Raw genomic sequence first — 46752 nt, 5'->3', positions numbered from 1 at the left:
GCCACGCCGAGCGCGGCGGCGGCCGGCAGGCCCACCCGGGCCGCCTTCCGCCCGGTCCGGAAGTCCCGCACCCGCCAGCCCTGCGCCCGGGCGTGCCGCCGCAGCGCGCCGTCCGGGTTCACCACGTACGGGTGGCCGACCAGCGAGAGCATCGGGATGTCGTTGGCCGAGTCGCTGTAGGCGGCGCAGCGGTCGAGGTCCAGCCGCTCGCGCCGGGCCAGCGAGCGCACCGCGGCCGCCTTGGCCGGGCCGTGCAGCAGCTCGCCGACCAGCCGGCCGGTGTACGCGCCGTCGCGCGCCTCGGCCACGGTGCCGAGCGCGCCGGTCATGCCGAGCCGGGCCGCGATGATCCGGGCCACCTCCACCGGGGCGGCGGTGACCAGCCAGACCCGCTGGCCCGCGTCCAGGTGCATCTGCACCAGAGCGCGGGTGCCCGGCCACACCTTGTCGGCGATGACGTCCTCGAAGACCTCCTCGCAGAGCGCCTCCAGGTCGGCGGTCCGCTTGCCGGCCACCACGCCGAGCGCGGTGTGCTTGGCGTCGGCCATGTGCTCCGGGTCCTCGGCGCCGTGCAGCCGGAACCAGGCCTGCTGCCAGGCGAACCGGGCGATGTCCCGGCGGCTGAGGAAGCCGCGCCGGTAGAGGCCGACACCGAGGTAGAAGATCGCGGCGCCGCGCAGGATGGTGTTGTCGCAGTCGAAGAACGCGGCGGCGCGCGGGTCGTCCGGCTCGGGCGTGTGGTTCTCCACCGGGGCCTTGGGTGCCTTGCCGCGCTTGGCCGGCTGCGGCTCCGTCGGCTGCTCCTCGGCGGACCGCTCCTCGGCGGACCGCTCCTCGGCGGGGCGCTCCTGCGCGGGCGGCGCCCCCGCCGGCCGCTCCGCCACGGGCTCCCCGACCGGAGGCTCCCCGGTCGGCGGCTGCGGTGCGGCCCGCAGGGCGGCCTCCGCCGCCTCGGCCGCGGCCTCGCCCGCGAGGGCGGTCCGCGAGCTGGTGGAACGCCTTGCCTGGGTGAGCCTTCGGAGCACGGCCATGTCATCGAGCATAGCCAGCCACCTGGGCGGCGGCCGTGACGGCGGCGTGCCCGAGGGGTGAACGGGAGGAGGGCCGGCCGTGTCCGGCGCGTCTGTAGGGGCGTCGCACAATGGCGGGGTGAGCCCACTGCTGCGACGTGACAAGAACCCGGGGCCGAAGCCGGCCGACCGGACGGTGACCCTGGTGGCCAAGCCCGGCTGCCACCTGTGCGACGACGCCCGGGAGGTGATCGCCCGGGTCACGGCCGAGCTGGGCGCCTCCTTCGAGGAGAAGGACATCACCCAGGACGAGGAGCTCTACCGGCGCTACTGGGAGCAGATCCCGGTCACCCTGATCGACGGCCGCCAGCACGACTTCTGGCGCGTGGACGAGAAGCGCCTGCGCACCGCCCTCGGCGCCTGACCCCGGCGCCGTCCGGCCCCGCCCGGGGTGCCCCGACCCCCGCCGTCCGGCGGGGGCGGTTCGCCGAATCGTTGCCGTTTTTCCGGGTGCGCGGTTTGGGACGCCCCCTGCCGCCCGGCTTACGATCGAACTCGTTTGCGCCCATGGGGGGCTGAGCACGCGAGGAGTGCCGCCATGCTTCCCGGCCCGCCACCGGCAGCGCCCGCCGATCCGTCGGCCGCGCGCGGGGGCTTCGCCGTGGTGGACGTGGAGGCGACCGGCCGCAGCCCCTGGCGGCACCGGGTGGTCGAGGTGGCCGTGGTGCTGCTGGACGCGTCGCTCCGCCCGGAGAGCGAGTTCTGCACCCTGCTGGACCCGCTGGGCCCGGTCGGCCCGACCCATGTGCACCGGATCGCGCAGGAGGACGTCGAGGGCGCCCCGCGGTTCCGCGAGATCGCGCCGAGGCTGCTGGAGCTGCTGGCCGGCCGGGTGCTGGTCGGTCATCACGTCACCTGCGACCACGCCTTCCTGGATCGCGAGTTCGCCCGGATCGGGGTGCCGCTGCCGCCGGTGCCGCTGCTGTGCACCATGCGGCTGGCCCGCGCCCACCTGCCGCAGGCCGGCGGTTTCGGCCTGGCGGCCTGCGTGGAGGCGGCCGGCCTCGGCGCCTTCGCGGCGCACACCGCGCTGGGCGACGCCCGGGCCACCGCCGGCCTGCTGCGGCACTGCCTGGCCGCGCCGTCCTGCCCGCCGGGGGACTGGACGGAGCCGCTGCGGCAGGCGGCCCGGGTGCCGTGGCCGCGGCTGGGGCGGGCGCGCTCGCGCCCGTCGGGCGAGCCGGTTCCGCTGGTGCCGCGCGACCCCGCCCGCCCGGCCCCGGTCCCCGCCCCGCGTGACCTGCCGGACCGTCTTCCGTACGGTCCCCGGCCACCCGCTGCACCGCCCCCGGCGGCGGCCCGGAAATCGACCGGTGCTATGGGGTCGACGGCGTGATGCGCATCACTGTGCGGGGACAAAACGGACACCATCTTTGTGCACACGTTCACAAACGCATAGCCTGGCTGCCAAAGCCCAGCTTCACCCACAGGAGCAGCGTGGCAATCGGCCGATCACCACAGAGCAGTTCGCAGACGCCCGACCCGGGCGCCGCGCGCCGACCCTCGCGTGCCCGGGGAATCCCGGAGGCGACGGTCGCCCGGCTGCCCCTCTATCTGCGCGCGCTCACCGCGCTCTCCGAGCGCTCGGTGCCGACCGTTTCCTCCGAGGAACTGGCCGCCGCGGCCGGGGTGAACTCCGCCAAGCTCCGCAAGGACTTCTCCTACCTGGGCTCCTACGGCACCCGCGGTGTCGGCTACGACGTCGAGTACCTCGTCTACCAGATCTCCCGCGAGCTGGGCCTGACCCAGGACTGGCCGGTCGTCATCGTCGGCATCGGCAACCTCGGCCACGCGCTCGCCAACTACGGCGGCTTCGCCTCCCGCGGCTTCCGGGTCGCCGCCCTGCTCGACGCCGACCCGGCCGTGGTCGGCAGCACCGCGGCCGGCCTGCCCGTGCGCCACATGGACGAACTGGAGTCCATCGTGGAGAGCCAGCACGTCTCGATCGGCGTCATCACCACCCCGCCCGGCGCGGCCCAGCAGGTCTGCGACCGGCTGGTCGAGGCCGGCGTCACCAGCATCCTGAACTTCGCCCCGACCGTGCTGACCGTCCCGGACGGCGTGGACGTGCGCAAGGTGGACCTCTCCATCGAGCTGCAGATCCTCGCCTTCCACGAGCAGCGCAAGGCCGGCGACGAGCCGGACCGCACCGAGTCCGTGCTCGACCGGGCCCCCGGCCCGGTCCGCGCCGCCGCCGCCAAGCTGCGCCGGGCGGCCGGGGGCAACGGCAAGACGCGCACGGCCGCCGAGGACGCGGATCCGGCGGCGAAGGGCAAGCCCGGCAAGACCGGCGAGGGCGAGCTGTCCGCGGTGATGCCGGCATGAGCACCGAGATTCGTGGGACCAGGGAGCGGGCGTGAGTCTTCTCGTCGTAGGGCTGAGCCATCGCACGGCCCCGGTCGGGGTACTGGAGCGCGCCGCGCTGACCGGTGCGGTGCCGACCCGGCTGCTGCACGACGCGGCCGCGTCCGCGACCGTCGCCGAGGCCGCGCTGCTGAACACCTGCAACCGGATCGAGCTGTACGCCGACGTGGACAAGTTCCACGCCGGTGTCGCCGAGCTGTCGCTGCTGCTCGCCCACCACAGCGGGGTGGACCTGGAGGAGCTGACCTCGCACCTCTACGTCCACTACGAGGACCGCGCCGTCCACCACCTCTTCTCGGTGGCCTGCGGCCTGGACTCGATGGTGGTCGGCGAGGGCCAGATCCTCGGCCAGCTGCGCGACGCCCTGGCCAAGGCCCAGGAGGAGCACACCGCCGGGCGCGGCCTGAACGAGCTGTTCCAGCAGGCGCTGCGGGTCGGCAAGCGGGCGCACAGCGAGACCGGCATCGACAAGGCCGGCCAGTCCCTGGTGACCTTCGGCCTGGAGCAGGTCGCGGCCGGCGCGGGCGAGATCGCCGGCAAGCGGGCGCTGGTGGTCGGCGCGGGCTCGATGAGCTCGCTGGCCGCCGCCACCCTGGTCCGCTCGGGCGTGACCGATCTGCTGATCGCCAACCGGACGCCGGCCCGCGCCGAGCGGCTGGCCGAGATCCTCGGTACGGACGTCGCCCGCACCCTGGAGCTGGCCAAGGTGCCCGAGGCGCTGGCCGACGTCGACCTGGTGATCTCCTGCACCGGCGCGGCCGGTGTGGTGATCAAGGCGGACGACGTCGCCGCCGCGGTCGCCGCGCGTGCCGGCGCCACCCCGCTCGCCTTCCTCGACCTCGCCATGCCGCGTGACGTCGACCACGCCGTGCACGAGCTGCCCGGCGCCCTGCTGGTCGACCTGGAGAGCCTCTCGCACGCCCACGCCGCCACCCCCGGCGCGGGCGACGTCGACGCCGTCACCGGCATCGTCTCCGACGAGGTCACCGCCTTCGCCGCCGCCCAGCGCGCCGCGCGGATCGCCCCGACCGTGGTGGCGCTGCGCGCGATGGCCTCCGAGGTGGTCGCCGCCGAGCTGGGCCGCCTGGACTCCCGGTTGCCCGGACTGGACGAGCGCTCGCGCGCCGAGATCGGCCAGACCGTCCGCCGGGTGGTCGACAAGCTGCTGCACGCGCCCACCGTGCGGGTGAAGCAGCTGGCCGCCGAGCCCGGCGGCGCCTCCTACGCGGAGGCCCTGCGTGAACTCTTCGACCTTGACCCGGCCGCCGTGCACGCGGTCTCGGGCACCCCCATCGGCGCCCAGCAGCCCGCGGGCGGGGGCGCCGCATGAACCGTCAGCCATCCCACGAGTACCACCGGGACGATCACCTCATGAATGGTCAACCGCTCACCGGCCGGACACCGGACGCCACCACCGCCCCCCTGCGGCTCGGCACCCGGCGCAGCGCGCTCGCCATGGCCCAGTCGGGCATGGTCGCCCGCGAGGTGACGCGCCTCACCGGACGCCCCGTCGAGCTGGTGGAGATCACCACCTACGGCGACACCTCCCGCGAGGCGCTGGCCCAGATCGGCGGCACCGGTGTCTTCGTCTCCGCGCTGCGCGACGCGCTGCTCGAAGGCCGGATCGACTTCGCCGTGCACTCCCTCAAGGACCTGCCGACCGCCGAGCCCGAGGGCCTGGCGCTGGCGGCCGTGCCGCGGCGCGAGGACACCCGCGACGCCCTGGTGGCGCGCGAGGGCCTGAGGCTGGTCGAACTGGTCGAGAAGCTGGCCGGCGCCGGCCGCCCGGCCCGGATCGGCACCGGTTCGCCGCGCCGGATGGCGCAGCTGAACGCCTGGGCCCGGGCCAACGGCTTCCAGCTGGAGACCGTCGCGATCCGCGGCAACGTGGACACCCGGATCGGCTTCGTCACCTCCGGCGAGCTGGACGCGGTGGTGCTGGCCACCGCCGGCCTGAACCGGCTCGGCCGCAGCGCCGAGATCAGTGAGCACCTCGACCCCGAGCTGATGATCCCGGCCCCGGGCCAGGGCGCGCTCGCCGTCGAGTGCACCACGGCGAACAGCGGACTGACCGCCGCGCTGTCGGCCCTGGACCACGCCCCCACCCGGGTCGCGGTGGCCGCCGAGCGCGCCCTGCTGGCCGCCCTGGAGGCCGGCTGCTCCGCGCCGGTCGCCGCGCTGGCCGGCTGGGAGCACCAGACCGAACTGCGGCTGGAGGGCGTGGTCGGCACCGCCGACGGCGCCACCCTGCTGAAGATGTCCGCCCACGGTCCGATCGTCCTCGACGAGACCGCCGAGCAGCAGGCGGCGGCCCTCGGCCGCGCGCTGGCCGCCCGGCTGCTCGACGCGGGCGCGGCCGCCCTGATGGGGGAGCGAGCCCGATGAGCCCCACCGCCGCCACCGACAGCCCGTTCCCGGCCGACAGCCCGTTCGGGGGTACCGTCCCCGCCGCCGGCCGCTGCACCTTCCTGGGCGCGGGCCCCGGCGACCCGGGCCTGCTGACCCTGCGCGCGGTCGAGGTGCTCTCCTCCGCCGACGTGCTGGTCGCCGACCCGCTGACCGCCGCCGCCGTGCGCAGCCACTGTCCGACCGGTGTGCAGGTGCACACCCCCGGTGCGGAGGGGCCGGAGTTCGACCTCGCAGACCTGGTCGCCGAGGCCGTGCGCTCCGGCAAGCACGTCGTGCGGACCGTCGACGGCGACCCGGGCCTGGACGGCTGCGCGGCCGAGGAGATGCTCGGCTGCGCCGGTGCCGGGATCGCCTTCGAGGTGATCCCGGGCGTCGCCCAGTCGGTCGGCGTACCGGCCTACGCGGGCGTGCCGCTGCGCGGCGCGGCCGGCACCGACGTGCGCTTCGTGGACGCCGCGGCGCTGCTGGCCGGCTCCCCGGTGGACCTGGGCGCGCCGGAGACCACCCTGGTGGTGCGCACCACCCTGGGCCAGCTGCCGGCCACCGCCAACGCGCTGGTCTCCAACGGCCGCAAGCCGGACTCCGCGCTGAGCGCCACGCTCTCCGGCACCACCACCCGTCAGCGCACCTTCACCGCGACGCTGGCCTCCATCGCGGCGGACCTCAAGGCCGCCCGGGTGCTGCCCTCCCCGGTCTCCGCCCCGGTGGACCCGGCCACCGCGGTCATAGCCGTGGTCGGTGAGCAGGTCGCCCACCGCGCCTCGCACTCCTGGTTCGAGACCAAGCCGCTGTTCGGCTGGAACGTCCTGGTGCCGCGCACCAAGGAGCAGGCGCACGGCCTCTCCGAGCAGCTGCGCTCGTACGGCGCGGTGCCGCAGGAGGTGCCGACCATCGCGGTCGAGCCGCCGCGCACCCCGCAGCAGATGGAGCGGGCGATCAAGGGCCTGGTCACCGGCCGCTACGAGTGGATCGCCTTCACCTCGGTGAACGCGGTGCGCGCGGTGCGCGAGAAGTTCGAGGAGTACGGCCTGGACGCCCGGGCGTTCGCCGGCATCAAGGTCGCGGCGGTCGGCGAGACCACCGCGCAGGCGCTGGTGGACTTCGGCGTGAAGCCCGACCTGGTGCCGTCCGGCGAGCAGTCCGCGGCCGGGCTGCTGGAGGACTGGCCGCCGTACGACCCGGTGTTCGACCCGATCGACCGGGTGCTGCTGCCGCGCGCCGACATCGCCACCGAGACCCTGGTGGCCGGCCTGGTCGAGCTGGGCTGGGAGGTCGACGACGTGACGGCGTACCGGACGGTGCGCGCTTCGCCGCCGCCGGCCGAGACCCGGGAGGCGATCAAGGGCGGCGGTTTCGACGCGGTGCTGTTCACCTCGTCCTCGACCGTGCGGAACCTGGTCGGCATCGCGGGCAAGCCGCACAACGTGACGGTCATCGCCTGCATCGGCCCGGCCACCGCCAAGACCGCCGAGGAGCACGGCCTGCGGGTCGACGTGATGGCCCCGGCGCCGTCGGCGGCCGCGCTGGCCCAGGCGCTGGCAGACTTCGGGGCCAAGCGGCGGGACACCGCGACCGCCGCGGGCGAGCCGGTCTACCGGCCCAGTGAGCGCCGTCCGGGCTCGCGCCGCAAGGCCGCCCGCTGACGTAGAGGCCGGGGGCGGCCCGACCGCCGCCCCCGGCACCGCACCATCGTTCGGAGAGAGAAGCCGTGTCCGCCGAATTCCCGTACGTCCGCCCGCGCCGTCTGCGCTCGACCCCGGCGGTGCGCCGCCTGGTCGCCGAGACCCGGCTGCACCCCGCGGAGCTGATCCTTCCCGCCTTCGTCCACGAGGGCATCACCGAGCCGAGGCCGATCTCCTCGATGCCCGGGGTGTTCCAGCACACCCGGGACTCGCTGCGGAAGGCCGCGGTGGAGGCCGCCGAGGCGGGCGTGGGCGGCATCATGCTGTTCGGCCTGCCCGAGGTGAAGGACGCCGTCGGCTCCGAAGGGACCAACCCGGAGGGCATCCTCCAGCAGGCGATCCGTGACGTGGTCGCGGAGGTCGGCGACCGGCTCGTGGTCATGTCGGACCTCTGCCTGGACGAGTTCACCGACCACGGCCACTGCGGCGTGCTGGCCGAGGACGGCAGCGTGGACAACGACGCCACCCTGGCGCGCTACGCCGAGATGGCCGTGGTCCAGGCCGAGGCCGGCGTCCACGTGGTCGGCCCCTCGGGCATGATGGACGGCCAGATCGGCGTGATCCGCCGGGCGCTGGACGAGGCGGGGCACCAGGGCGTGGCCGTGCTCGCCTACACCGCCAAGTACGCCTCCGCCCTGTACGGGCCGTTCCGCGAGGCCGTCAACTCCTCGCTCCAGGGCGACCGCAAGACCTACCAGCAGGACCCGGCGAACGCCCGGGAGGCGCTGCGCGAGCTGGAGCTCGACCTCGCCGAGGGCGCCGACCTGGTGATGGTCAAGCCCGCGATGCTCTACCTGGACGTGCTGCGGCAGGTCGCCGACGCCTCCCCGGTGCCGGTGTCCGCGTACCAGATCTCCGGTGAGTACGCGATGGTCGAGGCCGCCGCCGCCAACGGCTGGATCGAGCGGGAGCGGACCATCCTGGAGACCCTCACCTCGATCCGCCGGGCCGGCGCCGAGCAGATCCTGACCTACTGGGCCGTCGAGGCCGCCAGGATGCTGAAGTAGGCCCCACGCGCGCGCACGCGAAGGCCGGGCCCCTCCGACGGGAGGGACCCGGCCTTCGTCGTGCGTCCTACCAGTCGGCGATGTGCGCGAAGCCCTCGCCGCCGCCGACGCCGTCGGTGGAGGTGGCGGCGCCCCAGCCCAGCTCGCCGGCCGCGATGTGCGAGGTGTGGGCGATGCCCCAGCCCTCGCCGGCCGCGAACACCGGGTCGGCGGAGGCGACGAACTCGCCGCCGCCGGCCACACCGACGTGCGCGGACGCCGCCGGGACGGCGAGCCCGGCCAGCGCCAGCGCGCCGATGGCGGTCAGGGTGATCTTGCCCAGCGTGCTCTTCATGGATCTGCCCTTTCTTCCGGAGCGCCCGGGGCGGACGCTCTGCCTGTGGGGGGTGCGTCCGGACGCCGGGAGGGCCCGGGGAGCAGACGTCCCCGGGCCCTCCGTCGCGCCGTGCGCCTGGATCAGCCGATCAGGTGCGAGACACCCGCGTCGCCCGAGGACTGGGTGTTCTGGCCGACGTTGCAGATCTGCTTCGGGGTGCTGTTGAGGATCGGAACCTCGATCGGCACGGCGATGCCGATGACGCCGACGGCGACGTTGTGGATCTCCGGCAGGCAGATGTTCGGGTTGTCGAGCACGTGCGAGTTCGGGCTGTTGTCGCCGTAGGTGCCGGTGTGGTTGGTGCCACCGTTGCCCTGGGCCGAGACGGCGGCGCCGTCCGAGTCGGCGATGGCGCCCGCGGAGCCGGCGGACATCGCGATGGCGGCCGCGGCCAGACCCGCGGCGGCGAGGGACTTCTTGATCATTTCGGTGTTCCTCTCAGGGGGTGAATCGGGGAGCGATTCGAAGGTGGTCGGTTCGGAGGGATGACGCCGCCGGGACGGGCGGGGTCAGCCGATCAGGTGGGAGACGCCCGCGTCGCCGTGGCTCTGGGTGCCCTGACCCTGGGTGCAGTACTGCTTGCCACCGCTGTTGGCGATCGGGACCTCGACCGGGACGGCCACGCCGAGCACGCCGACGGCGATGTTGTGGATCTCCGGCAGGCAGATGTTCGCGTTGTCCAGGAAGTGGAAGTTCGGGCTGTTGTCGCCGACGGTGCCGGTGAAGTTGGAGCCGCCGTTGCCCTGGAACGACCCGGCGGCGCCGTCCGCGTCGCCGATGGCCGAGGCCGGCGCCGCGGCGGCGGCCAGCGCGGCGGCGGCCAGGCCTGCGGCGGCGATGGACTTCTGGATCATGAGGAGATCCCTCTCTGAAAAAGCTCGGTTTCCGTGCGGTTTCCGTGCGTACAACGCGTTCAACGCTCAGACCCGGTCCGCGGTCACTGACGTCCAGATCAAAGAATCACGGCACGGAAGGTTACGGGGATTTTGGAAAAGAGTCCTGGAGGCGCGGCGGTCAACGGTTTCCGGTCGGATTATTAACCCGAATCGGTTAACCGCCGCAATCGGGGACGCCGGTCGCTCGTTGAGCCCGTTGCTTTCGGCTGCGCCCGCGCAGCCGACCCCCATTGGATCTCCAGTACGGACAGGCGGAACGGTGAAAAGCATGAGGTTCTCCAAGCGGGCCGGCGCGATGCTGCTGGCGGTCGGTGCGGGCGTGCTCGCCTCCCAGGGGGCGGCGTCCGCCGCCTCGGTCGCCCCCGAGCAGGTCGGGGCGCTGGAGGACCAGCTGGCCACCCAGCAGGTGCCGCTGGACATCCCGCTGGCGCCGCTGGACAGTCGGATCTCGGGTGCCGTCCCGGCCTCGCTGCTGATGCCGCCGGCCCCCGCCCACACCACCGGGGACGCGCTGCTCCCGGACCGCGTGGTGCCGGCGCTGGGCATCGGCAAGGTCGGCCCGACCGCCAAGGCCGAGCTGCCGCTGCCGCTGCTCGACCGGGGCGCCGACCTCGGCGAGCTGCTGCTGGACGCCCCGGCCGCGCCGCTGCACGCCGACACCCCCGCGGTCGGCCTCGGCAAGCCGCTCTCGCTCGTCGAGGACGGCACCGGCCAGCTCGCCGACGGCCGGATCAAGCTGGACGAGATCGACCCGCGGCTGGTGACCGGCGCCGTCCAGGCGGTGCCCGGCGCCAAGGCCAGCCTGGGCAACGAGGACGAGCGGATCTCGGTGACCGACACGCTGGGGAGCCTGGCCACCGCGACCACCGCCACCACCACCGGCGTGGTCTCGGGCGCCGGCGCGGCCGGCCTGGCCCAGCTCTAGGAGGCGCCCGACGCGCGAGAGCCCGGCACCCCCCTTTCGCGACGGGGTGCCGGGCTCTCGCGCGGGCGCGCGGCGGCATCAGCCCGGCAGCACCCCGAGCAGTCCGCCGACCAGCGGCAGGTCGCGCGGACCGCCGCCGGCGCTGAGCGGGCCGGTCAGCGTCCCGGTGCCGACCGGCGCCAGGCCGGAGTCCGGCTGGACGGTCGCACCGTTGTTCAGCACGTCGGCCGAGGAGTTGGCCCACGGGTCCAGCCGCAGGTCCTTGAGCGGCGCGATGCCGTAGCCGAGGCCGGTGGTGGCACCGCCGAGCCCCTGGGCGAGGTCGGTCTTGGCCAGGGCGGCCCCGCCGCCGGCCGGGGCCGCGTGGGCCGTGCCCGCACCCGTGCCGCCGAGCAGCATCGCGGCACCCAGGGCGGCGACGAGGCCGGCCCCGCTCTTCTTCACAACCATGCGTCTTCACCTTCGGGGGGAGGGGTTCCCCGGGCGACCGGACCGTGCCCGGGGTACGCCGAACCGCCCCCCGGCCGGGAGCCGGGGGGCAGTGCGGGCGGAACGCGTGCCGATCGGGATCAGCAGTCGTCCTCGGCGTGCTCGTGCTCGTGCTCGTGCTGCGGCGGGGCCTCCACGTTGGCGCAGGAGTTGCCGAACGCCGGGTTCAGCAGGCCGATCAGGTTGATCGAGTTGCCGCACACGTTCAGCGGGACGTGCACCGGGATCTGGATCTGGTTGCCGGAGACGACGCCGGGCGAGCCGGCGGCGACGCCCTCCGCACCGGCGCTGGCGGCGGCACCGCCCGCCGCACCCAGCACCAGGCCGGCGGCGGCGGCGGAGAGGACGGCGGCCTTCTTCACGTTCTGCATGGGGGTTGATCTCCTCGATCACACACGGGTTGAGCGGCCGCACCCCGCCCGGTGGCGGGGTGCGGCACGAGTGCGGGGAATCCGCGGCCGCCGGCTCGGCGGCCACCGGTTCAGCCGGCGTTGACGCAGGCGTTGCCGAACGCCGGGTTCAGCAGGGCGATGATGTCGATGGTGTTGCCGCACAGGTTGATCGGGATGTGCACCGGGATCTGGAGCTGGTTGCCGGAGAGCACACCGGGGGAGTTGGCGGCGACGCCCTCGGCGCCGGCGCTGGCGAACGCGCCGCCGGCCGCACCGACCACCAGGCCGGCGGTGGCGAGAGACAGCGCGGCGGCCTTCTTGACGTTACGCATGTGTTCTTCCTCCGTATTCTGCCCGACCGTCTGTGGAAATAGTCGGGAGCCGGGCGAGGGGAAATCCTGGCCCGTTGGCTTCTGGGAATGCCGTGATTGTCACTCGGGCGGCCCAGATGGCGCGTGTCGCCCATGGCTCGGGCGATGAGCGGCCGCCGCGGCACCGTGCGCCGCGAACAATTCCCGCACGGCCGGGAAGCATTCGAATCGACGCGCGACCGGGAGAATTCCGGACGGGCTTGGACCGGCGGCGGATCTCCTCGTCGTAGCGGGGCGGGTGGAGCGTGTTCCGACTGGAGAACGAGGCAGTGGGCGGGGGGAAACGGCCGGATGCGGGTGTCACCCGATTGCCCGGGGCGGGGGCGCCGTTCCTCCGGACGGGTGACAGTGGGGTAGCCCTCGCAACCGGCCCGAGCGGGTCTCGTTGGAGATGTCGCACTCCCCGTGCATCTCTGTCGAACAGTCAGGAGGCTCCTCATGAGCATCAAGAAGACGGCCGCCGTCGGCGCCGCTGTGGTCGGCATCGTCGCCGCCGGTGCCGGTTCCGCGGTCGCCAGCGCCGGCGCGGAGGGCGTCGCCGCCAACTCCCCCGGTGTCGTCTCCGGCAACCAGATCCAGGTGCCGCTGCACATCCCGGTCAACCTGTGCGGCAACACCATCGACATCGTCGGCATCCTGAACCCGGCCTTCGGCAACCACTGCGCCAACGTCGGCTGACCAGCCGTCGGTCCGGTCGGCGCGAGCCGCCGCTCCCGTGCTTCCCTCCTGGGGTGCGGAGCGGCGGCTCTCGGCGTTTCCGGGGCCGGTCGCGGGTCCGGCGACCGGGGGCGCGGTCAACTGGCGGTGCTGTCATGAGCCTTGTTGCGTTACTTGTCAGTATCTAGAATGTGAGACCTGCTCACCTTTCTTCGCTCCTCCCCGTCCGGCGTTCCCGGCCGGGCGGCCCCACCCGCAAGGAGTCGCGTGTGAACAGGTCACCACGGGGAGGTGCGCGGCGGTCCCGGACGGTCGCGCGGCGCTCCCCGCTCGGCGCACTGCTGGCGACCGGCGCCCTCGTCGCCGGCCTCGGCCTGGCCGGCGCCCCCGCCGCCTTCGCCGGCACCGCCCCGGCCGCCCCCACGGCCGCCGCCACCCGCCCGGCGGCGATCGTCGCCCTCGGCGACAGCGCCATCTCCGGGGAGGGCGCCGGCACCGACACCGGCGACGCCTACTTCCCGGAGACCGACAGCCCCACCAACTACTGCCACCGGCACCCCAAATCGGAGATCTTCGTCACCGACATCCCCGGGGTCACCCCGATCGACCTCGCCTGCTCCGGCGCGCAGACCGGCGACCTGGTGAGCGACCCCGAGCTGGCGGGGATCACCGGCCCCGGCAGCGGCGACTTCGGCGAGCCCAAGCAGGACGTCAAGCTGGCCGGCGTGGCCGCCGCGTACGACGTGAAGCTGGTCGTCGTCACCATCGGCGCCAACGACGACTTCGACTTCAGCGGCATCATGATGCGCTGCCTCGCGCAGTACTTCCCGGTGCCCAAGGACCAGGGCTGCCGCGACACCATCGGCAGCGCCGAGATCGCCCGGCGGGCGGAGCGGGTCGGGCCCAAGGTGGTCGCCGCCCTGCAGAACGTCCGGCAGACCATGCGGCGGGCCGGCTACGCCGACGACTCCTACCAACTGGTCTACCAGTCCTACTTCAACCCGATCACCCCGGACATCCGGCGCAACGACTTCCTCGGCAAGGTGGCCGACGGCTGCCCGGCCTTCCCCGAGGACCTCGCCTGGGGCCACAACTGGGTGGTGCCGCTGTTCAGCGACACCCTGCGCGCCGCGGCCGAACAGGTGCCCGGCGTCCGCTACCTCGACCAGCGCCGGGTCGCCTTCGGCCACGAGGTCTGCGCGGAGTGGACCAGTTCCCCCTACGAGTACACCAACGGGGACGTCATCAACCTCGCCGAGTGGGTCCGCAACGGCTGTGACCAGCAGATCGGCATCCCCGGCCTGTGCATGAACATGGTCCGCCAGTCCTACCACCTGAGGGTCGCCGGCTACCGGGGCGAGGGCGTCTGCCTCGGCCAGTTCTACGCCCGCCCCGACCTCGCCCAGGCCTCCTGCTCCCTCGACCAGCGCAACACCACCTCGATCGAACCGCTCACCCCCGGCAAGCCGTTCCCGGACGGGCCCGAGGACGGCGCCTGGTTCCAGCTGGCCAACGCCGCCGACGGCCGGGTGCTGGACCTCACCGGCGGCGGGACGTACGGCGACGCCACCGACGGCCGGCCCGCGATCACCTATCCGGCCACCGGCGGGCTCAACCAGTCCTTCGTCCTGGAGGCCAGGGCCGGCGGCTCCTACGAGCTCGACTTCAGCGGCAACCGCACCATGTGCCTGGACGCCAGTGGCGGCTCCACCGCCCCCGGCACCCGGATCCAGCAGTGGCGCTGCAACGGCGGCGGCAACCAGCACTGGGTCCTCACCCCCGCCGGTGACGGCCTGTGGAAGGTGGCCGACTCCCAGGACCGGGCCGAGCTGGTCACCGCCTCCGGCCGGCTCGACGCCAAGGGCAACCCGCTCGTCGAGCTGGCCGCCGACACCGGCGCCCCGGCCCAGCTGTGGCGGCTCACCAAGCTCGGCACCGTCCACCTGCACGGTTGACCCGTCCCCGAACCACCGGCCGTCCACCGGGCGGGCTCCCCGCCCGCCCGGTGGCGGCGGTGCCGTAGGCTCGCCCGGCGTCGCGCTGTCGGTCGGCGCACCGGTCACGAGCGGGGCGGGGAGTACCAGAGCTGATGAGCGCGGCATCGAGCACCGAGTCGTCGGACGGGAGCGCGGGCGTGCCCCCGCCGTCCGCCACCCCGTCGTCCGCCGCCGCGGCGGACCCGCAGACCGAGCAGGACCCGCGGGCTCCCGGGGAGCCCGCGGCGGCGGACCGGTCCCCGGGCTGGTTCGGCGCCCTGGTGGACCGCTACGCCCCGGCGCTCGGCGCGTACGCGGTGGTCAAGGCGACCGGCCTGACCGTCTTCCTGCTGCTGCTCTCGCACACCGAGGACTTCCTGAAGAAGGACCCGGGGCGCGGCGGCGGCGCCCGGCCCTGGGACGTGCTCGGCACCTGGGACGGCATCTGGTACCAGCGGATCGCCGAGAACGGCTACGACCCGCAGCTGATCCCGCTGCACGGCTACCCGCTGGCCACCTACTACGAGAACTCCGCCGCGTTCTTCCCGCTCTACCCCTGGCTGATGCGGCTGGTGGGGGCGGTGACCGGGCTCGGCCCGTACGGCTCGGGCATCGTCGTTTCGGTGATCGCCTCCTTCGTCGCCGCGGCCGGGATCTTCGCGGTCGCCGCGCGGCTCGGCGGCTTCCGGGCCGGTGTGATCGCGGCGGTGATCTGGGGCCTGTTCCCGGGCTCGGGCGTGGAGTGGGCGGTCTACTCGGACTCGCTGTTCGTCGCCCTCTCGGCCTGGGCCTGCTACTGCGTGATGACCCGCCAGTGGCTCGCCGCCGGGGTGCTCGCCCTGGTGGCCGGCCTCAACCGGCCGACCGCGGTCGCGCTGATCGCCGCCGTCTCGATCTCGGCGCTGGTGGCGCTGGTGCGGCGCACCGACGGGGTGGCCCGCCCGCTGACCGCGATGCTGATCACCCCGTGGGGCCTGCTCGGGTACGTCGCCTGGGTCGGCTACCGGATGGGCGACTGGACCGGCTACTTCAAGCTCCAGCGCGGTGCCTGGAACCGCTACTTCGACTGGGGCGCCTCCACCGCCCGCAGCACCCTGGACACGGTCACCGGGCACTGGACGTTCTGGCAGTCCAACCCGGCGCCGGACCTCATCGCGGTGGGCCTGCTGATCGCCCTGCCCGGGCTGCTGGTGCTGCTGCTGCGCCTGCGGCCGCCGCTGGTCCTGGTGCTCTACACGGTGCTGACCATCGTCCTGGCGCTCAGCAGCAACCAGATCTACGGCAACATCTCGCGCTACCTGCTGCCGGCCTTCCCGCTGTTCATCGGCCTGGCGGTGGCGCTGCGCCGGCTGCGGCCGTCGACCCTGGGCGGCCTGGTCGCGATGCCGGCGGTGGCGGCCGGATGGTACGCGGGGTACGCGCTGTTCGAGCTCGGCATCCCGTAGAACCGGCCTCCGTAGGGCCGCGTAACCTCGACGTCATGACGACCAGCGGCACGCCGACCGTGCGCCAGATCCGCGACCTCTCCGGTCTGCTGGACCACGCGAGCCACGTCCTGGCGACCCGGATGGCGGCGGCGTTCACCGAGCTCGGCGTCACCCCGCGCGCCTACTGCGTGCTCTTCCACGCGCTGGCGGCCGAGCGCACCCAGAGCCGGCTGGCCGAGCTGGCCGATCTCGACAAGACCACCATGGTGGTGACCGTCGACCAGCTGGAGCGGGCCGGCCTGGCCGAGCGCCGTCCGGCCGCGGCCGACCGCCGGGCCCGGATCGTGCGGGTCACCGAGGCGGGCGCGCGGGCGGTCGAGCGGGGCACGGCGATCGCCGACCGGGTGCACCGGGAGGTGCTGGAGTCGCTGCCGGGGGAGGAGCGGACGGTCTTCGTCGCGGCGCTGACCCGCCTGGTGGACGGGGGCGGGGCACTGGCCGATCCGGTCGGTTCGGAGCGGACGGTGCGCCGGGCCCGCCGCCCGCGCGGCCGGGGTCCGGGCGACGAGCCCAGGGCGCGGCGGTAGTCGGTTTCCGGTCGGCTTGTATGCTCCACCTGGCGCCAGGGGGGACGTCCTGGCCGCTGATCGTTCGATGGCACAGCCGTGAAGAGGTGCGGGGATGTCGGGTCGCCGAGACAGGAGTCAGTCCGGCGTGGCCCGGCCGCGTCCGGAGGGCTCGACCGGCTCGGCGGGTTCCAGCGGTGCCCGGAGCGGCTCGACGGGCGACGCGGGCACCGGTGCGGCCGGCGGTTCCGTCCCCGCGCCCAGGCCCGGCGGGCGGGCCGAGGCCCGGCGGGCGGCGCAGTCCAAGGGCCGCGGCGGACAGGGCGGACAGGGCGGCGACGGCGGGTCGAACGGCCAGGGCCACCGCCGCTCCGGCGGGCGCGGCAAGAAGCCCCGACGCAACGTCAAGAAGATCGTCGGCTGGACGGCCGTCGGCACACTGGTGCTGATAGCCGGCACCGGTGGCGCGATCTACTACAAGCTCAACGGCAACATCAAGACCATCGACGCGGACGCGCTCAGCAAGGACCGCCCGCCGGAGGCCGAGGCGGACGCCAACGGCAACAAGCCGGTGAACATCCTGCTGATCGGCTCCGACAGCCGCGGTGGCGACAACTCGGACCTGGGCGGCGGCGACTCGGAGGGCGCCCGCTCGGACACCACGATCCTGCTGCACGTCTACGCCGACCACAAGAACGCCATCGGCGTCTCCATCCCGCGCAACACCTTGGTCACCATCCCGCCGTGCAAGCTCCCGAACGGGAAGTGGACCAAGGAACAGAAGGGCAAGGACGTCCTGTTCAACGCCGCGTTCACGGTGGGCGGCGCGCCGGACGGCAACCCCGCCTGCACCCAGAACACCCTGGAGAAGCTCACCGGCATCCGCGTCGACCACACCATCGTGGTCGACTTCCAGGGCTTCTCGGCGATGACCAAGGCCGTCGGCGGCGTCGACGTCTGCCTGCCCAAGGACATCTACGAGAAGGACCTCAACGAAAAGCTGCCCGCGAAGGGCGCCCTGGTCCTGAAGAAGGGCCCGCAGAAGGTGGAGGGCCAGCAGGCGCTCGACTACGTGCGGTTGCGTCACGGCATCGGCGACGGCTCCGACATCGGCCGGATGAAGCGTCAGCAGGCCTTCATGAGCTCGATGATCAGCACGGTGAAGAAGAAGGGCCTGGAGCCCACGACCCTGCTGCCGCTGGCCGACGCCGCCACCAAGTCGCTGCGCGTCGACGAGGGTCTCGGCTCGGTCGACAAGCTCATGTCCTTCGCGCTGTCGCTGAAGAACATCGACCTGCACGACCTCAAGTTCGTGACCCCGCCCTGGCGTTACAACGAGGCCAATCTCGACCTGGTGAAGCCGGACTCCGACAGGCTGTGGGAGGCGATCCGCGCCGACCGCACCCTGGACGGCAAGGACGCCACCGGCCAGCAGCCCGACGCGCCCGCCACCCCGGCGGCCCCGGTCACCCCGGAGGCCCCGCCGACCACCACCGCGGCCGCCACGAAGACCGCTCCCGCGGCCCCGGCGCCCGCGATCAAGGTCTTCAACGGAACGACCGCCAACGGGCTGGGCGCCAAGGCGGGCGAGGCCCTGAAGGCGGCGCAGTTCACCGTCGGCTCGGTGTCCCAGGCGAAGTCCACCAACAAGCTCACCACCACGATCGAGTACGGCGCCGGGCAGAAGGCCAACGCCGAGAAGGTCGCCGAGCTGTTCCCTGGGGCCACCCTCACCCCCAGCTCGGCGCCCGGCATCAGCGTCGTCCTCGGCAAGGACTACGCCGACGCCAACGCCGCCGCCGGCACGACCGCCCCGGGCGCCCCGGCCGCGCCCGCCCCGCTGCCGACCTCGGTCACCGAGGACGTGCGCTCCGCGGACGACGACATCTGCGCCAACACCACCTACGGCTCCGGAGGCTGACCCCGCGCCGGACCGCCGGCGGCCGACGACGAACGGGGCCCCGGCTTCCGGCCGGGGCCCCGCTCGCGTCCGGAACCGATCAGGGCCAGACCAGGCAGTACAGCTGGTGGCCGGCCTCGTGCAGGCGGTTGGCGAAGTCCTGCCACTCGTGCAGCATGCTGTAGATCACGAAGGCGTCGCGCGGGCCCCGGCGGTCGGGGACGGTGGACCAGATGAAGGCGGCGGCGCCGAGTTCGGTCTCGTCCGCCTTGCGCAGCGGTTCGACGACGTTGTGCGGCAGCTGGACGACAGCGTAGTCCGGGTGCAGCACCACCAGTTCCAGCGGCGGCACCTGGTGCAGCGGCACGCCCTGGATCCCGGTGAGGACCATGGCGCTCATGGTCTCCGGTTTGATCTTGGTGGAGAGGTGGCCGTTGGGCGAGCCGCTGGTCTCCATCAGGTCGCCGAGCCGGCCGAGCGAGCCGAGCTCGCCCGCGTCCAGCCCGAGACCGCCCGGCCCGAGGGCGGTCGGGACCCGGGCCGCGGTCGCCCGGTCGGGTGCGCCGAAGTACTTGTACGTCACCCCCACGCGTCCCTCACCCCGCCTCTCACGGCCTCGGCCGCTACGCCCCGTTCCCGCTCCCGTACCCCCGCGTGCGGTCTCGGCGGGCCGGCGGGGGCCACCCGCGACCTCGTCGTGGCCGTCCTGCGCCTCGGACACTCGGACCATCCTCACCGGAATTCGCCGGAATCGACAGACCCCCGCACGTCCGGTGTCCCACCGGACGTGCTCCTTACCCGTCATGCGCCGCCGTACCCAGTCGCGGTACGCGGCAGTCCTCTCCACACCCCTGCATCGACCCGGAGCGTCCGTCCGGCCTCGCGGCCGGAGGAACTCCGGAGACACTCTGGGTACATAGTCTGACTGGTCCGGGTAGCCGGCGCAGCCAGGGGCCCCGTTGTACGGATAACCGTACAGACTCGGGCGCCCGGATCATCGTTCCAGATGATGAGGTCCGACATGCAGAGGTGAAGGACACGATTTGAGACCATGTCTCCCGTGAGCTACCCCTACGAAGCACCCAAGTCCCAGTCGCTCTTCGACCGCGCGTCGGTCGTGACCCCCGGCGGCGTCAACTCCCCGGTGCGCGCCTTCCGCGCCGTCGGCGGTACGCCGCGCTTCATGGTGTCCGGCAGCGGCCCCTGTCTGACCGACGCCGACGGCCGCGAGTACGTCGACCTGGTCTGCTCGTGGGGCCCGATGATCCTCGGCCACGCGCACCCCGCCGTCCTGGACGCCGTGCAGCGGGCGGTGACCCGCGGCACCTCCTTCGGCACCCCCGGCGAGGGCGAGGTCGAGCTGGCCGAGGAGATCGTCGCCCGGGTCGCCCCGGTCGAGCAGGTCCGCCTGGTCTCCTCGGGCACCGAGGCCACCATGTCGGCGATCCGGCTGGCCCGCGGCTTCACCGGCCGCGCGAAGGTCGTGAAGTTCGCCGGCTGCTACCACGGACATGTGGACGCGCTGCTGGCCGCCGCCGGTTCCGGCGTCGCCACCTTCGGCCTGCCGGACACTCCGGGCGTCACCGGCGCCCAGGCCGGCGACACCATCGTGCTGCCCTACAACGACCTCGCCGCCGTCGAGGAGGCCTTCCGGGCCCACCCCGGCGAGATCGCCTGCGTGATCACCGAGGCCTCGCCCGGCAACATGGGCGTCGTCCCGCCGCTGCCCGGCTTCAACGGCGGTCTGGCCCGGCTCTGCCGGGAGAACGGCGCGCTGTTCATCTCCGACGAGGTGATGACCGGCTTCCGCGTCTCCAAGGCCGGCTGGTACGGCCTGGAGGCGGCGAACGAGGGCTGGGCGCCCGACCTGCTGACCTTCGGCAAGGTCATGGGCGGCGGCTTCCCGGCCGCGGCCTTCGGCGGCCGTGCCGACGTGATGGCCCACCTCGCCCCGGCCGGCCCGGTCTACCAGGCCGGCACCCTCTCCGGGAACCCGATCGCCACCGCGGCCGGCCTGGCCCAGCTGCGGGGCTGCACCGACGAGGTGTACACGGCCGTCGACCGGGTCGCCGCCGAGGTCTCCGGGCTGGTCTCCACCGCGCTCACCAAGGAGGGCGTGGCCCACCGGCTGCAGACCGCCGGGAACATGTTCTCGGTGTTCTTCACCGAGGACACCGTGACGAACTACGCCGAGGCGAAGACCCAGGAGGCGTTCCGCTTCACCGCGTTCTTCCACGCGATGCTCGCCGAGGGCGTCTACCTGCCGCCGTCCGCCTTCGAGTCCTGGTTCGTCTCCGCCGCGCACGACGAGCGGGCGCTGGAGCGGATCGCCGCCGCGCTGCCCGCCGCCGCCCGGGCCGCCGCCGAAGCCACGGCCTAGTCCTTACGAGTCCCAGGAGTACTGAGAAGTGAGCGCCAAGGACATCACCGTCGTCCATCTGATGCGGCACGGCGAGGTGCACAACCCGGAGGGCGTCCTGTACGGGCGCCTGCCGGGCTACCGGCTGTCCGAGCTGGGCCGCGAGATGGCCGAGCGGGTCGCCGAGGACCTCGCCGGGCGGGACATCACCCACGTGGTGGCGTCCCCGCTGGAGCGCGCCCAGGAGACCGCCGCGCCGATCGCCAAGGCACACGGCCTGGACCTCGCGGTGGACGGGCGGCTCATCGAGGCGGAGAACATCTTCGAGGGCAAGACCTTCGGGGTGGGCGACGGCTCGCTGCGCAACCCGTCCTACTGGAAGTACCTGACCAACCCGTTCAAGCCGTCCTGGGGCGAGCCGTACCTGGAGCAGGCGGTGCGGATGATGGGCGCGCTGGCCGCCGCCCGGGACGCCGCGCGCGGGCACGAGGCGGTCTGCGTCAGCCACCAGCTGCCGATCTGGATCGTCCGCTCCTTCGTGGAGCGCCGCCGGCTCTGGCACGACCCGCGCAACCGGCAGTGCTCGCTGGCCTCGCTGACCAGCTTCACCTACGAGGGGGACCGGATCGTCTCGGTCGGCTACCGCGAGCCGGCCCGCGACCTGCTGCCGGCCCACCTGGTCGGCAAGGGCGGCAAGAGCAAGCCGGTGGGCAAGAGCTTCGGCGCCTGAGAAAGGGCTTGACACCGGCTCCGGGAGCACCCGGAATCCGGGTACGCCGAAGAGGCCCGGACGTGCGGAACGGTGTCCATGGTTCCCGATTCGACGTAAGAGCTGTGTGAGTAAGACCTGGGTCACACCCCCGCGACACCAGGGTCGATGGTCCCGCCGCAGGTCAGAGGGGGTCCGGCAGACAAGGCCGGACCCCCCGGGGCCCGCCCGTGACTCCATGCGAAACTTTTCACATGTCTGGCATGACGCGCCCCCGTCCCCGTGTCGCAGCCGCCGCGGTCACCGCCGCCGCTGCCGCGCTGGTCCTCACCGGCTGCAGCTCGTCCGGCTCCTCGGCCGGCGGCGACGGACAGATCGGCTTCGTCACCGCCAAGGGCAGCACCATCTCGACGGTCGCCCAGGGCCACCGCCAGGACGCGCCGGACATCGGCGGAACCACCCTGGAGGGGACCCCGACCAAGCTCTCCGACTACCGGGGCAAGGTCGTCGTGATGAACGTCTGGGGCTCCTGGTGCGGACCGTGCCGCTCGGAGGCCGACGACCTCCAGCGGGTCTGGGAGAAGTACAAGGACCAGGGCGTGCAGTTCCTCGGGATCAACACCAGGGACCCCGAGGTCAAGAACGCCCTCCGCTTCGAGCAGGAGAAGGGCGTCACCTTCCCCAGCATCTACGACCCGGCCGGCACCGAGCTGCTCAAGTTCCCCAAGGGCAGCCTCAACTCGAACACCATCCCGACCACCCTGGTGATCGACCGGGAGGGCAAGCTGGCCGCCCGCGCCCTCGGCGGCCAGACCGACGACAACCTGGAGTCGATGCTCCAGCCGATCGTGGCGGAGCAGCAGCGGTGAGTGCGGCGGTCCAACTCGCCGACAACGTCGGGACCATCCAGAGCGGGGCGCTGCTGGTGGCCGCGCCGATCGCGCTGGCAGCGGGCCTGGTGTCGTTCTTCTCGCCGTGCGTGCTGCCGCTCGTCCCCGGTTACCTCTCCTACGTCACCGGCTTCTCGGCCGCGGACCTCGCCGACGCGCGCGGGGCCCGGCGCGGCCGGATGCTGGCGGGCGCGCTGCTGTTCATCCTCGGCTTCACCGCCGTGTTCGTCTCCAGCGGGGCGCTGTTCGGCCAGTTCGGCGACACGCTCAAGGAGCACCAGTCGGTCATCAACAAGGTGCTCGGGGCGCTCACGATCGTGATGGGCCTGGCCTTCATGGGCCTGGTGCCCGGCCTGAGCATGCGCGAGGTGCGCACCCACCGCCGCCCGGTGATCGGCCTGCTCGGCGCGCCGCTGCTCGGCGTGGTCTTCGGGGTGGGCTGGACGCCGTGCATGGGACCGACCCTGGCCACCGTCACCAACCTCGCGCTCAACCAGGCCGATGCCCAGCGCGGTGCGCTGCTGATGTTCTTCTACTGCCTGGGCCTGGGCGTACCGTTCGTCGTGGCCGCGGTGGCCTTCCGCCGGGCGCTGGGCGCCTTCGGCTGGGTCAAGCGGCACTACCCGCTCGTCATGCGGATCGGCGGCGGCATGCTTGTCGTGGTCGGTCTGCTGCTCGTCACCGGGGTCTGGGACTCGCTGGTGAACGAGATGCGAGTCTGGACCGCCGACTTCTCGATCGGAATCTGACCCGTGACCAAGACCACGACCGACCGCGAGCAGCGCGGGGACGCGGCGCAGGGCGCGGCCGAGGACGCGGCCGAGCGGCTGACCACCGCCCCGGCCGACTCCGACGGCCCCACCGGCATCGGCGCGCTCGGCTGGCTGCGCTGGATGTGGCGCCAGCTGACCTCGATGCGGGTCGCGCTGATCCTGCTGTTCCTGCTGTCGCTGGCGGCCATCCCCGGCTCGCTGATCCCGCAGAACGGCCAGAACCAGTTCAAGGTCCAGGCCTGGAAGGCGCAGCACACCACGGTCGCGCCGATCTACGAGAAGCTCCAGCTGTTCGACGTCTACAGCTCGGTGTGGTTCTCGGCGATCTACATCCTGCTGTTCGTCTCGCTGGCCGGCTGCATCGTCCCGCGCACCTGGCAGTTCGTCGGCGTGCTGCGCTCCCGGCCGCCGGCGGCGCCGCGCAACCTGACCCGGATGCCGGTGTACGCGGCCTGGCGGACGGACGCGGACGCCGCGACCGTCAACACCGCCGCCCACCGGCTGCTGCGCGCGCGGCGGTTCCGGGCGCACCTGGACGGCGGCGCGGTGGCGGCCGAGAAGGGCTACCTGCGCGAGGTCGGCAACCTGGTCTTCCACCTGTCGCTGTTCGCGCTGCTCGGCGGCTTCGCCTGGGCGAGCCTGGCCAGCGGCACCGGCGGCAAGCTGCTGGTCGAGGGCGACGGCTACGGCAACACCATCACGCAGCTGGACGACTTCACCGGCACCCGCTTCTACGGCAGCGACGACCTCGACCCCTTCTACGTGAAGCTGAACAACTTCACCTCGAAGTTCCAGGACCGGGGCGACCAGATCGGCAGCGCCCGGCAGTTCACCGCGCACGTCGACTACTTCGAGGGCAGCGACCCGGCGAAGCTCAAGGCGGGCACGATCGAGGTCAACCACCCGCTGGAGATCGCGGGCAGCAAGGTCTACCTGATCGGCCACGGCTACGCCCCGGTGATCACGGTGCGCAACAAGGCGGGCGACATCGTCTACACCGGCGCCACCCCGTTCCTCCCGCAGGACGGCAACCTGACCTCCACCGGTGTCGTCAAGGTCTCCGACTACGGGGAGAAGGACGGCCAGAAGACCCAGCTGGGCTTCTCGGGCTTCTTCCTGCCGACCGCTCCGGTGGCCTTCGACCGCAACACCGGCCCGCGCTCGCTGTTCCCCGGTGACGCGGACCCGGCGCTGGTGCTCAACGTCTACGCGGGCGACCTGGGCACCGACTCCGGTCTGCCGCAGAACATCTACCAGCTCAACACCAGGAAGCTGACCCAGCTCCAGCAGGACGGCCAGCCGGCCAAGGCCAGGCTGAAGCCCGGCCAGGCCTGGGAGCTGCCGGACGACTACGGCACGGTCACCTTCGAGGGCTACAAGCAGTGGGCGAGCTTCAACATCTCGCACCGCCCGGGCAACGGCATCGCCCTGGTCGGCGCGGTGGCGGCGATCGCCGGTCTGATCGGCTCGCTGTTCATCCAGCGGCGCCGGATCTGGGTGCGGGCGGTGGCGCTGCCGGACGGCGGCACGCTGGTCGAGCTGGCCGGGCTGGGCCGCAGTGAGTCGGCGAAGATCGCCGAGGAGCTGGCCGCGCTCGCGGTGGACCTCCAGGACGACGCGCCCGCGCTCGACGACGAGGCCGACGAGTCCGAGAAGTCCGACGCGTCCGAGAAGTCCGACGGGTCCGAGAAGCCCGACGAGCCCGACGAGGCCGCGGCACCCGAAGAATCCGCAGTTCCCGCCGACCCGAACTCCAAGGAGTAGACGGTGCACCTCGCCTCGGAGGTCGACCCGCAGCTGGCCGACCTGTCCAACAAGCTGATCTATTCGGCGATGGCGGTCTATCTGATCGCCATGTTCGCCTACATGTTCGAGTGGACCTTCGGCTCGAAGGGCGCCGTCGCCGTCCGCTCCATCGAGCAGGCCGGCCTCGCCGAGACCGTGGCGGATGCCGACGCCAAGGCCAAGGGCGCCCGGAAGGTGACCGTCACCGTCGCCTCGGCGCGCGGCGGCACCACCACGCTCACCCGCACCGCACTGGCCGGCGCGGGCGCGACCGTGGTGACCAGCGGGCGGGGTGACGACGAGGTCGACGGCCCGGGCGCGGCCGGCACCAGCGAGCGGGCCGACCTGGCCGGCCGGATCGCGGTCTCGCTCACCGTCCTCGGCCTCCTGCTGCACACGGGCGGCGTCCTCACCCGCGGCCTCTCGGTCTCCCGCTGGCCGTGGGGCAACATGTACGAGTTCTCCTGCGCCTTCGCGCTCGCCATGACGGCGGCCTTCGTCGGCCTGCTGCTGACGAAGAAGCCGGTCCGCTGGCTCGGCCTGCCGGTCACCCTGGCGGTCGTGCTGACCCTCGGCATCGCCACCGAGGTGCTGTACACCGAGTCCGAGCAACTCGTCCCGGCCCTGCACTCGTACTGGCTGGCGATCCACGTCTCCACCGCGATCATCTGCGGCGGTGCCTTCTACGCGGGCTTCGTCACGACGCTGCTGTACCTGGGCAAGGACTCCTTCGACAAGCGGATGGCGGCCGGCCTGGCCAAGGGCCCGCTCGGCACCTCGCCGTCCATCTGGCGCCGGCTGCCCGCCGCCGCGACCCTGGACAAGCTGTCCTACCGGATCAACGCCCTGGTCTTCCCGCTGTGGACGTTCACCATCATCGCGGGCGCGATCTGGGCCGAGGCCGCCTGGGGCAAGTACTGGGAGTGGGACCCGAAGGAGACCTGGTCGTTCATCACCTGGGTCGCCTACGCGTGCTACCTGCACGCCCGCGCCACCGCCGGTTGGAAGGGACGCAAGGCCGCGTACCTGGCGCTCGCCGCCTTCGCCTGCTGGCTGTTCAACTACTACGGGGTCAACATCTTCGTCACCGGCAAGCACTCCTACGCGGGGCTCTGACCGGTACCGGAACCCACCCACCGGCCCGGCACTCCAGACGAGGAAGCCGGGCCGAGGTGCGATTGGGGTAGTTCGTGCCGGCCGCCCGGTCCGGCACGGGGAGGAACTGAGGAGGAAATCGCGCAATGGAGTGCGACGAGGTCATGCTGACCGTCCGAATCACCGCCGCCGAGCACCTGCTGCTCCGCCGGCTCGCCCAGGGGCACCGCAGCGACGTGTCCGAGGTGGTGGCCGACGGGCTGCTGGACATCATCCCCACGGTCAGCTCGCCGGCCGACGCCTACCGGCTGCTGGGCGCGCTCGCGGCCCCCGCGCCGTGCGCGCTGACCGTCTGGCTGCCGGCACCGCTGGCCGACCTGCTGGTGCCGGGCGCGGCCCGGATCGCCCAGGTGACCCAGGTGCGGATCGGCTCGGCCAGCGCGATGCTGGGCGCCGCGCTGCGGCTGTGGCTGGCCCAGGACCCGGGGCGGCTGGCGGAGAACCTCTCGGTGATGCACGCCGGGCGGCCGTCCGCGCTGGTGGCCGCCTGACCCGGGGCCCGGCCCCGGCCCGACTCGGCCGACCCCGGTCCGGCCGGGGCGCCGGGGCTCAGCTGGCGAGCGGCAGACCGCGCCGGGCCGGGGCCGGCGCGGTCGCGGCCGGGCCGCCGTCGGCCGGTCCGGTGAGCAGCCGGGCCTCGGCCACCGTCCGGCCCTCCTGCACCAGCAGGACCCGCAGCGGCGCCCGCCGTCCGCTGCCGCCGCCGGCCTCCTGTCCGGCCTCCCGGACGGCCCGGACCACGCAGGGGCGGTCCGGCGCGATCGGGTCGTGGAAGGACGTGACCAGCTCCAGCGGCACCACCCGGTCCGGGTGGTGCAGCCGCTGGGCGGCCTGCCGGGCGGCCTCCAGGACGAGCATCCCGGGCAGGTGGCCGGGCGCCGGGTCCATCGGGTCGAACAGCACCGGGTGGCCGGCGTCCGCGCGCAGCAGCCAGCTGCCGGGCAGCAGCGCGGGGCCGAGCACCACGTCGGCGGCCTGCTGACGGCCGACCAGCTCCGGGGCGGTGCCCTGGTCCGGGAGCCGGAGCGGGGCGGCGGCCGGACCGGGACCGCGCAGCCGGTCGTACGCGGCGGGGGAGAGGATCCGCAGCCCGCCGGAGCCGCGGGCGACCGGGTGGCCGTCGCGCTCGACCTCGGCGTGCACCCGCAGGGCGTCCAGCCGGCCGTGCCGCATCCGGACGTCGTGGCAGGTGATCCGGAGCATCAGCTCGGTGGGGGCGGCGGTGACCGCGAGGCCGTCCAGGCCGGCCGGGCCGAGGGTGTAGCCGAGTTCGTCGAGCACCGCGTGGTGGTCGTGCGGCACGCCGAAGCCGGCGTGGCCCACCAGCAGGGCGGCCTGCCGGACCGTTTCGGCCATCAGTACCGGGTCGTGGTGCCGGTCACCGGGCAGCCGGTAGAAGCCGTGCAGCCGCGGCCACTGGGCACCGAGCAGGAAGTCGTACGGGCCGGTGGCCTGCCAGCCGGTGATCAGGACCTCGGCGACCGAGGAGCGGCGCACCAGTTGACGCGAGACGGTCCGCTCGTGGAAGCCGTAGCGGCCCGGGCCGGAGTGGCCGGTGTGGGAGTGGGAATACGGGGGGTGGGGATACGGGGCGTCGCCGTCCATCGAGGTGAACACTGGCATGACGGGCCCCACTCCCGGGTGTCGGTCGGCCGGCCGTGCGGGCGGCCCTCGCAAAACATACAGGCCACCCGGTTTCTGCTCCCCGTGCGGGGTCGCCGCTGGCGCGTTACCGCTGCGCTCACCGTACCCGGGCGCCGGCCTGCGGCAACGCCCGGCCGGCCCGGTCCGGCCCGCGCCCGGGGGCCGATCCCCCTGGACGGCAGGGTCCGGACAGGGGCTAGATTAGATACCAACCATGCGGTTTCGGGTGGGCGCGGCGCGCCGCCGACGGTCCGCAGACCGGGCGCCCCACCACCGACGGCGGCGCCGTGACAGCAACCGGGCGAGCCGGAGCTCGCCGCGGCCGGGGCCGGAGGGGCCGAGTGGCTAAGCAGGAACGGGCGGGGCGAACCAGGCAGGCCGTGCTGCTCGCCGCGGCGGACACCTTCGCCGACGCGGGTTTCGAGTCGGCCAGCCTGGTCGACATCAGCCGCCGGGCGGGTGTCAGCAAGGGCGCGCTCTACTTCCACTTCGTCTCCAAGCAGGCACTGGCCGACGGGGTCCGCGGCGAGGCCGCCGACACCATCGGGCTGGCCGTGCTGCACGCGCTGCGCGGTGGCGGCCCGGCCGTGCAGCGGCTCGTCGACCTCACCCATGATCTGGCCCGGTTGCTGCGGGAGGACGTGGTGGTCCGGGCCGGGGTGCTGCTCGGCCTGGGCGGCCGGCCCGCGGGCTGCGCCGCCGGCGCGGTGGTGGCGCCGGCCGGCTCGCCGCCGGAGCCCTCGGCGGACGTCTGGCGGCGCCTGACCGCGGTCTTCCGCACCCTGCTGGACCGGGCCTCGGCGGCCGGCGAACTGCGCCCCGGGCTCGACCGGGAGCAGTCGGCCGCACTGCTCACCACCCTGGCGGCGGGCCTGGTGCTGTTCTCCGCCGAGTCCACCGGCCGGCTCGCCCCCGCGGCGGTCAGCGGCCTCTGGTCGACCGCCCTGCCGGCCCTCGTCCCGGCCGACCGCCTGCCGGACTACCGGATCCAGCCCGCTCCGAACGCGATCCGGCCGGGCCGGTCGAGCCGGGCCTAGTCGAGCGCGGCCCGGTCGAGCGGGCGGGTCCCGGTTCCCCCGTGGTCGACGGTGTCCAGGCGGGTCAGGGTGCCGGGTTCGACCAGGCCGGGCAGCAGCAGTGTCCAGAGGTCGGCCATCCGCTGCAGCAGGTCCCTGCGGTCCATCAGCACCTGCGAGCTGAGCTGGATGCCGGTCACCGCGCCGACGATCACCCCGGCGGCGGCGGCCGGCCGCACCCCGGGACGGAGTTCGCCGACCTCCAGCGCGCGCTCCAGCAGCTCGCGTGCCGCGTCCGTCCAGCTCTGGTAGGTGCCGACCTGCGGCTGGGTGAAGCTGCCGTGCTCGATGGTCAGCCGGATCGCGCCGCGCAGCAGCGGATCGTCCAGCAGCGAGTGCGCGAACGCGTAGCCGAGATCGATGACGGTCTGCGTCGGGCTGTCGGAGGCCGCCTGCCAGGTGGCCAGCCAGGCCTCCTGGCCCTCGATCACGGCGAGCGCCAGCTCCTCCTTGGAGGGGAAGTGGAAGTAGAGCGCGCCCTTGGTGACACCGGCCCGTTCCAGGATCTCGGCCATCGTGGCGCCCGCGTAGCCGCGTTCGTCGAACACCTCGGCCGCGGCACACAGCACCGTCTGGCGGGTCGCCAGGGCCCGGGCCTGCCTGGGCATCGCAGCCTCCCTGATCTCTGTCGTCGGCAGCTGCTGGATCCTACGGCGGCGGGCCGGGCGGTGGCCCCCGTACCGCGTGGTAGCGATCCTTTCGAGCCGTTCCGGGGGCCGGAACGCCGCCGGCCGGGTCCTCGGTCGAGCCGTCAGGCGGCCCACTGCCAGCTGACCGGCGAGTAGTACGCCGGGCGGCGCTCCAGGCGCTGCCAGTTGGCGATCGGCTCGACCGGCGAGGCGGCGGCCGCCGCCTGCTGGGCGGCCGCGGCGCGGGCCATCAGCACGGCGGTCAGGGCGGCGAGCTCCTCGTCGGAGAGCGAACCGCGGACGATGCGGACGAGTGGTTCGGCGGAGACGGTCATGGTCCGGTTTCTCCCGGCGGATGGTGTGAGGTGGTCGTCGGTCGGCGTCGGCGGGCCCGGCGGTGCGGTGCCCGGCCGGGCACGCTGCTACATCGGCGGGTTGCCGTGCTTGCGGCTCGGCAGGTCCGCGTGCTTGGTGCGCAGCATGGCCAGCGAGGACGCCAGGACCTGGCGGGTCTCGGCGGGGTCGATGACGTCGTCCACGAGGCCGCGCTCGGCCGCGTAGTACGGGTGCATCAGTTCGCTCTTGTATTCCTTGATCTTCTGGTTGCGCATCGCGTCCGGGTCGTCGGCGGCGTTGATGTCCCGGCGGAAGATGACGTTGGCGGCGCCCTCGGCGCCCATGACGGCGATCTCGTTGGTCGGCCAGGCGAAGGAGAGGTCGGCGCCGATCGAGCGCGAGTCCATGACGATGTAGGCACCGCCGTAGGCCTTGCGCAGGATGAGCTGGATCCGCGGCACGGTCGCGTTGCAGTAGGCGTAGAGGAGCTTCGCGCCGTGCCGGATGATGCCGTCGTGCTCCTGGTCGACGCCGGGCAGGAAGCCGGGGACGTCGAGCATGGTGACCAGGGGGATGTTGAAGGCGTCGCACATCTGGACGAAGCGCGCGGCCTTCTCGCTGGCGTTGATGTCCAGGACGCCGGCCAGCGACTGCGGCTGGTTGGCGATGATGCCGGTGACGTGGCCGTCGATCCGGGCGAGCACGCAGAGCACGTTGGTGGCCCAGCGCTCGTGGACCTCCAGGAACTCGCCGTGGTCGACGATCTCCTCGATCACCTTGCGCATGTCGTACGGCCGGTTGCCGTCGGCGGGCACCAGGTCGAGCAGCGACTCGTTGCGGCGGTCCACCGGGTCGTCGTTGACGGCGGCCGGCGGCATCTCGCGGTTGTTCTGCGGCAGCAGCGAGAGGAGGAAGCGGACCTCCTCGATGCAGGACTGCTCGTCGTCGTAGACGAAGTGCGAGACGCCGGAGACCCCGGCGTGCACGTCGGCGCCGCCGAGCCCGTTCTGGCTGATCTTCTCGCCGGTGACGGCCTGGACGACGTCCGGGCCGGTGATGAACATCTGCGAGGTCTCGCGGACCATGAAGACGAAGTCGGTCAGGGCCGGCGAGTAGGCCGCGCCGCCGGCGCACGGGCCGAGCATCACGGAGATCTGCGGGATGACGCCGGAGGCCTTGGTGTTGCGCTGGAAGATGCCGCCGTAACCGGCCAGGGCGGTGACGCCTTCCTGGATGCGGGCGCCGGCGCCGTCGTTGAGCGAGACCAGCGGGGCACCGGCCGCGATGGCCATGTCCATGATCTTGTGGATCTTCTGGGCGTGGGCCTCGCCGAGCGCGCCGCCGAAGATCCGGAAGTCGTGGGCGTAGGTGAAGACCGTCCGGCCGTGCACGGTGCCCCAGCCGACGACCACGCCGTCGGTGTGCGGCTTCTTCGCCTCCAGGCCGAAGCCGGAGGCCCGGTGCCGGCGCAGCGGCTCCACCTCGCGGAACGAGCCCTCGTCGAGCAGCAGGTCGATGCGCTCGCGCGCGGTCAGCTTGCCCTTGGCGTGCTGGGCCTCGGTGGCCTTCTCGCTCGGGCCGCGCCGGACCTGCTCGCGCAGCTCGTGCAGCTCCGCGACCCTGCCCCGTACGTCGGCGGGGGCTTCGGGGGCGTCGTCGTCGACCGGCGCCTGGTGCACAACCGTCATCTCGAACCACTCCAAAGGTGAGGGAACTGTCCGACAGCCAACGTCTGCGATGCCCCCGGCTGCGAATCACTTCTTCACTTATGACTGTACGAGGGGCCGCACGCTGGTTTCGGCGTCGATTCCGTACAAGGTCGCGTCCGTTTAGATGTCAGGGCTGTACAGAAACCGAAGCGTTTCAGCCCGTGCGAACGGTAGCTGTTCGATTACCCGCAGCTGTCGCCAGGATGACCTCCGGGTGAGCTGAACATGAGGGAACGTGCAGGTCAGAGCTGTCGTACTCGATACTGCCCGACGCCGCTCAAGGGCTGCTCAAGAGACGCTTGGTGCGGCGGTGAAGACCGGGCCGGCGGCGTGGCACCGGCCGGCCTGTCGTAGGGATGCGCCAAAAACACCGCAGCCCACCCGGTGGATGCCGGGTGGGCTGTCCGGGCGACCCGGGGGTCAGCCCCGGCGGCCCTCGTCAGGGTCGTCCTTGCCGCGCAGCTCGTTCTCGCGGCGGCGCAAATCCGCCTCCCACTGCTTGAGCATGTCCTCGTGCTCGTTGTTGTGCTTCTTCAACGAGGCGAGGAACTCGGGGTCGTCGTCCGGGGCGAGCGGGCGGCCGTCGCGCCGGCGGTCGTGGCCCTGGCCGGCCGCGCCGAAGCCGCCGGCCGGGGCGGTGCGCACCGCGCGCTGCTTGCCGGCCACCAGCCAGGCGATCGAGCCGACGAGCGGGAAGAGCAGCACGATGATCACCCAGACCACCTTGGGAAGGTGCTTCACCTCCTCCTCGGGGGTGGTCAGGCAGTCGATGAAGGCCCACACCCACAGGGCGAGCGGGAGCACGAAGGTCAGGATCCTCAGCACGGCGGCGATCTCCCCCGGGCGGCGTCGGTGGCTGGCGGTCGGGCCCCGGTACGGCGGCCGCCGGGCGGTCCGCCGTGCCAAGGGGGCCCTTGACACAGGTCAGGCTAGCGGGTGGCGGATACTGACAGGCATGGCATACGACGATCTCCGCTCGTTCCTGCGGGCCCTCGACCGCGAAGGCGACCTCAAGCGCATCAAGGCGGAGGTGGACCCCCATCTGGAGATCGGCGAGATCGTCGACCGGGTGCAGAAGGCCAAGGGCCCGGCCCTGCTGTTCGAGAACGTCAAGGGCTCCACGATGCCGCTGGCGATGAACGTCTTCGGCACCGAGCGCCGGCTGGCCAAGGCGCTCGGTCTCAAGGGCCCGGAGGAGATCGGCGACAAGATCTCCGGCCTGCTGAAGCCGGAGCTGCCGCAGGGCTTCACCGGCTTCCGGGACGCCTTCGGCAAGCTCGCCTCGATGGCCCACGTGCCGCCGAAGCACGTCAAGGCCGGCGACGCGCCCGTGCAGGAGGTGGTGCTCACCGGCGAGGACGTCAACCTGGACGACCTGCCCGCGCTGTTCACCTGGCCGCAGGACGGCGGCTCCTTCTTCAACCTGGGCCTCACCCACACCAAGGACCCGGACAGCGGCATCCGCAACCTCGGCCTGTACCGGCTGCAGCGCCACGACCGCCGCACCATCGGCATGCACTGGCAGATCCACAAGGACAGCCGCAACCACGCCGCGGTGGCCGCCAAGCGGGGCGAGAGGCTTCCCGTCGCGATCGCCTTCGGCTGCCCGCCGGCCGTCACCTACGCGGCCACCGCGCCGCTGCCGGGCGACATCGACGAGTACCTGTTCGCCGGCTTCGTCGCGGGCGAACGGGTGCGGATGGTGGACTGCAAGACGGTCCCGCTGCAGGTCCCGGCCGACGCCGAGGTGGTCCTGGAGGGCTGGCTGGAGCCGGGCGAGATGCTGCCCGAGGGGCCGTTCGGCGACCACACCGGCTTCTACACGCCGCAGGAGCCGTTCCCGGCGCTGAGGATCGACTGCGTGACGATGCGCCGCCGGCCGATCCTGCAGTCCATCGTGGTCGGCCGCCCGCCGACGGAGGACGGCCCGCTGGGCAAGTTCACCGAGCGCTTCTTCCTGCCGCTGCTGAAGATCATCATCCCGGACATCGTCGACTACGACCTGCCCGAGGCCGGCGGTTTCCACAACTGCGTGATCGTCTCGATCGACAAGAAGTACCCGAAGCACGCGCAGAAGACCATGCACGCCATCTGGGGCGCGCACATGATGTCGCTGACCAAGCTGATCATCGTGGTGGACGCCGACTGCGACGTCCACGACTACCAGGAGGTCGCCTGGCGGGCCTTCGGCAACGTCGACTACAGCCGCGACCTCACCGTGGTGGAGGGCCCGGTCGACCACCTGGACCACGCCTCCTACCAGCAGTTCTGGGGCGGCAAGGCGGGCATCGACGCGACCCGCAAGCTGCCCGAGGAGGGCTACACCCGCGACGGCGGCTGGCCCGAGATGGTCACCTCCGACCCGGCGACCGCCGCCCTGGTGGACCGGCGCTGGAAGGAGTACGGGCTGTGAGCACCGCCGCCGCGCTCCCCGAGGTCCCGCCCGGCAAGGTCAGAGCCTTCCTGCGGCTGGTGATGATCGAGCACTCGGTCTTCGCCCTGCCGTTCGCCTACATCGCGGCGCTGACGGCGATGTTCCTGGTCGACGGACGGGTGCACTGGGGCGAGCTGTTCATCGTCACCGTCTGCATGGTCGGGCTGCGGACCTTCGCCATGGCCGCCAACCGGATCATCGACCGCGAGATCGACGCCCGCAACCCGCGCACGGCCGGGCGCGAGCTGGTCACCGGCGCCGTCTCGCTGAGGACGGCGTACGTCGGCTCGGCGGTCGCCCTGGTGGTCTTCCTGGGCGCCGCGGCGCTGCTCAACCCGCTCTGCCTGGCGCTCGCACCGGTGGCCGTGGTGCCGATGGTGGTCTACCCGTACGGCAAGCGGTTCACCGACTTCCCGCAGGCGATCCTGGGCCTGGCCCAGGCGATGGGCCCGGTGGGCGCCTGGCTGGCCGTCACCGGCACCTGGTCCTGGGACGCGGTCGTGCTCGGCGCGGCCGTCGGCATCTGGATCGGCGGCTTCGACCTGATCTACGCCTGCCAGGACGTCGCGTCCGACCGGGCGGACGGCGTGCGTTCGGTGCCGGCGCGGTTCGGCGTCCCGGCCGCGGTCCGCGGCGCCCGCGCCTGCCACGTGATCACCACCCTGCTGCTCGGCTGGTACGCGGTGCTCACCGACGCGGGCGTGGCGTTCTGGACCGGCCTGCTGGTGGTGGCCGGCGCCTTCGTCTACGAGCACACCATCGTCAAGCCGAACGACCTGTCCCGGCTGAACCGGGCGTTCTTCCAGACGAACGGCTTCGTCGGGATCTCGCTGTTCCTCTTCGCGCTGGTGGACCTGGTGGTGCGCGGCCTCGGAGTCTGAGGCCGCGCCCCCACCCGGGGCCAGGGTCTACTTCCCGCCCTCGTCGAGCGTGTGCTTGACGAGGGCGTTCGCGTGTCCGTGGCCGATCCCGTGGTCCGCCTTCAGCCAGGCGACCAGCTCCATGTGCTTGGTCAGCGGCGAGGAGCGGATCAGTTCCTTCCAGTGCGCGATCGGCTGCCCGTACTTCTGCTCGATGGACGGGAAGTAGCTGGCAGGGCCCTTGGCGGCGGGGGTGGCGGTCATGGTGCGGCTCTCCTTCGTTCGGTGTCCATAGGACCGGCGGGGGCGCGGGAACTCATCGGCCGAAGGGTGTGATCCGGGTCACTCCGGCGGGTCCCGGGCGGCTCCGGCGACGGGTCGGGGGGATGTGGCGGAGAGTGCGCCGCAGTGGCCGAAAATCTCATGCCATATGAACTGTGACATTGTTCTGACCATCAGTCGGTGACAGGATCCACGCCACATCTCCTTCTTTTCGGTCCGGCCCCACGCCGGACTGCCCCCACTCGACGAAGGATTCGGCGTGCTCCTGCGCACCAGACTCTCCATGCTCGCAGCCGGCGTCGTCGCCTGTTGCGCCACGGCCACCGCCGTGCTGCCGACCCAGGCCTTCGCGGCGCCCCTCGCCGCCACAGCCGCCCCGACCGCGACGGCGCCCGCCGCCGCCCCGGCGGGTCCCGTCGGACCCGCCGCCCCGACCCCGACCGCGACGGGCTCCGAGGAGCCCGCCGAGCCCATCGCCCCGCGCTCCCCGGCGCTGATCGGCGCGACGCGCCTGCTGGAGGAGCCGGCCGACGCGGCCCGGGCGGGCGCCCCCGCCCAGTTCAAGTCCCTCGCCGTACAGAGCTGCACCCCGGCCGACTTCGCGGCCCGCACCGGGGCCGACCTGGTCGCGTTCATCCGGAGCTCGACCCCGGACTGCATCAAGTCGCTGTACCAGAGCGCCGTCGCCGACCCGAGCATCTTCAACCAGGCCCGGATGCTGTCCGTCGCGGCTGCCTTCAAGGACCTGGCGGCGAACTACTCCGGCGACAACACGACCGGCATCGCGCAGCTGGTGAAGTACCTGCAGGCGGGCTACTACATCCAGTTCAACTTCCCCACCCAGGCCGGCCCGTACACCGACGAGCTCGCCACCGCCGTCACCTCCGCCCTGGACACGCTCTTCGCGGGCACCCGCTGGCGCGACGTCACCGAGGACAACGGCCGCATCCTCAAGGAGGTGGTGTGGCTCACCGACAGCGCCAACCTCCAGGCCCGCTACATCGGCGCCTACAAGCGGATCCTGGACGAGTACGACAACACCTACAACCAGTTCCCGCAGATGATCAACGCGGTCAACTCGGTGCTGTACTACCCGCTCTGGTTCGGCTACCGGAACACGGACTTCGTCAAGGCGCTCGCGGCCGACACAGGCCTCGTCAACTCGCTCGCCGACTTCGCGATCAAGCACCGGGACCTGCTCAGCGGGCCCCACGCCGTCCTCGACACCAACGCGGGCAACGACCTGGCCCGGCTCGCCGGCACCAGCCCCGCCGCCGAGGCCGTGACCAAGCCGCTGGTCAAGAAGGTGCTGGACTCCGCGCCGCTGCTCTCGCCCTTCGGGACGCTGTACCTGTACACGGCCCGCCAGGCCGAGTACTGGAACAACAACCAGTGCTCGTACTACGGCATCTGCGACCTGCGCACCAAGCTCACCTCGGTGATCCTGCCGAACCAGCTGGTCTGCGACAACCGCATCCTCCAGGCCCAGTCCCTGTCGGCCGCCGAGCTGGCCACCGTCTGCGAGAGCCTGCGCAGCGAGGACGCGCTCTTCCACCGCGTGGCCAAGGACAACGGCCCGATCCCGAACCAGTACGCCAAGACCGTCACCTTCGGGATCTTCGCCAACAAGGCCGACTACACCACCTACTCGTGGGCGATCTTCGGCAACGACACCGACAACGGCGGCCAGACCGTCATGGACGCGACCGACCCGAACGTGCGGGCCGTGACCGTGATGTACCAGAAGGCCTGGAACGTCAACGACCCCGCCCGGGTGTGGAACCTCAACCACGAGTACACGCACTACCTCGACAGCATCTACAACCTGAAGGGGAACTACACCACCCAGTCGTCGGTCCCGAACAAGTGGTGGGTCGAGGGCCTCGCCGAGTACGTCTCGTACACCCACCGCGGCGCGACCGACGTCGACGCGATGAACCAGGCGGCCAAGCACACCTACAAGCTCAGCACGCTCTTCCAGAACACCTACGCCAACTCGGACTCGACCCGCACCTACCCGTGGGGCTACCTGTCGGTCCGGTACATGCTGGAGAAGCACCCGGCCGACGTCCAGGCCATGCTGGAGCGCTTCCGCGTCGGTGACTACCCCGGCGGCTACGCGGTCTACAACAACCTCGGCACCTCCTACGACGCCGACTTCGACGCCTGGCTCGACGCCTGCGTCGCCGGCGGCTGCTACGCGGCTGGTCCGACCTCGCTGTTCGACACCACGGTGAACGGTGCGACCGTCAGCGTGAACGAGCGCTCCGTGCAGACCGGTTCGGGCCGGATCACCGGATGGCACTGGAACTTCGGTGACGGCACCTTCTCGGACGAGCGCAGCCCGAGCCACACCTACGGCGTGCCCGGCCTGTACACCGTCGCCCTGACCACCACCGACGACACCGGCCGGACCGGCACCGCCTCGACCGCGGTCACCACGACCGCGCTCGGCCTGCCGACCTGCACCGAGCAGCGCACCGACGCGATGGCCCGCAACTGCGCCCGGCCCGGCCGCGCCGCGACCGCGGGCAACAGCGACTACCTGTACGTCTACCTGCCGGCCGGCACCACCACGCTGAAGGTCAGCACCCTCGGCGGCACCGGTACCGCGTACCTGTACTACAACGCCGACACCTGGGCCTCGCCGAAGGCCTACACCGCCGCCTCGGTGGCCGATGGCACCACCCAGTCCATCACCGTCACCAACCCCACGGCGGGCTACCGCTACCTGAGCCTGTACGCCGCCACCGACTTCAGCGGCGTCACGGTCACCACCCAGTTCTGACCCGACCCGCAGCAGCGGATCAGACGCCCGGCCGGGCTCTCCGGCCGGGCGTCAAAGCGCTGTGTGCGGGCGGGATCCGTGCGTCAGACTGGCCCGATGGTGATGAACACACCGGCGGCCCTCGCCCACGGCACGGAACTGCTCGGATCGGCGGAACCGGCCGAACGGGCGGCGGGCTGCCGCCTGGTGGGCGAGGCGGCCGACCGGGACGAGGACCTCCGGGCCGAGGCGGCGACCGTGCTGCTCGCGCACGCGGAGCGGGAGCGGGACGGCCAGGTCCTGGCCTGCCTGGCAGGGGCCCTGGGGCGGACCGAGGACGGACGGGCGGTGCCCGTGCTGGTCACCCTGGCCGGTCACCCCGAAGCGGAGGTGCGCCGACAGGTGGCCTCCGGGCTGTCCCTCGACGCGGTGGTCACCGGTCCGCCGGACGCCCCCGGTGTCCGCGCGCTCCTCGCGCTGACCCGGGACACCGACCCGGAGACCCGCGACTGGGCGACGTTCACGCTCGGGTTCCAGTGCGCGGCCGACGGCCCGGACGTGCGGCAGGCGCTCTGGGAGCGGACCGGTGACGAGTATCCGGACGCCCGCGAGGAGGGCATCCGCGGTCTGGCCCGGCGGCGCGACCCGCGGGCCGTGCCGCTGATGCGCGAACTGCTGGCGGATCCGGACGGCGCGGCCGTCCTCACCTTCCGGGCGGCGGAGATCCTGGGAGCCCCCGAACTGCTGCCGCTGCTGGAGGACTACGACCCGGACGACCACGGGGTGGCCGACGCCGTCGCCGCCTGCGAGCCGTCCCGGCGGGCCCGGTTGGAGGAAGGGGCCTGGGCGCTGGTGCGGGCGCTGGAACGGCAGCGGCCGGACCTGGCGGCCGCGGTGTGGTCCACCCGCTGCGAGCCCGGGCTGACCCTCGGCATCGGCGGCCCCGACGAGCCGGTCTACGACGTCGCGGGGCTGCTGGGCCGGGCGGGCGGCGACCCGGTGCGGGCGGCCGAACTGGTCGGATCCGACCATCCGGTGATCGTTCATCCCTAACATCGCTGCATGACCGATACCAGCGACTGGAAGTCCGACCGCGTCGGCAGCGCCCTGCGCGGCGAGAACCCCACCGTCATCCGGCGCCTGGACGCCGGGTTCGCGGTGGCCGGCGACGTGCAGTTCCTGCCCGGGTACGCGATCCTGCTCACCGACCGGCCGGGGGTGCAGCGGCTCTCCGATCTGCCCCGCCCCCGCCGGCTCGCCTACCTGGAGGACCTCGACCGCCTCGGCGAGGCCGTCGAGCGGGCCTGCCGGGCGGCCGATCCGGCCTTCCGCCGGGTCAACCTGGAGATCCTCGGCAACACCGACCCGATGCTGCACGCCCACGTCTGGCCCCGCTACGACTGGGAGCCCGCCGACCTCGTCCGCCTCCCCGTCTGGCTCTACCCCCGCACCCACTGGACCGACCCGGCCCACGCCCTCACCCCCGCCCACGACCCGATCCGGGCCGCCGTCGGCGCGGAGCTGGATGCGCTGCGGTAAAGGGCGGTGGTGCAGACCACTCGTTCTCGTGAATCCGCCGACCGGGGCCGGGACGGGTGGCCAACTCGCGCCTACGCTGCGGGACATGGACATCGTCATCGTGCTCTTCGACGCCTTCGAGCCGCTCGACGCGATCGGCCCGTACCAGGTGCTCGGTCATCTGCCCGGGGCCATCGTGCGGTTCGTGGCGGCGGGGGAGCGGGGGCCGGTGGCCGACGGCATCGGGGCGTTGCGGCTGGACGTGCCGACCCGCTACTCGGACGTCGGGGCGTGCGACCTGCTGCTCGTCCCGGGCGGGCACGGCACCCGGCCGCTGATGGACGACGAGGCGTTCCTCGACTGGCTGCGCCGGACGCACGCGACCACCCGGTTCACCACCTCCGTCTGCACCGGCGCGCTGCTGCTCGGGGCCGCCGGACTGCTCGACGGCCTCGCCGCCACCACGCACTGGGCGGCCGCCGGTGAACTGGCCGCGCACGGCGCCGAGTACACCCCCGAGCGGGTGGTGCGCCGCGGCCGGATCGTCACCGCGGCCGGGGTCTCGGCCGGCATCGACATGGCGCTCCTGCTGGCGGCCCTGCTCACCGACGAGACCACCGCCCGGGCGATCCAGCTGCACGCCGAGTACGATCCGCGGCCGCCGTTCGACAGCGGATCGTGGGCGAAGGCCTCGCCGGCCGTGCGGGAGCGGATCAGACGGCTCGGGTAGCTCCCGGAAGCGTCCGGTCAGGTGTGCTCGGTCGTGCTCGGTCCTACTCAGTCGTGCAGGAAGGACTCCAGGGCGGCGGCCAGGGCGACCGGCGTCTCGTGCATCGGGTAGTGGCCGCTGGCGGGCAGCTGCTCGACGTCGGCGTTGGGGTAGTGGACGAGGAAGGTGCCGCGCATCGCCTCGGCGGTCAGCAGCAGGTCGTGCTCGCCCACGAACACCCGGACCGGCACCGGGTTCCCGGCGATCCGGTCCACCAGGTCGGCGGTGGCCCAGTCCCGCACGTAGCCGCCGAAGGCCTCGCGGGTGGACAGCTCCAGCGAGCGGTCCACCATCCGGTCGAGCCAAACCCGGCCGGCCCGCCGCCCGGTCACCCGGTCCAGGATCTCGTACCGCTTCGCCCGGTCCTCGGCCGCGCCGTAGAACAGCTCCTCGCCGGCCGCGTCCATCGGGTACGGCCCGGCCGGCACCGGCGCGAGACCGGCCAGCTTGCGCACCCGGTGCGGGGCCCGGGCGAGCACCTGCTGGACGGCCTTGCCGCCCATCGAGTGCCCGACCAGCGAGAAGTCCCGCCAGCCGAGCTGGTCGGCCAGCGCGAGCGCGTCGTCCGCGATCTCGGCCAGGGTGTACTCGCCGGGCACGTCCATGCGCTCGCCGTAGCCCCGGTAGTCGAGGAACGCGTAGGAGAAGGCGGAGCCGTCCAGGTAGTCCGGGAACGGGCCCCAGCCGGCGCTGGTGCCGAACCAGTCGTGCAGCACCAGGACCTTGTGCTCGCCGGTGCCGACCAGGCGGTGAGGGATCGTCATGAAGGGCTTCCTGCCCGGTGGTGATGATCACCGAACCCGGCGCGCCGGCGTTCGGCGCGGAACCCGTGCTCCTCGCGCTCGGTGCCACGCTGCTCCAGGACGCCACCGGCCGGCGCGTCTACGCCGACCCGGCCGGCCACCCCGTCTGCCTGCTCCCGGCCCGCCCCTGACCGGCCCGGCCGGCGCGGACCGCCCGCCTCAGGAGATGCGGCGGACGCGGCGGATGGCGAGGGCGAGGAGGAGGGCGGTCAGGGCGAGGAAGATGCCGCTCTCGACGGCCTGGAAGGTCCAGAAGCGGTCGGCCGGCTGGTACTCCTGCCAGTTGCTGAAGGGGGCCGGGCCGAAGCCGTCCTGGACGAGGCGTTCCACGCAGCGGGCGGTCTCGGCGCCGGTGTCGCCGCCGCAGCCGACGCGGGCGTCGGGGAGGACGAGGGCGCCGGCGCCGTTGCGGACGCCCTCCTGGTAGACCCAGTCGCCGGTGAAGCGGTTGGCCATGCCCTGGCCGTCGATCCGGTAGCTGAGCGTCTCGGGCGCCAGGAAGGACGGGCGGACGAGGAGTTCGACGAGGGCGCGGACGGCGATGAACGCGATGAGCGACAGGCCCATCGCGGGCAGCACCCGGCGGGTCAGCGTGCCGGCGAGGATGCCGAGCGCGACCGCGAACAGCGTGTAGCCGATCGGCGCGACGCCCTGGACGTCGAAGATCAGGTAGCGGAAGCGGCCGAGGCCGTTGGCGCCGAGCGGGCCGAGCCACCAGGCGGCGCCGAGCGCGTAGCCGACGGAAAGCACCAGTGCCACCGCGCCGACCAGGCCGAACTTGGTGAGGATCCAGCGCCGGCGGCTGATGCCCTGGGTCCAGACCAGCCGGTGGGTGCCGTTCTCGACCTCCTTGGCGACCAGCGGGGCGCCGAGGAAGAGGCCGAGGACGATCGGCAGCAGGACGAAGAGGATGGCCAGGAAGGCGGTCGAGTCGTACTGGTTGGCGAAGCGCTGGCTGAGCGCCTCGCAGCCCTCGCCGCCGACGAACCGGGAGTGGCCCAGGGCGCGCAGGCAGGCGCCGAGGCCGGAGTCCTCGAAGGACGAGCGCATGGACAGGCCGGTGGGGACGAGCACGGCGGCGAGCACCGCCAGTGCCACGGCCGTCCACAGGGCCTGCTTGCGGTGCTGGCGCCAGGTCAGCCAGATCACGCGGCCACCTCCGGGCGGTCGGCGGCGCCGGGGGCGCCGAGGTGGGCGAGGACGAGGTCCTCCAGGGTCACCTCGTGCACGGCCCAGTGGTCCTGGTCCACCGGCCCCTCGGTGCGCACGAGCAGGGTGGACTGCCGTTCGGTGTGGCTGGCCCGGATCACCGAGGCCACCCCGGGAACGGCGGCGCCGTCGGCGATCCGGGGGCCGATCAGCCGGCGGTGCCCGGCGAGCAGTTCCTCGACCGGTCCGGTGAGCTGGACGTGCGAGGTGTGCAGCAGCACCAGGTGGTCGCAGACCCGTTCGAGGTCGGCGAGCAGGTGGGAGGAGAGCAGGACGGTGGTCCCGTACTCGCCCACGGCGCCCATCAGGGCCTGCATGAACTCGTGCCGGGCGAGCGGGTCCAGGGCCGCGACCGGCTCGTCGAGCAGCAGCAGCCGGGGCCGCTTGGCGAGCGCCAGCGCCAGCGCGACCTGGGCGCGCTGGCCGCCGGAGAGCTTGCCGACCGGCTTGTCGGACGGGATGCCGAGCCGGGTGAGCCGGTCCCGGGCGATCGCGTCGTCCCAGACGCCGCGGCGGTTGAGCCGTCCGCCCATGGTGATCAGCTCGGCGGCGGTGAAGTCGGGGTAGAGCGGGGTGTCCTGGGCGACGAAGCCGAGGTCGGCCAGGGCGTCGCGGTCGTGGCGAGGGTCCCGTCCGAAGACGCGGACCCGTCCGGCGTCGGGCTCCAGCAGTCCGACGGCCAGGTGGAGCAGGGTGGACTTGCCGGCGCCGTTGGGCCCGACCAGGGCGGCGATCCGCCCGGCGGGGAGGGCCAGCGAGCAGTCCTGGAGGGCCCAGGAGCGCCCGTAGCGCTTTCCCAGCCCCTCGGCGTGCAGAGCGACTTCCGTCATGTGTGTTCCCCCAAGATGACTGTCAGACCGGTCCGGTCCCTTCGGTGGGCGGCCGGTCGGGCGTGGCCCGCAGGGTGGTGTCGACGAGCGCGGCGATGTCCTCGCGGGCGAGGCCGGCGGCCTGCGCCTTGGCCAGCCAGGCGACCAACTCCTGGCGCAGCTCGGCCTGGTGGGCCAGCGAGGGTCCGGCCAGGGTGCGGACCAGGAAGGTCCCGACCCCGGGCCTCCCCTCGGCGAGCCCCTCCAACTCCAGCTCCCGGTAGGCCTTGAGCACGGTGTTGGGGTTGATCGCCAGGGCCTGGGCCACGTCGCGCACCTTGGGCAGCTGGTCCCCCGGTTGCGCGAGCCCGACCCGCAGCGACTGCTTCACCTGCAGCACCAGCTGCATGTACGTGGCCACCCGTGAGCGGCCGTCGAGCACGAACTCGATCACCAGTTGTTCTCCTGTCCTACGACAGTAAGACAGGATAGTCGTGCGTCAGTCAAGTGGTGTCGCGGAAGGAGGAATTGACGGGTGGTGGGAAGTGCCTGGTCAGGCCAGCGTCAGGGTGTCCCCGACGGCGAGCCGGCCGGGGGCGGCGACCTCGGCGAGGGCGTCCAGCCGGGAGTCGTGGAACTGCGCGATGGCCTTGAGGATCTCCGGGGCGTGCGGCAGGCCGGGCTGGGCGGCGGTGGTCATCGCGCAGCGCTCGCTGGAGCGGACGAAGGCGAGCCGGGCGCCGAGGCGCGCGGAGCCGTGCGCCTCGCGGCCGAACCAGGTGTCCTCGCTGAACGGCGGGGTGCCCGGCGGGGTGCGCAGCAGGATGTTCGGGCGGAACCGGCGGACGTCCACCACGGCGGACGGCGCGGCCTCGGCGACCCAGTCCAGGGTGGCGGTGGTGAGCACGCTGACCGGCAGCTGGTCGAAGTGCGACACGGCGTCCTCGCGGGCGAGCTCGACGTCGTCGCGCTGGAGGTAGGCACGGAGGAAGGCGGTCGGGTCGAGGACCGGCCGGCCGAGCGGGTCGAACAGCTCGGGGCCGTCGAGCAGCCGGCCGAGCCGGGCGGAGAGGCGGAGCAGGCCGTCCATCCGCCGGAACCGGCGGGTGTTCTTGCCGGAGCCGAGCTTGCCGTTGCCGTCGCGCACGGCGTAGAGACGATCGCCCGCGAGCCCGCGGTCGTCCACCTCGACGGAGTCGAGCCGCTCGCCGCCGGTGGACTTCACGGGGTAGCGCCAGAGCTGCTCGACGACTCCGATGATCTCTGCCATGGCCGGACAGCGTACCGCCGCCCGCCGATGATGGTCTAGACCAAGTGCCAGGACCCGGAGCGGCGTTCGCCCCGCGCCCGGGTCCGGCCGCTCAGCCCAGCTTGGCCACCGCCCGGACCGGGGCGCCGTCGGCCGCCACCAGCCGCAGCGGGAAGAGCGACACCTCGACCGGCCGCCCCGCCTCCTGCGCCGCCAGCAGCGGCCGCAGATCGGTCAGGTTCTCCGCGATCACCCCGCCGCCCGGCGCCCCGAGCAGGATCCGGTGCGCCGCCAGCGTCGGCTCCTCGGCGGCGGGCTGGTCGTGCTCGTCGGTGAGGTCGGCGAGCAGCGCGGCGACCGCCGGGTCGCCCGGGCCCGGGTCGGGCGTCGGGTCGACGCTGAGCGCGTCCACCCCGACCGTGCGCACCCCGGCGGCGACGATCGCCTCCGCGGCCCGGGCGGTCAGGCTCGGGTGGGCGAGGTAGGCGTCGGTGCCCCAGTGCCGCGTCCAGCCGGTGGCGAGCAGCAGGACGGTGCCCTCGCCGGCCCGCTCCAGCGCGGGCGCGAGCAGCTCGGCGGTGATCGGGGCGCGCGGCTCCAGGCCGCGCAGGTCGGCGACGACGGCCGGCCCGGTGAACCGCTCCAGCGGCAGCCCGTCCAGCGTCGGCCAGGTGACGTCGACGTGGTACGGCGCGTCCACGTGGGTGCCGGACTGCGAGCCGAGGTGCAGGGAGAGCACGTTCACCCCGGCCGTGGCGGTGGTGAGGGCGGGCTCCAGGAGGACGGCCGGATCGCCGGGGTAGACCGGCATCGCGGTGGTCACCTGGTGGGTGAGGTCGACGAGGGTCGGGGCCATGGCGCCCATCCTCCCAGGGCGGGCCGGGGCTCGGTGAGGGGCCGGGTGGAGATAGAAAGGAGGCACTATGGAAAAGCCTGAGCAGCCAGTCCGCCGTCCCTGGGTCGTGGGGGTCTCCGGCGCGTCCGGCACCCCGTACGCCGCCGCGGTGATCCGCGCCCTCCTCGACGCGGGGGAGTCGGTCGACCTGGTGGTCAGCCGGGCGGCCCGGCTGACGATCCTCGACGAGACCGGCATCGCGTTCCGGGACGCGCACTGGCGCACCGACCTGGCCGCCTGGCTGGGGATCGGACCGGACGCGCCCGCGGACGGACTGGAGGACGTCCGGTACTGGCCGGCGGGGGACTTCGCGGCGGGCCCGTCCAGCGGCTCGTACCCCGCGAAGGGGATGCTGGTGGTGCCCGCGACCACCGGCGCGGTGGCCGGGATCGCGCTCGGCCTCAGCAAGGACCTGCTCCAGCGGACGGCCAGCGTCACCCTCAAGGAGCGGCGTCCGCTGGTCGTCTGCGTCCGCGAGACACCACTCAACGGGGTGACGTTGAAGCACTTGGTGGAGCTGGACGCGCAGGGCGCGGTCGTGCTCCCCGCCTCGCCCGGGTTCTACGCCGGCGGCTCCACCGTCGGCGAGCTGGTCGGTTTTGTCGCCGGACGGGTGCTGGACGCCGTCGGCGTACCGCACACGCTGTACCGACGCTGGGAGGGAGAGCTGGGCGCGGCGGCCCGCGCAACCGGTCGGTCGGCCTGAGGGGGAGTGAGATACCGCAGGACGGGAGAGTATGTTCTCTGCGATATCCGGGTTGGTCCGAGCACGGCGCCTTTGAATCCGGATAATGATCTGTGGGTCTGGCGAGGTTCGGAAGGACGCGGACGGTATATGGACACGGTGGACAGACAGCTCATCCAGGCGCTCCGGGAGAACGGCCGCGCCTCCTACGCCGAGTTGGGCCGACTGGTCGGCCTCTCCGGCCCGAGCGTCACGGACCGCATCAACCGCCTGGAGCAGGCCGGCGTCATCACCGGCTACCGCGCGACGGTCAACCCGGCCTCGCTCGGTTTCGGGGTCACGGCCCTGATCGGTCTCCAGCTGACCGACGCGGCGGACCACGAGGACGTCGCGTTCCGGCTGAAGGACCTCGGCGAGGTCGAGGACTGCTGGTTCATCGCCGGTGACGACTCGTACATGCTCAAGGTCCGGGTGCCGGACGTCGAGGGCCTGGAGTCGGTGGTGAAGCGGATCTCGGGCACCAAGGGCGTGGCCCGCACCCGGACCACCGTCGTGCTCTCCACCAAGTGGGAGAACCGGGTCAGCGAGCTGCCGCTCACCGAGGCCGAGTAGCACGCGGGGAAGTGACGGTCATGGCACTGGTCGGTCTGGAGGAACTGCGCGCGGCCCGGGAACGGATCGCGGGCGTCGCGGTGCGCACCCCGCTGGTCCCCGCCCCCTGGGCGGCGGACGGCGGGCGCCGGCTCTGGCTCAAGCCGGAGAACCTCCAGCCGACCGGCGCGTTCAAGACCCGCGGGGCGTACAACCGGCTCGCCGCGCTGAGCGGCGAGGAGCGCGCCCGCGGCGTGGTCGCCCAGTCCAGCGGCAACCACGCGCAGGCGGTGGCGTACGCCGCGTCGC

Annotated in this window: 50 protein-coding genes and 1 pseudogene (1 of these 51 cut by a window edge); 31 read left to right on the top strand and 20 right to left on the bottom strand. The window is 73.0% G+C overall.

From position 1 onward, the window contains the following. On the bottom strand, positions 1-1031 hold a 1031-nt coding region (locus ACFVVU_RS22290), incomplete at its 3' end, for an HAD-IB family hydrolase (protein WP_387791693.1). Between the two features lie 118 nt (positions 1032-1149). On the opposite strand from ACFVVU_RS22290, the gene ACFVVU_RS22285 reads away from it, so the two are divergent. From ACFVVU_RS22285 to hemB, 7 genes are all read left to right on the top strand, one after another. Next, positions 1150-1434 (top strand): glutaredoxin family protein, encoded by a 285-nt coding sequence (locus ACFVVU_RS22285; protein WP_355357961.1) that lies wholly within the window; start codon positions 1150-1152, stop codon positions 1432-1434. Positions 1435-1608: 174 nt separating this feature from the next. Further along, positions 1609-2406 (top strand): exonuclease domain-containing protein, encoded by a 798-nt coding sequence (locus tag ACFVVU_RS22280; protein ID WP_380684779.1) that lies wholly within the window; start codon positions 1609-1611, stop codon positions 2404-2406. 101 nt (positions 2407-2507) lie between these two features. Next, positions 2508-3395 (top strand): redox-sensing transcriptional repressor Rex, encoded by an 888-nt coding sequence (locus ACFVVU_RS22275; protein WP_380684778.1) that lies wholly within the window; start codon positions 2508-2510, stop codon positions 3393-3395. A gap of 31 nt (positions 3396-3426) precedes the next feature. Then, entirely contained in the window at positions 3427-4764 is a 1338-nt protein-coding gene (locus ACFVVU_RS22270; protein ID WP_355357970.1) for a glutamyl-tRNA reductase, read from the top strand. A gap of 41 nt (positions 4765-4805) precedes the next feature. Next, positions 4806-5819 carry a hydroxymethylbilane synthase gene (hemC, locus tag ACFVVU_RS22265; protein WP_387791690.1) on the top strand — a complete coding sequence of 338 codons (1014 nt, stop codon included), beginning with the start codon at positions 4806-4808 and terminating at the stop codon, positions 5817-5819. Next, positions 5816-7486 (top strand): uroporphyrinogen-III synthase, encoded by a 1671-nt coding sequence (locus tag ACFVVU_RS22260; protein ID WP_387791688.1) that lies wholly within the window; start codon positions 5816-5818, stop codon positions 7484-7486. Before hemC ends, ACFVVU_RS22260 begins: the two co-directional genes overlap by 4 nt. Before the next feature lie 65 nt (positions 7487-7551). Further along, on the top strand, positions 7552-8532 hold the full coding sequence (hemB, locus tag ACFVVU_RS22255) for a porphobilinogen synthase (protein WP_380684775.1): 981 nt from the start codon (positions 7552-7554) through the stop codon (positions 8530-8532). 67 nt (positions 8533-8599) lie between these two features. On the opposite strand, the gene ACFVVU_RS22250 is transcribed toward hemB, so the two are convergent. From ACFVVU_RS22250 to ACFVVU_RS22240, 3 genes are all read right to left on the bottom strand, one after another. Then, positions 8600-8866, bottom strand: coding sequence for a hypothetical protein (locus tag ACFVVU_RS22250; RefSeq protein WP_355357982.1), 267 nt, complete (start codon positions 8864-8866; stop codon positions 8600-8602). A gap of 122 nt (positions 8867-8988) precedes the next feature. Next, positions 8989-9333 (bottom strand): rodlet layer protein, encoded by a 345-nt coding sequence (locus tag ACFVVU_RS22245; RefSeq protein ID WP_380690400.1) that lies wholly within the window; start codon positions 9331-9333, stop codon positions 8989-8991. A gap of 84 nt (positions 9334-9417) precedes the next feature. Then, a complete protein-coding gene (locus tag ACFVVU_RS22240) occupies positions 9418-9762 on the bottom strand; it encodes a rodlet layer protein (protein ID WP_355357988.1) in 345 nt (114 codons plus the stop codon). A gap of 310 nt (positions 9763-10072) precedes the next feature. Between ACFVVU_RS22240 and ACFVVU_RS22235 the strand changes: the two genes are divergently transcribed. Further along, positions 10073-10729 carry a hypothetical protein gene (locus ACFVVU_RS22235; protein ID WP_380714763.1) on the top strand — a complete coding sequence of 219 codons (657 nt, stop codon included), beginning with the start codon at positions 10073-10075 and terminating at the stop codon, positions 10727-10729. A 78-nt stretch (positions 10730-10807) separates the two neighbouring features. Here the strand turns inward: ACFVVU_RS22235 and ACFVVU_RS22230 are convergent, their stop codons facing one another. The 3 genes from ACFVVU_RS22230 to ACFVVU_RS22220 form a co-directional block, all read right to left on the bottom strand. Beyond that, on the bottom strand, positions 10808-11179 hold the full coding sequence (locus ACFVVU_RS22230; protein WP_387791686.1) for a hypothetical protein: 372 nt from the start codon (positions 11177-11179) through the stop codon (positions 10808-10810). A 119-nt stretch (positions 11180-11298) separates the two neighbouring features. Then, positions 11299-11589 (bottom strand): chaplin, encoded by a 291-nt coding sequence (locus ACFVVU_RS22225; RefSeq protein ID WP_387791684.1) that lies wholly within the window; start codon positions 11587-11589, stop codon positions 11299-11301. Between the two features lie 110 nt (positions 11590-11699). Beyond that, a complete protein-coding gene (locus ACFVVU_RS22220; protein WP_380714769.1) occupies positions 11700-11942 on the bottom strand; it encodes a chaplin in 243 nt (80 codons plus the stop codon). Between the two features lie 477 nt (positions 11943-12419). Between ACFVVU_RS22220 and ACFVVU_RS22215 the strand changes: the two genes are divergently transcribed. The 5 genes from ACFVVU_RS22215 (at position 12420) to ACFVVU_RS22195 (ending at position 18528) form a co-directional block, all read left to right on the top strand. Next, positions 12420-12659 carry a chaplin gene (locus tag ACFVVU_RS22215; RefSeq protein ID WP_387791682.1) on the top strand — a complete coding sequence of 80 codons (240 nt, stop codon included), beginning with the start codon at positions 12420-12422 and terminating at the stop codon, positions 12657-12659. Between the two features lie 248 nt (positions 12660-12907). Then, positions 12908-14593, top strand: a complete 1686-nt coding sequence (locus tag ACFVVU_RS22210; protein ID WP_387791680.1) for an RICIN domain-containing protein — start codon at positions 12908-12910, stop codon at positions 14591-14593. 134 nt (positions 14594-14727) lie between these two features. Then, complete coding sequence (locus ACFVVU_RS22205) at positions 14728-16059, top strand: hypothetical protein (RefSeq protein ID WP_387791679.1); 1332 nt, start codon at positions 14728-14730, stop codon at positions 16057-16059. A gap of 35 nt (positions 16060-16094) precedes the next feature. Continuing rightward, complete coding sequence (locus ACFVVU_RS22200) at positions 16095-16628, top strand: MarR family winged helix-turn-helix transcriptional regulator (protein WP_387791677.1); 534 nt, start codon at positions 16095-16097, stop codon at positions 16626-16628. Between the two features lie 127 nt (positions 16629-16755). Then, the gene (locus ACFVVU_RS22195) at positions 16756-18528 is read left to right on the top strand and encodes an LCP family protein (RefSeq protein WP_387791675.1); all 1773 of its coding nucleotides are present in this window, start codon (positions 16756-16758) and stop codon (positions 18526-18528) included. Positions 18529-18607: 79 nt separating this feature from the next. Here ACFVVU_RS22195 and ACFVVU_RS22190 read toward each other — a convergent pair whose 3' ends face one another. Next, complete coding sequence (locus tag ACFVVU_RS22190; protein ID WP_078881187.1) at positions 18608-19090, bottom strand: hypothetical protein; 483 nt, start codon at positions 19088-19090, stop codon at positions 18608-18610. A gap of 468 nt (positions 19091-19558) precedes the next feature. Here ACFVVU_RS22190 and hemL point away from each other — a divergent pair, with 468 nt between their 5' ends. From hemL to ACFVVU_RS22155, 7 genes are all read left to right on the top strand, one after another. Next, positions 19559-20887: a glutamate-1-semialdehyde 2,1-aminomutase gene (hemL, locus tag ACFVVU_RS22185; RefSeq protein ID WP_355358015.1), complete on the top strand. Its 1329-nt coding sequence runs from the start codon at positions 19559-19561 to the stop codon at positions 20885-20887. Positions 20888-20948: 61 nt separating this feature from the next. Further along, the gene (locus tag ACFVVU_RS22180; protein WP_355358893.1) at positions 20949-21596 is read left to right on the top strand and encodes a histidine phosphatase family protein; all 648 of its coding nucleotides are present in this window, start codon (positions 20949-20951) and stop codon (positions 21594-21596) included. A 242-nt stretch (positions 21597-21838) separates the two neighbouring features. After that, positions 21839-22444: a TlpA family protein disulfide reductase gene (locus ACFVVU_RS22175; RefSeq protein ID WP_380685033.1), complete on the top strand. Its 606-nt coding sequence runs from the start codon at positions 21839-21841 to the stop codon at positions 22442-22444. Continuing rightward, the gene (locus tag ACFVVU_RS22170; RefSeq protein WP_387791673.1) at positions 22441-23214 is read left to right on the top strand and encodes a cytochrome c biogenesis CcdA family protein; all 774 of its coding nucleotides are present in this window, start codon (positions 22441-22443) and stop codon (positions 23212-23214) included. Before ACFVVU_RS22175 ends, ACFVVU_RS22170 begins: the two co-directional genes overlap by 4 nt. Before the next feature lie 3 nt (positions 23215-23217). Next, on the top strand, positions 23218-25002 hold the full coding sequence (locus tag ACFVVU_RS22165; protein ID WP_387791671.1) for a cytochrome c biogenesis protein ResB: 1785 nt from the start codon (positions 23218-23220) through the stop codon (positions 25000-25002). Between the two features lie 3 nt (positions 25003-25005). Then, a complete protein-coding gene (ccsB, locus tag ACFVVU_RS22160; protein WP_380685031.1) occupies positions 25006-26139 on the top strand; it encodes a c-type cytochrome biogenesis protein CcsB in 1134 nt (377 codons plus the stop codon). Positions 26140-26282: 143 nt separating this feature from the next. Then, positions 26283-26669, top strand: coding sequence for a hypothetical protein (locus ACFVVU_RS22155; protein ID WP_380685029.1), 387 nt, complete (start codon positions 26283-26285; stop codon positions 26667-26669). Between the two features lie 58 nt (positions 26670-26727). Here the strand turns inward: ACFVVU_RS22155 and ACFVVU_RS22150 are convergent, their stop codons facing one another. Further along, entirely contained in the window at positions 26728-27801 is a 1074-nt protein-coding gene (locus ACFVVU_RS22150; RefSeq protein WP_387791669.1) for a ScbA/BarX family gamma-butyrolactone biosynthesis protein, read from the bottom strand. A gap of 362 nt (positions 27802-28163) precedes the next feature. Here ACFVVU_RS22150 and ACFVVU_RS22145 point away from each other — a divergent pair, with 362 nt between their 5' ends. After that, positions 28164-28859: a ScbR family autoregulator-binding transcription factor gene (locus ACFVVU_RS22145; protein ID WP_387791668.1), complete on the top strand. Its 696-nt coding sequence runs from the start codon at positions 28164-28166 to the stop codon at positions 28857-28859. Here ACFVVU_RS22145 and ACFVVU_RS22140 read toward each other — a convergent pair. The 4 genes from ACFVVU_RS22140 to ACFVVU_RS22125 all read right to left on the bottom strand — a co-directional run bounded on the left by ACFVVU_RS22140 (position 28856) and on the right by ACFVVU_RS22125 (position 32397). Further along, positions 28856-29506, bottom strand: coding sequence for a ScbR family autoregulator-binding transcription factor (locus ACFVVU_RS22140; protein WP_387791666.1), 651 nt, complete (start codon positions 29504-29506; stop codon positions 28856-28858). The genes ACFVVU_RS22145 and ACFVVU_RS22140 overlap by 4 nt on opposite strands. A 143-nt stretch (positions 29507-29649) precedes the next feature. Continuing rightward, positions 29650-29862: an acyl-CoA carboxylase subunit epsilon gene (locus ACFVVU_RS22135; protein ID WP_380714771.1), complete on the bottom strand. Its 213-nt coding sequence runs from the start codon at positions 29860-29862 to the stop codon at positions 29650-29652. A gap of 87 nt (positions 29863-29949) precedes the next feature. Further along, positions 29950-31551 carry an acyl-CoA carboxylase subunit beta gene (locus tag ACFVVU_RS22130; protein WP_380683017.1) on the bottom strand — a complete coding sequence of 534 codons (1602 nt, stop codon included), beginning with the start codon at positions 31549-31551 and terminating at the stop codon, positions 29950-29952. Between the two features lie 441 nt (positions 31552-31992). Next, positions 31993-32397 (bottom strand): PLD nuclease N-terminal domain-containing protein, encoded by a 405-nt coding sequence (locus ACFVVU_RS22125; protein ID WP_380683018.1) that lies wholly within the window; start codon positions 32395-32397, stop codon positions 31993-31995. Positions 32398-32527: 130 nt separating this feature from the next. On the opposite strand from ACFVVU_RS22125, the gene ACFVVU_RS22120 reads away from it, so the two are divergent. Both ACFVVU_RS22120 and mqnP read left to right on the top strand, forming a co-directional pair. Next, a complete protein-coding gene (locus ACFVVU_RS22120; protein ID WP_380683019.1) occupies positions 32528-33985 on the top strand; it encodes a menaquinone biosynthesis decarboxylase in 1458 nt (485 codons plus the stop codon). Then, positions 33982-34887, top strand: coding sequence for a menaquinone biosynthesis prenyltransferase MqnP (gene mqnP, locus ACFVVU_RS22115; protein ID WP_380683020.1), 906 nt, complete (start codon positions 33982-33984; stop codon positions 34885-34887). Before ACFVVU_RS22120 ends, mqnP begins: the two co-directional genes overlap by 4 nt. Before the next feature lie 27 nt (positions 34888-34914). Here the strand turns inward: mqnP and ACFVVU_RS22110 are convergent, their stop codons facing one another. Beyond that, positions 34915-35130, bottom strand: coding sequence for a DUF4287 domain-containing protein (locus tag ACFVVU_RS22110; RefSeq protein WP_380683021.1), 216 nt, complete (start codon positions 35128-35130; stop codon positions 34915-34917). Between the two features lie 277 nt (positions 35131-35407). On the opposite strand from ACFVVU_RS22110, the gene ACFVVU_RS22105 reads away from it, so the two are divergent. The 4 genes from ACFVVU_RS22105 (at position 35408) to ACFVVU_RS22090 (ending at position 40163) form a co-directional block, all read left to right on the top strand. Continuing rightward, positions 35408-37936, top strand: a complete 2529-nt coding sequence (locus ACFVVU_RS22105) for a collagenase (protein ID WP_387791663.1) — start codon at positions 35408-35410, stop codon at positions 37934-37936. Positions 37937-38032: 96 nt separating this feature from the next. Next, entirely contained in the window at positions 38033-38968 is a 936-nt protein-coding gene (locus ACFVVU_RS22100; protein ID WP_387791661.1) for a HEAT repeat domain-containing protein, read from the top strand. Between the two features lie 9 nt (positions 38969-38977). Then, on the top strand, positions 38978-39454 hold the full coding sequence (locus ACFVVU_RS22095) for an HIT family protein (protein WP_380683024.1): 477 nt from the start codon (positions 38978-38980) through the stop codon (positions 39452-39454). An 85-nt stretch (positions 39455-39539) separates the two neighbouring features. Beyond that, positions 39540-40163: a DJ-1/PfpI family protein gene (locus tag ACFVVU_RS22090; protein ID WP_387791660.1), complete on the top strand. Its 624-nt coding sequence runs from the start codon at positions 39540-39542 to the stop codon at positions 40161-40163. A gap of 47 nt (positions 40164-40210) precedes the next feature. Here ACFVVU_RS22090 and ACFVVU_RS22085 read toward each other — a convergent pair whose 3' ends face one another. Next, on the bottom strand, positions 40211-40966 hold the full coding sequence (locus tag ACFVVU_RS22085) for an alpha/beta fold hydrolase (protein ID WP_387791658.1): 756 nt from the start codon (positions 40964-40966) through the stop codon (positions 40211-40213). Positions 40967-41022: 56 nt separating this feature from the next. Here ACFVVU_RS22085 and ACFVVU_RS22080 point away from each other — a divergent pair. Continuing rightward, a pseudogene (locus ACFVVU_RS22080) lies at positions 41023-41136 on the top strand (VOC family protein); the annotation flags it as partial. Positions 41137-41164: 28 nt separating this feature from the next. Here the strand turns inward: ACFVVU_RS22080 and ACFVVU_RS22075 are convergent. The 5 genes from ACFVVU_RS22075 to ACFVVU_RS22055 form a co-directional block, all read right to left on the bottom strand. After that, positions 41165-42154: an ABC transporter permease gene (locus ACFVVU_RS22075; RefSeq protein WP_380683028.1), complete on the bottom strand. Its 990-nt coding sequence runs from the start codon at positions 42152-42154 to the stop codon at positions 41165-41167. Beyond that, positions 42151-43044, bottom strand: coding sequence for an ABC transporter ATP-binding protein (locus ACFVVU_RS22070; RefSeq protein WP_380683029.1), 894 nt, complete (start codon positions 43042-43044; stop codon positions 42151-42153). The genes ACFVVU_RS22075 and ACFVVU_RS22070 overlap by 4 nt, the downstream gene beginning before the upstream one ends. Positions 43045-43066: 22 nt before the next feature. Continuing rightward, complete coding sequence (locus ACFVVU_RS22065; RefSeq protein WP_387791655.1) at positions 43067-43477, bottom strand: GntR family transcriptional regulator; 411 nt, start codon at positions 43475-43477, stop codon at positions 43067-43069. Positions 43478-43576: 99 nt separating this feature from the next. Next, a complete protein-coding gene (locus ACFVVU_RS22060; protein WP_380683031.1) occupies positions 43577-44293 on the bottom strand; it encodes an MOSC domain-containing protein in 717 nt (238 codons plus the stop codon). A gap of 91 nt (positions 44294-44384) precedes the next feature. After that, complete coding sequence (locus ACFVVU_RS22055; protein ID WP_387791653.1) at positions 44385-45128, bottom strand: cyclase family protein; 744 nt, start codon at positions 45126-45128, stop codon at positions 44385-44387. A 67-nt stretch (positions 45129-45195) separates the two neighbouring features. Here ACFVVU_RS22055 and ACFVVU_RS22050 point away from each other — a divergent pair, with 67 nt between their 5' ends. From ACFVVU_RS22050 to ACFVVU_RS22040, 3 genes are all read left to right on the top strand, one after another. Further along, entirely contained in the window at positions 45196-45873 is a 678-nt protein-coding gene (locus ACFVVU_RS22050) for a UbiX family flavin prenyltransferase (protein WP_380683034.1), read from the top strand. Between the two features lie 129 nt (positions 45874-46002). After that, complete coding sequence (locus tag ACFVVU_RS22045) at positions 46003-46464, top strand: Lrp/AsnC family transcriptional regulator (protein ID WP_380683035.1); 462 nt, start codon at positions 46003-46005, stop codon at positions 46462-46464. 20 nt (positions 46465-46484) lie between these two features. Further along, positions 46485-46752: the beginning of a threonine/serine dehydratase gene (locus ACFVVU_RS22040; RefSeq protein ID WP_380683036.1), read on the top strand. 695 nt of this gene lie beyond the right edge of the window; the window shows 268 of its 963 coding nt (coding positions 1-268); the start codon lies at positions 46485-46487; its stop codon lies beyond the right edge, outside the window.

This window comes from Kitasatospora sp. NPDC057965 (genome assembly GCF_042887135.1).
Lineage (GTDB): Bacteria > Actinomycetota > Actinomycetes > Streptomycetales > Streptomycetaceae > Kitasatospora.
The sequence above is the reverse complement of the archived record's forward strand: the minus strand, read 5'-3'. Positions and strand labels throughout refer to the sequence as shown.

What these genes read in the sequence shown, in the direction of transcription:
- ACFVVU_RS22280 (WP_380684779.1), top strand. Translation starts at nt 1,609, where the DNA reads ATGCTTCCCGGCCCGCCACCGGCAGCGCCCGCCGATCCGTCGGCCGCG.
- hemC (WP_387791690.1), top strand. Translation starts at nt 4,806, where the DNA reads ATGAATGGTCAACCGCTCACCGGCCGGACACCGGACGCCACCACCGCC.
- ACFVVU_RS22260 (WP_387791688.1), top strand. Translation starts at nt 5,816, where the DNA reads ATGAGCCCCACCGCCGCCACCGACAGCCCGTTCCCGGCCGACAGCCCG.
- ACFVVU_RS22250 (WP_355357982.1), bottom strand. Translation starts at nt 8,866, where the DNA reads ATGAAGAGCACGCTGGGCAAGATCACCCTGACCGCCATCGGCGCGCTG.
- ACFVVU_RS22245 (WP_380690400.1), bottom strand. Translation starts at nt 9,333, where the DNA reads ATGATCAAGAAGTCCCTCGCCGCCGCGGGTCTGGCCGCGGCCGCCATC.
- ACFVVU_RS22240 (WP_355357988.1), bottom strand. Translation starts at nt 9,762, where the DNA reads ATGATCCAGAAGTCCATCGCCGCCGCAGGCCTGGCCGCCGCCGCGCTG.
- ACFVVU_RS22235 (WP_380714763.1), top strand. Translation starts at nt 10,073, where the DNA reads ATGAGGTTCTCCAAGCGGGCCGGCGCGATGCTGCTGGCGGTCGGTGCG.
- ACFVVU_RS22230 (WP_387791686.1), bottom strand. Translation starts at nt 11,179, where the DNA reads ATGGTTGTGAAGAAGAGCGGGGCCGGCCTCGTCGCCGCCCTGGGTGCC.
- ACFVVU_RS22225 (WP_387791684.1), bottom strand. Translation starts at nt 11,589, where the DNA reads ATGCAGAACGTGAAGAAGGCCGCCGTCCTCTCCGCCGCCGCCGCCGGC.
- ACFVVU_RS22220 (WP_380714769.1), bottom strand. Translation starts at nt 11,942, where the DNA reads ATGCGTAACGTCAAGAAGGCCGCCGCGCTGTCTCTCGCCACCGCCGGC.
- ACFVVU_RS22215 (WP_387791682.1), top strand. Translation starts at nt 12,420, where the DNA reads ATGAGCATCAAGAAGACGGCCGCCGTCGGCGCCGCTGTGGTCGGCATC.
- ACFVVU_RS22205 (WP_387791679.1), top strand. Translation starts at nt 14,728, where the DNA reads ATGAGCGCGGCATCGAGCACCGAGTCGTCGGACGGGAGCGCGGGCGTG.
- ACFVVU_RS22200 (WP_387791677.1), top strand. Translation starts at nt 16,095, where the DNA reads ATGACGACCAGCGGCACGCCGACCGTGCGCCAGATCCGCGACCTCTCC.
- hemL (WP_355358015.1), top strand. Translation starts at nt 19,559, where the DNA reads ATGTCTCCCGTGAGCTACCCCTACGAAGCACCCAAGTCCCAGTCGCTC.
- ACFVVU_RS22180 (WP_355358893.1), top strand. Translation starts at nt 20,949, where the DNA reads ATGCGGCACGGCGAGGTGCACAACCCGGAGGGCGTCCTGTACGGGCGC.
- ACFVVU_RS22175 (WP_380685033.1), top strand. Translation starts at nt 21,839, where the DNA reads ATGACGCGCCCCCGTCCCCGTGTCGCAGCCGCCGCGGTCACCGCCGCC.
- ACFVVU_RS22155 (WP_380685029.1), top strand. Translation starts at nt 26,283, where the DNA reads ATGCTGACCGTCCGAATCACCGCCGCCGAGCACCTGCTGCTCCGCCGG.
- ACFVVU_RS22150 (WP_387791669.1), bottom strand. Translation starts at nt 27,801, where the DNA reads ATGCCAGTGTTCACCTCGATGGACGGCGACGCCCCGTATCCCCACCCC.
- ACFVVU_RS22140 (WP_387791666.1), bottom strand. Translation starts at nt 29,506, where the DNA reads ATGCCCAGGCAGGCCCGGGCCCTGGCGACCCGCCAGACGGTGCTGTGT.
- ACFVVU_RS22135 (WP_380714771.1), bottom strand. Translation starts at nt 29,862, where the DNA reads ATGACCGTCTCCGCCGAACCACTCGTCCGCATCGTCCGCGGTTCGCTC.
- ACFVVU_RS22130 (WP_380683017.1), bottom strand. Translation starts at nt 31,551, where the DNA reads ATGACGGTTGTGCACCAGGCGCCGGTCGACGACGACGCCCCCGAAGCC.
- ACFVVU_RS22120 (WP_380683019.1), top strand. Translation starts at nt 32,528, where the DNA reads ATGGCATACGACGATCTCCGCTCGTTCCTGCGGGCCCTCGACCGCGAA.
- ACFVVU_RS22110 (WP_380683021.1), bottom strand. Translation starts at nt 35,130, where the DNA reads ATGACCGCCACCCCCGCCGCCAAGGGCCCTGCCAGCTACTTCCCGTCC.
- ACFVVU_RS22100 (WP_387791661.1), top strand. Translation starts at nt 38,033, where the DNA reads ATGGTGATGAACACACCGGCGGCCCTCGCCCACGGCACGGAACTGCTC.
- ACFVVU_RS22095 (WP_380683024.1), top strand. Translation starts at nt 38,978, where the DNA reads ATGACCGATACCAGCGACTGGAAGTCCGACCGCGTCGGCAGCGCCCTG.
- ACFVVU_RS22090 (WP_387791660.1), top strand. Translation starts at nt 39,540, where the DNA reads ATGGACATCGTCATCGTGCTCTTCGACGCCTTCGAGCCGCTCGACGCG.
- ACFVVU_RS22085 (WP_387791658.1), bottom strand. Translation starts at nt 40,966, where the DNA reads ATGACGATCCCTCACCGCCTGGTCGGCACCGGCGAGCACAAGGTCCTG.
- ACFVVU_RS22070 (WP_380683029.1), bottom strand. Translation starts at nt 43,044, where the DNA reads ATGACGGAAGTCGCTCTGCACGCCGAGGGGCTGGGAAAGCGCTACGGG.
- ACFVVU_RS22060 (WP_380683031.1), bottom strand. Translation starts at nt 44,293, where the DNA reads ATGGCAGAGATCATCGGAGTCGTCGAGCAGCTCTGGCGCTACCCCGTG.
- ACFVVU_RS22055 (WP_387791653.1), bottom strand. Translation starts at nt 45,128, where the DNA reads ATGGCCCCGACCCTCGTCGACCTCACCCACCAGGTGACCACCGCGATG.
- ACFVVU_RS22050 (WP_380683034.1), top strand. Translation starts at nt 45,196, where the DNA reads ATGGAAAAGCCTGAGCAGCCAGTCCGCCGTCCCTGGGTCGTGGGGGTC.
- ACFVVU_RS22045 (WP_380683035.1), top strand. Translation starts at nt 46,003, where the DNA reads ATGGACACGGTGGACAGACAGCTCATCCAGGCGCTCCGGGAGAACGGC.